70 protein-coding genes and 1 pseudogene (1 of these 71 running past the window's edge) are annotated in these 53,681 nt (G+C 59.6%); 16 read left to right on the forward strand and 55 right to left on the reverse strand.

From position 1 onward, the window contains the following. The 8 genes and pseudogenes from L810_RS12925 to L810_RS12960 form a co-directional block, all read left to right on the forward strand. A pseudogene (locus L810_RS12925) lies at positions 1-1,013 on the forward strand (IS3 family transposase); the annotation flags it as partial. A gap of 520 nt (positions 1,014-1,533) precedes the next feature. Then, positions 1,534-2,298 carry a toxic anion resistance protein gene (locus L810_RS12930; RefSeq protein WP_021158805.1) on the forward strand — a complete coding sequence of 255 codons (765 nt, stop codon included), beginning with the start codon at positions 1,534-1,536 and terminating at the stop codon, positions 2,296-2,298. A 17-nt stretch (positions 2,299-2,315) separates the two neighbouring features. Next, positions 2,316-3,428, forward strand: a complete 1,113-nt coding sequence (locus L810_RS12935; RefSeq protein WP_051392259.1) for a toxic anion resistance protein — start codon at positions 2,316-2,318, stop codon at positions 3,426-3,428. After that, positions 3,425-4,495, forward strand: coding sequence for a hypothetical protein (locus L810_RS12940; RefSeq protein WP_021158807.1), 1,071 nt, complete (start codon positions 3,425-3,427; stop codon positions 4,493-4,495). Before L810_RS12935 ends, L810_RS12940 begins: the two co-directional genes overlap by 4 nt. A 56-nt stretch (positions 4,496-4,551) precedes the next feature. Beyond that, positions 4,552-5,052 carry a hypothetical protein gene (locus tag L810_RS12945; protein WP_042974331.1) on the forward strand — a complete coding sequence of 167 codons (501 nt, stop codon included), beginning with the start codon at positions 4,552-4,554 and terminating at the stop codon, positions 5,050-5,052. Beyond that, positions 5,042-5,410, forward strand: coding sequence for a hypothetical protein (locus tag L810_RS12950; RefSeq protein ID WP_155836172.1), 369 nt, complete (start codon positions 5,042-5,044; stop codon positions 5,408-5,410). The genes L810_RS12945 and L810_RS12950 overlap by 11 nt, the downstream gene beginning before the upstream one ends. A gap of 7 nt (positions 5,411-5,417) precedes the next feature. Beyond that, positions 5,418-5,660, forward strand: a complete 243-nt coding sequence (locus L810_RS12955; RefSeq protein WP_042974333.1) for a hypothetical protein — start codon at positions 5,418-5,420, stop codon at positions 5,658-5,660. After that, positions 5,657-6,442 (forward strand): ATP-grasp domain-containing protein, encoded by a 786-nt coding sequence (locus L810_RS12960; RefSeq protein ID WP_021158809.1) that lies wholly within the window; start codon positions 5,657-5,659, stop codon positions 6,440-6,442. The genes L810_RS12955 and L810_RS12960 overlap by 4 nt, the downstream gene beginning before the upstream one ends. Before the next feature lie 89 nt (positions 6,443-6,531). Here L810_RS12960 and L810_RS12965 read toward each other — a convergent pair whose 3' ends face one another. From L810_RS12965 to L810_RS13020, 13 genes are all read right to left on the reverse strand, one after another. Further along, positions 6,532-7,194 carry a hypothetical protein gene (locus tag L810_RS12965; RefSeq protein ID WP_042974335.1) on the reverse strand — a complete coding sequence of 221 codons (663 nt, stop codon included), beginning with the start codon at positions 7,192-7,194 and terminating at the stop codon, positions 6,532-6,534. Beyond that, a complete protein-coding gene (locus L810_RS12970; RefSeq protein WP_155836174.1) occupies positions 7,191-7,859 on the reverse strand; it encodes a hypothetical protein in 669 nt (222 codons plus the stop codon). Before L810_RS12970 ends, L810_RS12965 begins: the two co-directional genes overlap by 4 nt. An 8-nt stretch (positions 7,860-7,867) precedes the next feature. Then, complete coding sequence (locus L810_RS12975) at positions 7,868-8,806, reverse strand: hypothetical protein (protein WP_042974339.1); 939 nt, start codon at positions 8,804-8,806, stop codon at positions 7,868-7,870. Then, positions 8,803-9,354: a PAAR domain-containing protein gene (locus L810_RS12980; protein WP_042974341.1), complete on the reverse strand. Its 552-nt coding sequence runs from the start codon at positions 9,352-9,354 to the stop codon at positions 8,803-8,805. The genes L810_RS12975 and L810_RS12980 overlap by 4 nt, the downstream gene beginning before the upstream one ends. Positions 9,355-9,809: 455 nt before the next feature. Next, positions 9,810-9,953 carry a hypothetical protein gene (locus tag L810_RS47080; protein WP_155836176.1) on the reverse strand — a complete coding sequence of 48 codons (144 nt, stop codon included), beginning with the start codon at positions 9,951-9,953 and terminating at the stop codon, positions 9,810-9,812. Positions 9,954-9,972: 19 nt separating this feature from the next. Then, the gene (locus L810_RS12985) at positions 9,973-10,983 is read right to left on the reverse strand and encodes a tyrosine-type recombinase/integrase (protein WP_021158814.1); all 1,011 of its coding nucleotides are present in this window, start codon (positions 10,981-10,983) and stop codon (positions 9,973-9,975) included. A gap of 142 nt (positions 10,984-11,125) precedes the next feature. Continuing rightward, a complete protein-coding gene (locus L810_RS12990) occupies positions 11,126-11,908 on the reverse strand; it encodes a hypothetical protein (protein WP_021158815.1) in 783 nt (260 codons plus the stop codon). 147 nt (positions 11,909-12,055) lie between these two features. After that, the gene (locus L810_RS12995; protein WP_257008847.1) at positions 12,056-12,712 is read right to left on the reverse strand and encodes a hypothetical protein; all 657 of its coding nucleotides are present in this window, start codon (positions 12,710-12,712) and stop codon (positions 12,056-12,058) included. A 202-nt stretch (positions 12,713-12,914) separates the two neighbouring features. Next, entirely contained in the window at positions 12,915-13,685 is a 771-nt protein-coding gene (locus L810_RS13000; protein ID WP_021158817.1) for a hypothetical protein, read from the reverse strand. A 231-nt stretch (positions 13,686-13,916) separates the two neighbouring features. Then, positions 13,917-14,207: a hypothetical protein gene (locus L810_RS13005; RefSeq protein ID WP_042974344.1), complete on the reverse strand. Its 291-nt coding sequence runs from the start codon at positions 14,205-14,207 to the stop codon at positions 13,917-13,919. Continuing rightward, positions 14,204-14,656 (reverse strand): hypothetical protein, encoded by a 453-nt coding sequence (locus tag L810_RS13010; protein ID WP_021158819.1) that lies wholly within the window; start codon positions 14,654-14,656, stop codon positions 14,204-14,206. Before L810_RS13010 ends, L810_RS13005 begins: the two co-directional genes overlap by 4 nt. Next, the gene (locus L810_RS13015; RefSeq protein ID WP_042974625.1) at positions 14,647-14,919 is read right to left on the reverse strand and encodes a hypothetical protein; all 273 of its coding nucleotides are present in this window, start codon (positions 14,917-14,919) and stop codon (positions 14,647-14,649) included. The genes L810_RS13010 and L810_RS13015 overlap by 10 nt, the downstream gene beginning before the upstream one ends. A gap of 251 nt (positions 14,920-15,170) precedes the next feature. After that, the gene (locus L810_RS13020; protein WP_021158821.1) at positions 15,171-15,755 is read right to left on the reverse strand and encodes a hypothetical protein; all 585 of its coding nucleotides are present in this window, start codon (positions 15,753-15,755) and stop codon (positions 15,171-15,173) included. Positions 15,756-17,176: 1,421 nt separating this feature from the next. Between L810_RS13020 and L810_RS13025 the strand changes: the two genes are divergently transcribed. Beyond that, the gene (locus L810_RS13025) at positions 17,177-17,692 is read left to right on the forward strand and encodes a hypothetical protein (RefSeq protein WP_042974347.1); all 516 of its coding nucleotides are present in this window, start codon (positions 17,177-17,179) and stop codon (positions 17,690-17,692) included. 70 nt (positions 17,693-17,762) lie between these two features. On the opposite strand, the gene L810_RS13030 is transcribed toward L810_RS13025, so the two are convergent. After that, positions 17,763-18,580 (reverse strand): IS5-like element IS402 family transposase gene (locus L810_RS13030; RefSeq protein ID WP_085954470.1). Its coding sequence is split into 2 segments (ribosomal slippage): positions 17,763-18,232 and positions 18,232-18,580, totalling 819 coding nucleotides; the frame shifts between segments, so codons are not numbered across the junction. Between the two features lie 117 nt (positions 18,581-18,697). Between L810_RS13030 and L810_RS13035 the strand changes: the two genes are divergently transcribed. Next, on the forward strand, positions 18,698-20,017 hold the full coding sequence (locus tag L810_RS13035) for a DUF1173 family protein (RefSeq protein ID WP_042974350.1): 1,320 nt from the start codon (positions 18,698-18,700) through the stop codon (positions 20,015-20,017). 6 nt (positions 20,018-20,023) lie between these two features. Here L810_RS13035 and L810_RS13040 read toward each other — a convergent pair whose 3' ends face one another. Continuing rightward, positions 20,024-20,461, reverse strand: a complete 438-nt coding sequence (locus L810_RS13040) for an SET domain-containing protein (protein WP_042974627.1) — start codon at positions 20,459-20,461, stop codon at positions 20,024-20,026. 247 nt (positions 20,462-20,708) lie between these two features. On the opposite strand from L810_RS13040, the gene L810_RS13045 reads away from it, so the two are divergent. Continuing rightward, entirely contained in the window at positions 20,709-21,062 is a 354-nt protein-coding gene (locus tag L810_RS13045) for a hypothetical protein (protein ID WP_042974353.1), read from the forward strand. On the opposite strand, the gene L810_RS13050 is transcribed toward L810_RS13045, so the two are convergent. The 14 genes from L810_RS13050 to L810_RS13115 form a co-directional block, all read right to left on the reverse strand. Then, on the reverse strand, positions 21,059-22,090 hold the full coding sequence (locus L810_RS13050) for a hypothetical protein (RefSeq protein WP_042974357.1): 1,032 nt from the start codon (positions 22,088-22,090) through the stop codon (positions 21,059-21,061). The two genes, L810_RS13045 and L810_RS13050, sit on opposite strands and share 4 nt — an antisense overlap. 283 nt (positions 22,091-22,373) lie before the next feature. Further along, positions 22,374-23,129: a PRTRC system ThiF family protein gene (locus L810_RS13055; protein ID WP_042974359.1), complete on the reverse strand. Its 756-nt coding sequence runs from the start codon at positions 23,127-23,129 to the stop codon at positions 22,374-22,376. Further along, positions 23,119-23,757, reverse strand: a complete 639-nt coding sequence (locus tag L810_RS13060; RefSeq protein ID WP_042974360.1) for a PRTRC system protein A — start codon at positions 23,755-23,757, stop codon at positions 23,119-23,121. The genes L810_RS13055 and L810_RS13060 overlap by 11 nt, the downstream gene beginning before the upstream one ends. Then, positions 23,757-24,497 carry a PRTRC system protein B gene (locus tag L810_RS13065; protein WP_042974362.1) on the reverse strand — a complete coding sequence of 247 codons (741 nt, stop codon included), beginning with the start codon at positions 24,495-24,497 and terminating at the stop codon, positions 23,757-23,759. The genes L810_RS13060 and L810_RS13065 overlap by 1 nt, the downstream gene beginning before the upstream one ends. A gap of 1 nt (position 24,498) precedes the next feature. Further along, positions 24,499-25,641 carry a hypothetical protein gene (locus tag L810_RS13070; RefSeq protein ID WP_042974365.1) on the reverse strand — a complete coding sequence of 381 codons (1,143 nt, stop codon included), beginning with the start codon at positions 25,639-25,641 and terminating at the stop codon, positions 24,499-24,501. A gap of 130 nt (positions 25,642-25,771) precedes the next feature. Next, positions 25,772-25,984, reverse strand: a complete 213-nt coding sequence (locus L810_RS13075; RefSeq protein WP_021158830.1) for a PRTRC system protein C — start codon at positions 25,982-25,984, stop codon at positions 25,772-25,774. A 12-nt stretch (positions 25,985-25,996) separates the two neighbouring features. Next, positions 25,997-26,479, reverse strand: a complete 483-nt coding sequence (locus tag L810_RS13080; RefSeq protein ID WP_021158831.1) for a PRTRC system protein E — start codon at positions 26,477-26,479, stop codon at positions 25,997-25,999. A 112-nt stretch (positions 26,480-26,591) separates the two neighbouring features. Next, a complete protein-coding gene (locus L810_RS13085; RefSeq protein WP_021158832.1) occupies positions 26,592-28,379 on the reverse strand; it encodes a PRTRC system ParB family protein in 1,788 nt (595 codons plus the stop codon). Positions 28,380-28,557: 178 nt separating this feature from the next. Further along, on the reverse strand, positions 28,558-29,295 hold the full coding sequence (locus L810_RS13090; protein WP_042974367.1) for a prepilin peptidase: 738 nt from the start codon (positions 29,293-29,295) through the stop codon (positions 28,558-28,560). Between the two features lie 45 nt (positions 29,296-29,340). Continuing rightward, positions 29,341-30,714 carry a PfkB family carbohydrate kinase gene (locus tag L810_RS43965; protein WP_021158834.1) on the reverse strand — a complete coding sequence of 458 codons (1,374 nt, stop codon included), beginning with the start codon at positions 30,712-30,714 and terminating at the stop codon, positions 29,341-29,343. Then, positions 30,711-31,385, reverse strand: coding sequence for a class I SAM-dependent methyltransferase (locus L810_RS13100; RefSeq protein ID WP_021158835.1), 675 nt, complete (start codon positions 31,383-31,385; stop codon positions 30,711-30,713). Before L810_RS13100 ends, L810_RS43965 begins: the two co-directional genes overlap by 4 nt. A gap of 22 nt (positions 31,386-31,407) precedes the next feature. Further along, positions 31,408-32,265, reverse strand: coding sequence for a hypothetical protein (locus L810_RS13105; protein WP_021158836.1), 858 nt, complete (start codon positions 32,263-32,265; stop codon positions 31,408-31,410). Between the two features lies 1 nt (position 32,266). Beyond that, the gene (locus L810_RS13110; protein WP_021158837.1) at positions 32,267-32,467 is read right to left on the reverse strand and encodes a hypothetical protein; all 201 of its coding nucleotides are present in this window, start codon (positions 32,465-32,467) and stop codon (positions 32,267-32,269) included. Between the two features lie 10 nt (positions 32,468-32,477). Further along, on the reverse strand, positions 32,478-33,167 hold the full coding sequence (locus L810_RS13115) for a hypothetical protein (protein ID WP_021158838.1): 690 nt from the start codon (positions 33,165-33,167) through the stop codon (positions 32,478-32,480). 281 nt (positions 33,168-33,448) lie between these two features. Here L810_RS13115 and L810_RS13120 point away from each other — a divergent pair, with 281 nt between their 5' ends. From L810_RS13120 to L810_RS13135, 4 genes are all read left to right on the forward strand, one after another. Continuing rightward, positions 33,449-34,273, forward strand: coding sequence for a hypothetical protein (locus L810_RS13120; RefSeq protein WP_042974370.1), 825 nt, complete (start codon positions 33,449-33,451; stop codon positions 34,271-34,273). A 114-nt stretch (positions 34,274-34,387) separates the two neighbouring features. Then, a complete protein-coding gene (locus tag L810_RS13125; protein ID WP_021158840.1) occupies positions 34,388-35,212 on the forward strand; it encodes a hypothetical protein in 825 nt (274 codons plus the stop codon). Further along, a complete protein-coding gene (locus tag L810_RS13130; RefSeq protein ID WP_042974372.1) occupies positions 35,209-38,367 on the forward strand; it encodes a helicase-related protein in 3,159 nt (1,052 codons plus the stop codon). Before L810_RS13125 ends, L810_RS13130 begins: the two co-directional genes overlap by 4 nt. Next, positions 38,345-38,605 (forward strand): hypothetical protein, encoded by a 261-nt coding sequence (locus L810_RS13135; protein ID WP_042974373.1) that lies wholly within the window; start codon positions 38,345-38,347, stop codon positions 38,603-38,605. The genes L810_RS13130 and L810_RS13135 overlap by 23 nt, the downstream gene beginning before the upstream one ends. A gap of 143 nt (positions 38,606-38,748) precedes the next feature. On the opposite strand, the gene L810_RS48400 is transcribed toward L810_RS13135, so the two are convergent. From L810_RS48400 to L810_RS13225, 19 genes are all read right to left on the reverse strand, one after another. Next, positions 38,749-39,195, reverse strand: a complete 447-nt coding sequence (locus L810_RS48400; protein ID WP_179945670.1) for a hypothetical protein — start codon at positions 39,193-39,195, stop codon at positions 38,749-38,751. A 132-nt stretch (positions 39,196-39,327) separates the two neighbouring features. Next, positions 39,328-39,609, reverse strand: a complete 282-nt coding sequence (locus L810_RS13145) for a hypothetical protein (protein WP_042974375.1) — start codon at positions 39,607-39,609, stop codon at positions 39,328-39,330. Positions 39,610-39,752: 143 nt separating this feature from the next. Beyond that, positions 39,753-40,205 (reverse strand): hypothetical protein, encoded by a 453-nt coding sequence (locus L810_RS13150; RefSeq protein WP_021158842.1) that lies wholly within the window; start codon positions 40,203-40,205, stop codon positions 39,753-39,755. Between the two features lie 103 nt (positions 40,206-40,308). Next, on the reverse strand, positions 40,309-40,815 hold the full coding sequence (locus L810_RS47090; RefSeq protein WP_021158843.1) for a hypothetical protein: 507 nt from the start codon (positions 40,813-40,815) through the stop codon (positions 40,309-40,311). A gap of 124 nt (positions 40,816-40,939) precedes the next feature. Beyond that, the gene (locus L810_RS13160; RefSeq protein WP_021158844.1) at positions 40,940-41,407 is read right to left on the reverse strand and encodes a hypothetical protein; all 468 of its coding nucleotides are present in this window, start codon (positions 41,405-41,407) and stop codon (positions 40,940-40,942) included. A gap of 94 nt (positions 41,408-41,501) precedes the next feature. After that, positions 41,502-41,639: a hypothetical protein gene (locus tag L810_RS48405; RefSeq protein WP_165487677.1), complete on the reverse strand. Its 138-nt coding sequence runs from the start codon at positions 41,637-41,639 to the stop codon at positions 41,502-41,504. Positions 41,640-41,710: 71 nt separating this feature from the next. Then, a complete protein-coding gene (locus L810_RS13165) occupies positions 41,711-42,235 on the reverse strand; it encodes a hypothetical protein (protein ID WP_021158845.1) in 525 nt (174 codons plus the stop codon). 339 nt (positions 42,236-42,574) lie between these two features. Continuing rightward, on the reverse strand, positions 42,575-42,835 hold the full coding sequence (locus tag L810_RS13170) for a hypothetical protein (protein ID WP_051392231.1): 261 nt from the start codon (positions 42,833-42,835) through the stop codon (positions 42,575-42,577). Between the two features lie 299 nt (positions 42,836-43,134). Next, positions 43,135-43,638, reverse strand: a complete 504-nt coding sequence (locus L810_RS13175) for a membrane protein (protein WP_042974654.1) — start codon at positions 43,636-43,638, stop codon at positions 43,135-43,137. Positions 43,639-43,733: 95 nt separating this feature from the next. After that, the gene (locus tag L810_RS13180; RefSeq protein WP_021158848.1) at positions 43,734-43,988 is read right to left on the reverse strand and encodes a hypothetical protein; all 255 of its coding nucleotides are present in this window, start codon (positions 43,986-43,988) and stop codon (positions 43,734-43,736) included. A 209-nt stretch (positions 43,989-44,197) separates the two neighbouring features. Next, on the reverse strand, positions 44,198-44,422 hold the full coding sequence (locus tag L810_RS13185; RefSeq protein ID WP_131754423.1) for a hypothetical protein: 225 nt from the start codon (positions 44,420-44,422) through the stop codon (positions 44,198-44,200). 329 nt (positions 44,423-44,751) lie between these two features. Continuing rightward, positions 44,752-44,934: a hypothetical protein gene (locus L810_RS13190; RefSeq protein ID WP_025496474.1), complete on the reverse strand. Its 183-nt coding sequence runs from the start codon at positions 44,932-44,934 to the stop codon at positions 44,752-44,754. 141 nt (positions 44,935-45,075) lie between these two features. Then, positions 45,076-45,561: a hypothetical protein gene (locus L810_RS13195; protein WP_042974379.1), complete on the reverse strand. Its 486-nt coding sequence runs from the start codon at positions 45,559-45,561 to the stop codon at positions 45,076-45,078. Between the two features lie 183 nt (positions 45,562-45,744). Beyond that, positions 45,745-46,083 carry a hypothetical protein gene (locus tag L810_RS13200; RefSeq protein ID WP_042974381.1) on the reverse strand — a complete coding sequence of 113 codons (339 nt, stop codon included), beginning with the start codon at positions 46,081-46,083 and terminating at the stop codon, positions 45,745-45,747. Positions 46,084-46,221: 138 nt separating this feature from the next. Then, complete coding sequence (locus L810_RS13205; protein WP_042974382.1) at positions 46,222-46,938, reverse strand: hypothetical protein; 717 nt, start codon at positions 46,936-46,938, stop codon at positions 46,222-46,224. Positions 46,939-47,001: 63 nt separating this feature from the next. Further along, complete coding sequence (locus L810_RS13210) at positions 47,002-47,502, reverse strand: hypothetical protein (protein ID WP_373453097.1); 501 nt, start codon at positions 47,500-47,502, stop codon at positions 47,002-47,004. Beyond that, on the reverse strand, positions 47,499-47,930 hold the full coding sequence (locus tag L810_RS13215) for a hypothetical protein (protein ID WP_021158854.1): 432 nt from the start codon (positions 47,928-47,930) through the stop codon (positions 47,499-47,501). The genes L810_RS13210 and L810_RS13215 overlap by 4 nt, the downstream gene beginning before the upstream one ends. Before the next feature lie 74 nt (positions 47,931-48,004). Next, entirely contained in the window at positions 48,005-48,742 is a 738-nt protein-coding gene (locus L810_RS13220) for a hypothetical protein (RefSeq protein WP_042974385.1), read from the reverse strand. A gap of 123 nt (positions 48,743-48,865) precedes the next feature. After that, entirely contained in the window at positions 48,866-49,138 is a 273-nt protein-coding gene (locus tag L810_RS13225; protein WP_042974388.1) for a hypothetical protein, read from the reverse strand. 222 nt (positions 49,139-49,360) lie between these two features. On the opposite strand from L810_RS13225, the gene L810_RS13230 reads away from it, so the two are divergent. After that, positions 49,361-49,759: a hypothetical protein gene (locus L810_RS13230; RefSeq protein WP_042974390.1), complete on the forward strand. Its 399-nt coding sequence runs from the start codon at positions 49,361-49,363 to the stop codon at positions 49,757-49,759. Positions 49,760-49,792: 33 nt separating this feature from the next. Here the strand turns inward: L810_RS13230 and L810_RS13235 are convergent, their stop codons facing one another. The 7 genes from L810_RS13235 to L810_RS13265 form a co-directional block, all read right to left on the reverse strand. Continuing rightward, entirely contained in the window at positions 49,793-50,134 is a 342-nt protein-coding gene (locus tag L810_RS13235; RefSeq protein WP_021158857.1) for a hypothetical protein, read from the reverse strand. Then, a complete protein-coding gene (locus L810_RS43975; protein ID WP_021158858.1) occupies positions 50,121-50,549 on the reverse strand; it encodes a hypothetical protein in 429 nt (142 codons plus the stop codon). The genes L810_RS13235 and L810_RS43975 overlap by 14 nt, the downstream gene beginning before the upstream one ends. Next, on the reverse strand, positions 50,549-51,091 hold the full coding sequence (locus L810_RS13245; RefSeq protein ID WP_155836178.1) for a DUF1643 domain-containing protein: 543 nt from the start codon (positions 51,089-51,091) through the stop codon (positions 50,549-50,551). Before L810_RS13245 ends, L810_RS43975 begins: the two co-directional genes overlap by 1 nt. A gap of 265 nt (positions 51,092-51,356) precedes the next feature. Then, positions 51,357-52,526 carry a hypothetical protein gene (locus L810_RS13250; RefSeq protein WP_021158859.1) on the reverse strand — a complete coding sequence of 390 codons (1,170 nt, stop codon included), beginning with the start codon at positions 52,524-52,526 and terminating at the stop codon, positions 51,357-51,359. Positions 52,527-52,762: 236 nt separating this feature from the next. After that, the gene (locus tag L810_RS13255) at positions 52,763-53,041 is read right to left on the reverse strand and encodes a hypothetical protein (RefSeq protein WP_155836180.1); all 279 of its coding nucleotides are present in this window, start codon (positions 53,039-53,041) and stop codon (positions 52,763-52,765) included. A gap of 52 nt (positions 53,042-53,093) precedes the next feature. After that, positions 53,094-53,507: a hypothetical protein gene (locus L810_RS13260; RefSeq protein WP_042974398.1), complete on the reverse strand. Its 414-nt coding sequence runs from the start codon at positions 53,505-53,507 to the stop codon at positions 53,094-53,096. Positions 53,508-53,537: 30 nt separating this feature from the next. Beyond that, on the reverse strand, positions 53,538-53,681 hold the final stretch of the coding sequence (locus L810_RS13265) for a DUF5131 family protein (RefSeq protein ID WP_021158862.1). Its footprint extends 738 nt past the window's final position; only the last 144 of its 882 coding nucleotides appear in the window; its start codon lies off the right edge, out of view; it ends in the stop codon at positions 53,538-53,540.

Here is a 53,681-nt window from a genome sequence, read left to right on the forward strand (position 1 = left end):
GCAGGCGAAACCGTTGTGCCGGCATCTGAGCTGGCCGCCGCCATCAAGGAAATCAAGGAACTGCAACGGCTACTTGGGAAGAAGACGCTGGAGGTCGAAATCCTGAAAGAAGCCGTGGAATGGGGCCGTTCAAAAAACCTGATTGCGCGCTCGCCCTTGCTGCCGGGGGACGACCGATGAAGACGGTCTGCGAAGTTCTCGGCGTGGCGCGCTCTGCCGTGGCGGTGAAGCGAGCTCGCTCGTCCGACTGGCGCGATGGTCGCCGTGCCCGCGTGACCAACGATGCCAGGCTGGTCGAGGAGATTCAGGCCCATGTGGCGCACCTTCCCACCTACGGCTACCGCCGTGTCTGGGCGCTGCTGCGCCGCAGTCGGGAGCAGAGCGGTGCGCCGTGCATCAACGTCAAGCGCGTGTATCGGGTCATGCGGGAGCATCAGTTGCTGCTGCGCCGCCCTGGCGTGCGGCGAGATAAGCGGCGACATGACGGTCGCGTTGCGGTGGACCGCAGCAACACCCGCTGGTGCTCCGATGGCTTCGAGTTCCGATGCGACGATGGTACGCCGCTGCGCGTGACGTTTGCGCTGGACTGCTGCGACCGCGAGGCGATTAGCTGGGCAGCAACGACCGGCGGGCATAGCGGTGATGTGGTGCGCGACGTGATGCTGGCCGCCGTCGAACAGCGCTTCGGCACCACGCAGGCCGCGCAGCCCATTGAATGGCTGACGGACAACGGCTCGGCCTACATCGACCACCGCACGCGCAGCTTCGCTCGCGAACTGGGTCTTGAGCCGCTGACCACGCCGGTTCGTTCGCCGCAGAGCAATGGCATGGCCGAATCGTTCGTGAAGACCATGAAGCACAATTACGTCGCCTATATGGACAAGTCTGACGCACCAACAGCGCTCTCGCGTCTGGCTATCGCGTTTGAACACTACAATGAGCGCCACCCGCACAAAGCCCTGAAATACCGCTCGCCTCGCGAGTTCAGGCGTAATGCGGTGTCATCAACCTAACGGTGTCCGCGTGTCCTGAGTTACAGGGGCAACTCCAGCAATGTCCAAGTCTGCCCCTCGCATTCTCCGACTGTCTACCCCAACCGACAAGGCGATTCGGCTCCGAGGAAGAAAATACCGGGTTTCCATCGTCGTGTCTCGCGGTTTCGGCGCAATCGTGGTTCAGGGCCGTCTCCACTACGGGTCATACTGACCCTACATTTGACCGCAGCCATAAATTTCCGCTTTCAACCAGACCCTTAGATGAGATAAGACGGACTTTAGCGAATACCGCTCAACCACCTTGGCGCGACGGACGCGGAGCGCTGCAGTCAACTACTCCCCTTCAGAACGAGAGCAGCGCTGACGTTAACAGACTGGGTGCTTTTTTACACCCTGGCGCCCAAGTAAGCCTCATAACGGGGCTTGAACTGGGTGCGGGTCGTGTCAGACTGGGGTTAACTTCGTGACGGGAAGTTCCGAATTTCCCGAAAATTGCCCCGCCCATTGCTGGGTGGTCGATCAATAACTGAGTTCGTAAATGACGCTGAGCGTTGAACACATCAAGGCGGAAATGCTCCCGCAGCTCTTCGCCAATTCGGCCGCGATCGCGGAATACGGCAATACCGCCGGGGGCGCCGCGGCAATCAACGAGATATCCGACCTGATGGAAAGCGGGTCGGTCGGGAAGCTCGCTGAGCGAATCGCCCAGATTGTCGGGAAACTTCAGGATGCGGATCCGGAACGGATCTCACGCCCCTCGACGTGGCTGGAACGCCTGACGGGAAAGCCGCTCGAGCGGCAGTTGCGGTATCAGGTGGCTCGAAAGTCCCTCGATGAGCTGATTTCCGATACCGAAGGCATCGCGCAGCGTGTACGCGACACGCTCAAACGGATCGACGATGTCATCTCAACGCATACGGCCGATTCGGAAGCGCTGCGCTTGTACATCCAGGCAGGCCGCGAATTTCTCGACGAGAATCCGGCCGCAGGCGAAATTCAGGCAGGCGTTGTCGAGTTCGATCGGCCGCGCGAACGATTCGCCCGCAAGCTTGCCAACATGGCCACCCTGCTCGCCTCGAATGAAATGAGCATCATCCAGATGAAGATGACTCGTGCCCAGGCGGTCGACATGCTCGACCGCTACAACGAGGCCGTTTCGGTCATGGTGCCTGTCTGGCGCCGGCATACCCTGGCGCTGATCACTACCACCAACATGAACTCGGCTCTGATCAACGAGGCGACGAAGGCGCACCGTGCGCTCGTTACCAGCCTCGCCAAGAGCCTTGAAGGGATCAAACAGTAACCATGGAGAGCACGACGATGAAACTCGATTTGCAAACGCGCACGACCGCGGCCACCTTCGACCTCACCGCTTCGAACCTCAACGCGCTGGGTCTCCGTGAAGACGATGTCGCCGAAGTGCAGCAGGTTGCGCTTCGCCTCCAACCCACGAACCCTCTCAGCGTCGCCGAGTTCGGCCGCGACGTCGCGGAACATACGTCGCGATACGCCGACGGCCTGCTCGAGCAAGTCAGAAACAGCGATCTCGACGAGGCTGGCGCGAAGCTCACGAAGGTGGTGAACATCGCACGTGAGCTGAATGTCTCGGCGCTCTCCAACAATCGCTCGAAGATTCCGGTTGTCGGACCGCTGATCGACAAGTTCCGTGTTCGAACGCGCAATTTCGTCGGCCAGTTCGACACGACGCGCGGCCAGATCGAAAGCCTCGTCGCCGAGGTCCAGACCACCCAGGAAAACGTCGCGCAACGTAACGAAGGCCTCGAGCAGATGTTCGGCGCCGTGCGCGAGGAGCATCGTCTGCTCGGCATCCATATCGCGGCCGGCAAGATCCAGTACGCGCAGCTTACCCGGCAGGCCGAGGATCTGCGTCAACAGGTCGGCAACGACCCCGCCCGCCTGCAGGAACTGTCCGATCTCGACGCCTACAACGCGAATCTCGACAAGCGGATCGGCGACCTGACCGCCCTGCAGCAGAACGCGATGCAGACGCTGCCGATGATCCGCATGATCCAGGCCAACAACCAGATGTTGGTCGACAAGTTCCACACGATCCGCGAGATCACGGTGCCGGCTTGGAAGCGCCAGTTCATGCTCGCGCTTTCCCTCAATGAGCAGCGCAACGCGGTGGATCTGGCCACGACGATCGACGACACCACGAACGACCTGCTCCGGCGGAACGCAGCCCTTCTGCACCGTAACTCGGTCGAAACGGCCCGTGCGAACCAGCGCCTGGTCATTGACGTCGACACACTGCAGACCGTCCAGTCCGAGTTGATCAGCACCGTCCAGGACGTCATCCGTATCCAGAAAGATGGCGCGGCGCAACGCGCTGCAGCCGAAAAGCAGATCGAAGCCATGCGTCTCGACCTGCGTGCCAAGCTCACGAATCAGGGCGTGCGGGAGGTTGCGTGAGCGCACAGGTAACCGACTTTAACGCGGAGATCGTTACGCTCGGAAAGCGGGCGTCGAAACTCGTCAAGTGGGGGGCGCTCGCGGGTGTTGCCGCTGCCGTGTCTGCGGGGCTGGCCGTGTACTTCGGGCTCAAGGCCCATTGGGCGGCGCCGGTGGCCGTGCTCAGCTCGCTCGACATTCCGCAATCGATCATCGCGCATATTTCCGATGCCGCGCCCAGCGGCGGGGATGGCTCTCCATTTTCAGGTTCTCCGCTTTCTGTTGCGATCGAATCGATGGCTTTCGCGTTGGCTGGGGTGGGAAAGTTCATTGCGCCTTTGTCGTTCATTCTCGGCGTGCCGATGATTTTCCTCAGCGAGGACGGCGGAATGAGAGCGCTCGGCAAGCTGGCCGTCGGAGCTGGAATACTTATGACGGCGCCAACCCTCCTCTTCTCCATGGTCGGCGGACTGCCTAGTAGTGATGGCGCATCGCAGCTCAGCCAGCGGCAGGTCTTCATGCAGGCCGTCGATTCTCAGGACACGAAGTGGCTGCGGCAGGCTTTCGCAAAACCGTCGACCATGGCCGACCAATATGTGCTGGCACAGATCGCCGTCATTGACCATAGCGTCGACGATCTGGGGGCCTTCGCGCAGACGATGAGCAACTCCCCGGAAACGCTCCAACACGCTGGTCTGACGCCGCGTCCCGACGTTGCATATGCGATTGACGAGACGTACTTCAAAGAGCCTCGATCGAACTGGGCGAAATCGTATTTCCAGGATGCGACTGACCGTGTTCGGCGGTTCGAGTCGTGGGAGCACGCCGAGATCCGTACGGCAGGTCTGTTCTTGGCCATTTCGCTCGGGCTTCTTGGCTTCGGGAGATCGATCCGGGCCCGGCTGCGGCGCATCGATCTGCTGCAACATCACACGCGAATGATGCGCTTTTCAGATCTCACCGAGGATCAACTCGTGCAAGCCCTCCGCCTATTCCCAGGCGTGAATAACGAGCACCCGTTCTACTACGTTCTCGACGATGAAGGCAACGTCCAGCGACGAGAACCGATGGATGCAGTGCTAACATGACGCCCGCGCGGCCAGGACTTCCTGGCCGCAGTCACATCCCATACCTGCAGATACCAATGAGCGACAGTTCACAGCGGCTGACAATCAGCATCAACGATCAATGCTACTGGGGCGCCTGCCTTTCGATTGCGGCATCGTCTTCCATCATGGACAAGTCATGGGGGACACTCCTATGGGGGATCGCCATCGGAGTGCTCCTGTTTCTGCCGACACTGGCACGCAGAGCTTGGCGTCGGGAAATTCGCGGTTCGAAAGTGGTAGCGATCGCACTGCTTGCGGTGTTCTTTACCGTCATTGCGATGACGGTCGCTTCCGTAACGGAACGTCTCACTCTCATAAACGCCGAAACGTATCCGGCCTGGCTGGCAAACGGCCATGTGGCGCTCGGAAGTACGAACGCGGAAAGCCCGCTGTTCAATGACATGACGGAACGCATCTGCCGCGGCAGGCGGGGGCCGAGGATGATTCTGCATAAGGCCGGCGGGGAAATTGTTATTCGCTGCGATCCCTTCTCTTACTGGCCCTTCACTCGAACGTACGTCGGCTATGAAAAATGATGCAGCAAGTGGAACCCTCCCGACAATTGGTCACTGGGTCCTGAAAAACTTGACGATTCCAATTGCCTTTACGCTGGCCGGGATCGCCTTTGGTGCCTTCCACCAGAGCCACGAAGTCGATTCGTGGGAGTACACCGCCCTGAGCGAGAACTGGGACCGCCTATCGCCTGCAACAAAACGGAACATCGCCGACCTTCTCAGCGCACATGGGAAGATTTCACGATGGGAGTATCAGCCCGCGCTCTTCGACGCGCTGATGCACGACACCGGCGGATACACGGTCACCATGACCGACTATCCCGTGCAAGCTGCACGCAAACGGTTGGTTGCGAAGGTTCGGAATTCCCATTTGGATTGAGCGTGAAATGAACAATCCTGACGATCGCCAAGTCGTGGATCTGCAGGCCGTCTTGCTGAAGAGCCGTGTCGTCACAGTTTCTCTGCCCAGCGGACCGCTCGATCCCGTCGACTGCCAATTCACCCGCAGTCTGCTCGGACAGGCCGTAACAATGTCCGTTTGCACGGCCGCCCTTCGGCCCATCATCGCGGACATGAAATTCGAATACGAGGCTTCAGTGCGCGGCGCCGAATCTCCAGGAAACGCATGATGATTCAATGGCAGGAGAGCTGCCCGTCGGGCGTGTTGGTTCAAGTCAAGGCGGACGGTACGCTCGACCGCGAAGAAGCAATGATCGTTGCGGCCGCAGTTGCTCGAGGCATTCCAGTCATCAAAGCCTCCGACAAGCAGGTAGAACGCGGCAAAGTGCTTGCAACTGCCGATCACGTTGCAGTCGGCTCGGTTGCGTTCGTGAGATCGGCATTGCGCCGGCTCGGGCAGCGGTTGCCCCCTCACGAACCGTATCCGGAGCCGCTTCACCATCTGCTGTATCGAAAGGTCAGCAAGCTTCCCTCGCTCAACGACGCGAAGCTGCTGGTTCGGAATGGCAAGAAGCTATTCATCAAGCCGGCCGGCTGGAAACGCTTTACAGGATTCGTCGTCGAGTTTGAGGACGATATACGGTTCAACGGCGCTTCAGGGCGGCAACCCGTGTGGATTGCCGATCCCGTCCGCTTCGTCAGCGAATGGCGTGCCTACGTCGCGGGCGGGCAACTGCTTGCTCTTTGCCTCGCGGACCACGGCGGCGACGTGAATGCAATACCCAACCGGACGATTATCGAACACGCCATTCAGCGCCTCACCGCCACGCTCGGAACGCCGGCTGGCTACGTCATCGACTTCGGTGTTCTGGATAGCGGTGAAACGGCGCTGATCGAAATGAATGATGGATTCTCGTTCGGCGCGTACGCCGGAGTAACTCCGGAAGCGTATTGGGCCGTGACTGTATCGCGCTGGGCCGAGCTGGTTGCTCGAGATCCCAAATTGAAATGAGACATGCTGGCCGGGGTGTTTCTTGCCTCGGCTTGCCCTCTCTACCTCGGTTCTTCTTACGAGATCTTGAATGCCAACGCGATAACAGGTCAGTGCAGATCACGTCCAAGCACGGGCGACTTTTCATGACCCGCCACCCACGTCTCCTGTCGCGTACTGAACACCGCCCAAGGCCCTGGCTCGCCCGACGGCTCGCGGCAGACATCGAGCTGGGCTATAGCGACCTGCAACAGCCGCTCAAAAGTGGTGTCGTCCAGTTCGTCAGTCGCTTCCAGTTCCTGTTCGTGATTGGGCAGGCCGAGCGTCTTCCACTCGCCGCGCATGAAATCGAACGCCCACTGATTAAAGGAGAACGTTACCCCCTCGGCGTCCTTTGGAACGTTGAACGGTAGCGGCACGAGTCGAATTCGCGGCGCCCCGAGGAACACGACGGCGGTCGGCGTTTCCATCGAAAAGCCGAACGCCATCATGCAGTTCAGCGGCCCGTCGACGGCATGTGCGTGCTCCAACAAGTCGAAGTCCTGTAGAGGGATTGCCTTCCAGTTATTGCTGTCGTCGGCGTCATGGTGCTCATTGCGCAGATAGGCATAGGCGTGTGCCAGCATACGCGACACGAAAATCACCGGGCCAGACATGCCGTCCTCTGGCCCACCGGACCAAGCCGGCTCGATGAACAGCCCTGACGGGAGCACACGGCGGCGCACCACAACCCACAAAGACACAGGAGAAATGTATTGCGTCTTGATCTTCATGCTTCATTCCTGAATCGCGGATCTGACCGCCTGGTGGTGTAGACCCAGTCCTCCCATTCTTCATCGGACAGGTAAGACCTTACTTCGACGCCTCGAGCCTCGATGTACTGGTCTTGCTCTTCAAGCGTGAGGCTGGACCAGAAGGGCTCCCAGATGTTGTGATACCAGTATTCCGGAGCGCCCTGGTTGTAAGTGACAAACGGTCCATGTTCACACCACGCAACCCAAGGCGGTGGCGGGCTAAACCTGGACAAAGCCAAGCGAACCATCAGTTCGACATCGTTTGTCAGGAGCCAGACATTGCGTCCCGCGAGCTCATCGTTGAATCTGACGAGCGACACGAAGTCGCCTCGCCGATAGAAGAGGAAGTCGACCTCTTCCCCCCCCTCTCGAACAGCGCTCAGGAATCGTGGAAACGCATTGATTTCCATATTCTGGTGCTGAACAAAGGCATTAACCCCGCAATCCCCCAAGTACACGGCCTTTGGGTACAGCGGCAAATCTTGCCGCCCTGCGAGATCCAGTGCAGCTGGGAACCCTGCTCTCAGGGCTTCTGCAGTACGTCCGAAGACATCTTCAAGTGCCTTCATCTGAGCGGCCTTGGTGTCACGCCCCACATCCTGTCCGCGCGTTTGCCGGTCACGCCACCCTTTGAACAGTGACATACGTTCTCCTATTTCGCATCAGTCTGGTCGAGCAGATACGACTCTCCCATGAAGCCGATCGCCCCGCCAATGATGCCGCCGATCGCCCCTGTAATGATGACGCCAGGACCGAGTTCGATGCCACAAAGCGATCCTGTCGCGGCACCCATTCGTGCACCGATCGCGGCGCCCGCCCATCTTCCTGCCATGCTGCCCTCCCATCCGGCGATCTGGCGCAGCGCGGATTTCTCCAACGGTCGAATGCTTTTTATCCGCATGGACTCTTCGCTCGCCAAGGCGAGATCGTATCCCGTCAGGAATATTCCGAATACTTGCACGACGCGCGCCCACTTCTCGACTCCGAACGCAATTGCCAAGCCCTTTTTCGAGAAGATGCCGTCTGCCGGGACGGATGGTTGTGGCTTCACCAGGTACTCGTTGTCCACACCGAGCGCCTTCCTTTTTAGGTATTCCCCTTCGCGTTTGACCTTGGACGGTTTGTCTTTCAAGTAGGCATCAATCTCGCGCCCGATCTCATCAGGAGTGACAATCTGGGCGCCGGCGCGCTTAGCCTTGGCAATATCCACATAGATCTTCTTGGCCCCGCCATCGGATCCGGTGAAGCGCGGCGACCCATCGGGGAAATTTCCGCTCGTCGACACGTAGGAAGTAACCTTGTCGGTCCCCAGGACATGTGAGGTAATGCTGGCCAACGAGTCGGGATTCCGTGCCCAAAGGCCGGCCCGCTCAGGGCTCACGACCCGGATATTTTCAAGCTCGCTAAGACCCAGCGATTTCAGGAACGGGTCATTAACGGACGAATATGTGTTGCGGACCAGAAACCCGCCCTTGCCGACCTCGTCAACAGTGACAAAGAAGAATGCCTTTGCGGGCATGAAATGCCCTTGCACGTCGTAGCGGGAATCCGTCGTGTTGTTCGTGTCTGTCTGGTAAACAAAATTGCTCATCTGTCCCACCGCTCCAATGCTTGCATACCAATCGCGATGTCGAGACGCGAGACATTTTCCGTGTAGACGCGCGGGCAATAGCCAGATAGATCGGTCAGCCCCTTGTAGACCGCCCCGCCCGCTGCTTTGATGTGATACGGAATACCAGGAATCGGCCGGCCATTACCGTCGATAACGCGCACTCGTTCGTCGTAGTTGCCTCGATATTGCTGCGTCATAGAGGCACCACTTTCGGTGTATCCCATATTCCCCAGTTCATGCGACTCAAAGCTGTGGAAGCTGTCATGCTGTGACGCGATCATTACCGGCGACGGCTGACACTTGCAAACGCAGATATCGCCGTCTAACGCCTGTTGCTTGCCATGCATCAAGTCCGGCCAGCGCGGTCCCTTGGGAGCGATATGGCCAACCGACTTGCAGCCGTGGCAATAAACCTGTGCGCCGACGTACGTCAGCGCAGTGCCGTGATGGGTGCAGTTCTCCACGCCTTCGATTACGACGCCACCATTCGATGACTTGTCGCCTTTCTTGAGCAGATAACGTTTCATGCCTCGTGCTCCTGGTGATCGGGACCCTATGTTCAACATCGAAGTAGGGACAAACGAGCATTGATATACGAAACTGCATCACGGCGTCTATAGGAGAAGTCTGATTTTGCAAACTTTGACGTTTTCCTAAAGCTTCTTTGATATTTATCTAAAGCAATTGCCTCAAGCCCTTGATATGGGCCGTGATCGCCGCACAAGCTTCCGAGAAGCAATGAAAAATGAGCCTCTTATGCGGTTCATTCTCGGTGGCTGAACAGCTTGGATCGATCAGAAGCGGTAGGTAACCAAAACGGTCACTACCAGATAGAAGCGAAGGTCCTTCGCCTTGTCCCGCAGCTTCGATTTCTAACCCCCTTGAAGAGGCTAGCGGCCAAAGAGGAGAGAACTTCGGGGATAGGAAGCTGGCGAGTCATGCCCGCGGGCGATGTCGCGAAGAAGGAGTGGAAGCGAGAGTACTACTCGTGCGTGGTCCCGGGCGCGGCCGGCCGGTAGTAGAACGCCGCGGCGACACCCACGCACGCCGCCATGGACAACCCGATGACGGCCCATGCAGGAAGGTGAATGCGGTCCAGCACGTCAAGTAGCGAGAGAGGTTGCATCGGATGCACCTTGGAAGAATCAAACAGGACGGCGATCGCCGGCACTCCATAGCCCTCGGAGTCGCGCGATACGAAAAAGTTGGTAGTCGGTTTCGAGACCCATCCATGAGCGGAGATCGTTCTGGTTCGTGCCAGCCATGAGATTCCGCAAGGCATAGGTGTTGCGAAGCACCGCGGCGCCCTTGTCCTGGCCGTCGAATCCGACCGCCTCGAGCGCGGCGCTGATCAGTGAGTACACGCTGTTCTCGGCCAAGGGCTCATCTGACGGCACGGGATCGCCGCCGCCCGCGCTTGATGGAAACAGGTAGCGCCACTCCCCGCCCCGTTCTTCAAGGCATCGGACCCACGTCGTCAGAGGCTCGACACACCATCGGGCGAGGGGTACAACGTGAGCACGGCGTGAACCGCTCGCGGTACCAGGCGTAACCAGCCGCTCATTCGCGAGATCAACCTTTTCGAGTTCGATGTGGATGCCTTCGAACAGCGTGAGACCTGCCCCAGCGAAAAGCGCAAGCATTGCCCTGTTTCGGCATCCAGTCCAAGTGTTCGTTGGCATCGAAAGGATTCTCTCGCGCAAGCGAGCATCTTGCATCGAATCGAGGCACTCGGGAAGCTTGCCTTCTGACCGATCCCCAGTGCGCTTGCTGAATTCGGCCAGCAACGCGGCCGCGGGGTTGGCCTCTCGAAGGCCCAGATCAACCAGGTGCTCAAACACGTCGTTGATCAACCGAACGTACCTCTGCGCGGTACCGCGCTCAGCCGCTACCTTTCTGGTCGCGTTGCCCTCGCCAGCTTCACGCTTCCCTGCCAGCGTCGACAGAAACAACTGTATCTCGTCGGGGCCGACCGACAGAACGGAGGCCGGTTCGTCCCGACCGTAGAGGAATTTCAGGAACTTGCCGTACATCGAGGCTCGCTGCTTCAGCGTCTGCGAACTGAAGGGGTTCCCACGGCCGTCGACGAGCTCTCGTTGCCATTCGACGAACGCGGCGGGATTCACGCTATCCCAGTTGACTGTCGGCTCTGCCATGTTCGAGCCCTCCTCGGCCCTCTTCCTGCAGACGGGGTTTGGCGAATCGCAGATTCGCCTTCTCGTGGATTTTAATCGCCTATGCGTATATAACCCACTAAAATTTCGTAACAAGAATCCCCGCCTCCTGCCGGTTAGCCAGTTACAGGTTCAAGACGGATTGGTCCTTTGCCTTCTGCTGAATGTTGCGGACGGTTTGCGGATCAAGCGTTCGCTCCAGCACAACCCTTGCGGCTTCGGGCGCCAGTCCGGCTTGGCAGGCGTCCGGACAGCGCAGGCTCCAGAGGTACGCGTTCACGCTGTCCCTGCCCTGCACGTACGCATTCGCGAGCATCGCTGCGGCCGAGGTCTCGCCGGCCGACCACGCTGCGTCGTAGAGTTGCACGCCGCGCACGCGATCCGCCGGCACGCCCTGGCCCGCGACCAACACGGCCGCCGCAAGCATCTCGTACGTCCTCGCTTGGTCCGTCACTTGCCCGTCTAGCGAGCCGGCCGTCGAGACGATGCTTGTAGCCACCTCCGGCCGCGCGATGATGTTCCGGATATCCTCGCTGAGATCATCGGTTGCATTGGCTGACAGCGCCACGAAGGCGATTCGGCCGGCGCCGACGTTCCCGGCAAGGAGTGCGTCCTGGAGCGGGCCAATTGCGGCAGCTTTCATCAACTCCAGCTCTTCCGAGCACGCCTTCTGCATCGAGAAGTGATAGATCCCGTTGTAGTCGTCGCACTGCTCCGCAACGGATTCACGCGCGATGCGAATACCTGTGAAGCTCTTGGCCGGGTCGACATCTTTGCCCATTTGACGCTTGACGGCGGCCTCGGCATTGGCGCGAAGCTGAATGGATGGATCCGGACCGCATGCCGTAAGCAACGACACCATCGCGACAGCGGTCGCCACCCAGACGACCTTCACTTTCCCACGCATACCTTGGTTCCTTCACAATGTGAATTAATCCTTGCGTGCCTGGACCTGACACGCCGTCAACGAATGATGCTGAACGACCAATGAAAAGCAAGCGCCCGTAATCACTGATGCCTACTGGAATTCTCGCTATGAATCCGCCTTGCCGGCTTACGCCACCCACCCGTGAGCAACGTAGCGCCGCGCAGATGCCTCGTTGCCGTGCACAACGACGGACTCGTCGGCCAGCATGCCGACCATGTCGTAATGCTCGACGAAGTCGGCGATGCTTTCGCTCAGCACCTTGAAATTCGCCCGAGACGCGTCCAGAACCTCGAACTTGAGAATTTCACCCGCCACGTAGCTGTCGGTTAGTTCGGCTCCAGCACGCTCGATATCGGCGAACTTCGTTTCGAGAACCTTCCCGATCGCGAACTGGATCGCTTCGATATCACACTCGCTCCCAAGGCCGGGGCGTTGACGGTTGGGAAAGCCGTCGGGCGAATTGAAGGCAAACACCAGAGAGAACGAGAGGGGGGAATCCGAATCGTCGTAACGCGCGATGATTCTTCCCCAGGGCAGTTCGATTGTCGGAAGGGGCTGACTCAATTCTTCAAGCATGCTCTTTCGTCTCTGCTGGTACACCCGATGCCCTCGCTTGATTCCCAGGAGGTCCAGTTCCTGGTTGGCCATGTCCTCGAGCATGAATTGAGGCAAGGATTTCTGCGGCCAGCGCGCCAGATCCTCCTCGCTGAAGCCCTTCCGAATGAGCGTTGCTGCATCCACCTGGGAACGTAGAGCCGTCGTCATATATTTGGCGTGATCCATGGCCGTACATTGAATTTGTCCTGCTCGTTGGCAGGATCCTGCCAGGATATTCGCACCGGGAACGCTTCTCAGCTATCTCGAAACATATTCAATGTGCGGCCTGTTTCCGTGTCTGTTGCGGAAAATAAAAAAGCCACCCCGGTTCGAGGGTGGCTTTTGAACGGCTGGAAACATCCTTCCTGACCAAGGGTCGACGAACAGCTTACGCCGCCATGATCAATGCGGTCTGATGCCCCCGCTTTTCTATACCGAGAATCTCCCGCACTTCCGCACACGCGCCGCCCAGGAGCTCGCGCACGTAGCTTCGGAAGTCTCGTTGGCTGGGCAGAGCCTGCCAGTCGCCCGTGAAGGAAAATCCACCCAGTTGCGCCGAACCGACCTCTTCCCCGTCGTGTTCGATCTGAACGGAGACCATCACTGCGCCTTGCCGGCCTTTGGCGACCTCGATCATGTCGAGGATGTCGTAAAGCCGATCGCCGCTGTCGGCCAGATACTGCGCCTCTTCCTGTTGAACGCTTACTTTCAATCCGAAGTCACCGAACGTGCGATCGACAACAACGCTGACGTCGCTCGGTGCCGCTTCGATGCACGAATAGCCGTCATCCCTGAGTCGTTGCGAAATGCTGACGATGTCCTCCTCGACGCGCGACAGCAGCAGCGACATCGCCTTGTCTTCTGCCAGCGTCAAGTCGGTGTCGTAGCTACGATCGGCCGTCATCGTGTGCTCGTGAACATAGCGGTGTTCGCTCGCGGTGATGTTGATCCGCTCGCCCTTTCCCACCGCGCTGAACACCAGAGCCATGAAGACCGGCTTGTCGGCCAGCAGGCGACGCGCCACAACCTTCGCATCGACGCATCCGGTGAAACGCATGCCGTCACCCTGGCAGTAGCCGAGACTCCAGCGAATATCGTCGACCGGATAGCCGAGGCTGGCCAGGATGAACGCAAAGTACGATTGAAAAATGTCGGACATCTCCGATTCTCCAAAAAATTAGGGCCGACAATGTCGGCCCCAGACAGAACATATGAGTGTTTTACAGCTTGGGTTTCATCATGCCCTCGCATACCGATGCGATCGCGAGAACGATGGGGAAACCGAACGCCGTCAGCCAACCCCAAACGAGATTCAGATCCATACACACCTCCAGGGAGTGCGAAGACCTGCCCCTTTGCGAGGAGCAGGTCCCCGCAAGGGTTAAAGCTATCAATGCAGCCAGTTCATGGCACCTTGAATACAGATGCCGGTGTAGAAGACCTGCATCGCCAACAGGCCGAAGGCCCGCCGCTTGATCGCGAACGTGATCCAGAGAACATTGGACACAATCCAGATCAACCAGCCGTAGGGCGAGTAATCCGTCTTCTGTGCCAACACTTCCGATCCCACTACACCGGCGATCGCCGCGCCCCACTCAACGAGCAGGAGAGGTCGAGCCTTTAGTGTCGCGATACCTTGCTTGATGCGGCCGCCCCAATGAGACATCGGAGCGGCGCTCATCGTGCAGCGAAACGACGAGCTTCTTCTTCCGAGAGGGGTGGAACGTCCTCCCACGGAGCGGCAAAGGCGCATTCCTCCGGCGCGATGAATGCATGGATTTCAGCGGTCTGACGCTCCGGAGCAGGTTCTTGCGAGCGAACCTCCGGCATCGCTTGGCCGTTGGCTTTCGCTTGCGCCTTCGCCAGTTCCAGCGCCTTCACCGCAGCCTTCTCAGCGCGGGCTGCGGCACGAGCTTCCCGTTCGATCTTGCGATGCACCTTCTCGTACTGCTTGCCGAAGTCCTTGCTGATCGTCGCGTAGTACGGATCGGGGTCGTAGTTCGGCACGCTCATCGCCACGGTCGTCGCCGGAAAGAAGTCTCTCCGTACCGCGGGATCACGACGTTGCAGTTCGGCTTTGTAGCCGGACAGCTTCGTCCTGGGTTTGACAACTGCTTGAGCTACAGGCATTGAGCCTCCTTGAAGTAGCCAGCAAACGGAGACGTCGGGACCATTTTCGCGAAACCGCCGCTCGTGAACTTGCCCTCATCGAGCAAGATCGAGCTTTGGAGGCTTGCCTCCAGGTCTTCCACATAGTGGAATCGCAGGAAGTCGCCTTCCGGCTTAACGATGCCCTGATCTCCGATCACCTTACCGAACTTGAAGCCCATAACGAGGGTCTCCCCTTCGTCATCCGCACGCTTAGCCGCGCTATGGACGTCTTGAAACAGCATGAAATTGATCCTCCTGTGATGACTCCACAGGCAGACCCACTCCCCGCACGGGAAATGGATCTCCCGTGGGGATTTGCTGAAAGCGTCAGCTCGCATTTCGGACAGAGCGTCCAAAAATGAGGCCCCAGATACCGGCTTAGGCCAGTAGATCCGGTTCGCCAATGGTCCTTGAGGAAAGATCATTGGCGAACCCGATCGGGTTCGCATCACAAAAACTCAGTTTCTGAGCAACAGGTGACTACAACAGGGCATCAAGCCGCCTCGAGCAGTTCGACCGCCGGCATCGCTTCGACGTATCGCGTAACGGTGCCGTCGTGATCCAGTGTCCACATGAACGCTTTCGGCGGGCCGTAGCACGACTTTAGATACTCGAGTTCCGCAACGAAACTCGATTGAGTCGCGCACGTGACCGTGATGCAGTCGCCCTCAGCGAACGTGAAGACCTTGCGGTCCGACAGATTGATCCAGACGCCAAACCAGGCGGCGTCCTGATCCGTCGGGTATTGCTGAAACCCGTGTGCGGAAAGCGTGCTCGCCAGCTCGTAGCTACCGGTTTGGCGGAACGCACGGTCCACGCGATTGCCACGTTGATTGATTTCGAACGGTGCGGTCTTGAACGCACGCTTGAGATGACGCAGGCGTCGCTTGGCTCGCGCCAGGCTTTTCCGGGTCTGAGGGACGCCAGGATGCCACACGTAGTCGGCACGCTTCGGATAAAGCGCCAACCAACCGGACAACTCGTCGATCATCGACTGGATATCGGTACGATTGACGCGCCCGGTACGGGGGCACAGCGGCTTGAACTTGGTGAGCGAAGGACGCTGGGAGGATGACATGGTTTCTCCAGATAGACGCGAAGAAACCAGTCCCTGCGCGGGGAATGACTTCCCCGCTTGGGTGAGTAGAACGCGATGCCGTTGAGGTTACAACCACGTACGGCACGCGCCCCGGCAAGATATTCAGGTCAACCGCAGAACTGCCACGGTTTCGGCTAGTAACCCCAGCTAGTATCAAAGTGGAAATGCCACTTGAGATGGCCTTAGGATACCGCACGGTGCCAACTATCGTCAACGAATCGGATTGGAGGTTCTCGGCGTCTCAGCGGCCGCCGAACCACTCCAAAGATCGCCCCTCATACACTCTCGACGCCTTTGTTCGCAAAGGTAGACGATTCGTAGGTTGGGCCGGGGTAAAAGTGTCATCAACCAGTCCGTCCCTCGAGCCTTCCGTGCCTTCAACAGCGCGAAGGGTGTCTTCATCGCCAATCTCGTGAACCCGAAGGAAGCGTTTGGCAGGTGCAACAGGAAACAGTTACCTGCAATCCACTCTTTCAATTTCCTAACGAGAACTTTATTCATCGAAGAGCAAGGGAAACACGTACAAATCCGGCGTTTTTCCTTGATTGTTGGGTATGCAACCGCATCCGGAGATTCAATTCCTAGCAGGAACCTGCCACGCCCAGCACTACCCTCAAAGAATCGTTGCAACTGATTGTTTTTTTCATCAAGAAATTGAAGAGCCTGCCGTTAACTCCCGGTAGTGCATAGGCATCGTTCAGATGAGCCGCCGACTCGAAGGGTCGAGGGTAAGGTCGCGGGAATCCCCCCCCACATGGCCATCAATTCGACGTTTCTCCGAAATCCGGTGCCTGACACAATCGACTCCATGATTACGTCAGAGCTTTTCTTCATGGGCTTGCTCGATACCACCTCTAACTGTCGGGAGGGGTATCGCTCGATCTTTCACTATTGGGAGAGCGAGAAGTGGCGGGGCGTCGACGAACAAGTCCGACAGGAGATTCTGGCGGCGCCCACCATCCGCGAGTTGCGGAAGATGCTCAAGCGAATGCCCGATACATGGCGCAGCGACTGGAAGCAGGTGCGTGGCCGGGTCTTTCGCAGTGCATTGCTGTACGCTCTCGATGGACACCCAGATCTTCTGCACGAACTGGTCGAGCCGTTTGGCTTGACGAACGCATGCCGGAATTGGGGAATTCCTGACGCGTTCGTCAAAAATGAGTTGGTAGCTGTACGACGCGAAATTGACGAACCATTCAGATTGCTAGCACTTGGTTCTGAGGCGGCGCCGTCTGCACACGTTCAAGCTACGCTTGAGCGCTTGATCGGCAACCGCCAGGATTGTCAGTACGTTGCGTTTGCGGGTCGAAAGATGGACTCGGGGGTCCATCGTTGGGCAGCTGAAAAGCTGTTCCCAGTGCATTACGTAGGAACGAACTCGAATAAAGGACTGGACCAAGATGCTGTACTGCAACTCATCAAGAAAAGTACTCACGTCGTCATCTTCACTCGCGAAGGCACAGCTCCCGACGAAGAAACCGTCGAACTTGCCCGCTCTCAAGGCTGCACGATCCGAGTCTCTCAATACGCTGCGCAACGATCAGGCGTCAATTCGACCGCAACCGGTGCCGGCTCTGGGGGCACTGCCGGGTCAGCACCTGGCTCAGCCACAACGCGACGTCGATCACTGCGCGCCGTTTAAGGCACGGGGCTTCAGCGTTCTGCGCGAAAGCTCGACCGCCATCGGCCTCATCAAGCACGTCCGCTCGCACGGCCGCATTGTGTATGCGATCGACCTGACGTTCAGCCTGAACGAAAACTCGACCACCATTTTGGCCGAAGGCGCGTATTGCCTCGCCTTCGAAGATGACATGCGCTTCATCACCCGGACGTTCCCGTACGGCACGCCGGTTCAGGATATCGAGAACTATTTCGCTCGCGAATACGATCCCAACGCACACGTGCCTCTGGCTTGACCGATTGGGCGCTTCGCGCGTCCTCTCTGCCTGCCAGTGCATGTCCGGTATGACTGGCTAAGAGACGGTTTCATAAAGACTGATCGGCCCGCCGAAGGGTATTCCAGCAGATCAGACAGCAACCGAGTTTGAGGAACGCGCCGTGAATGTCTGCACGGCGCTCGAAACGAATACGGAGACGACGGAAGTGATGCAGCCAGGCATGCGTGCGTTCGACGACCCAGCGATATTTGCCAAGGCCGCTGCCATGTTCGGTACGGCGCTTGGCGATCACTGGCTCGATACCGCGATCGCGCAACGCGCGCCGATGTCGCTCGGAGTCGTAACCGCGATCCGCGTAGACCACACGCGGCCGCTGCAATGGGTGGCCACGCAATCCGCGGATCGGCGGAATCGCGTCGATCAGCGGCAGCAATTGCGTGACGTCGTTGACGTTCGCGCCGGTCAGGATCGCGGCGAGCGGCGTACCGTTGGCGTCGGTGACGATGTGGTGCTTGGAACCGGGTCGCGCGCGATCGGTGGGGTTTGGCCCAGTTTTTGGCCTGCCCCAACGGCGCGAATCGATGATGAATCGACGGCGGCTCGTGAGAAGTCGATCTGGTCCGCTGCGCGCAGCTTTGCGAGCAGTAGCTCGTGCAAGCGATCCCAGACACCGGCTGCTTGCCAATCGCGCAGCCGGCGCCAACATGTCACGCCCGAGCCGCATCCCATCTCGGCCGGCAGGTCGCGCCAGCGTAGTCCGGTCTTGAGAACGAACAGGATGCCGGTCAGCGCGGCGCGATTCGAAACAGGCAGGCGGCCCGGGTTCTTCTCGCGCCGCGGCTTGGGTGGCGGCAGTAACGGCTCGATCAGTGTCCACAATTCATCGTCGATGATCGGCTTGGCCATCTCCTCAGTCTCGGTTGTTCCGATGCCTGAGGTTAACAGCTCACCGCGAAAGTTAACAGCCCCACGGGGCCTTTTTGAAACCGTCTCTAACAGCCTTCCAGGCTGGCAGGAGGAGGTATGTCCTTAGATCCCGATGTTCGCATTGCCTCGCGGCGCGTCCGACTTTCGGCTGTGCGCGAGGCACCCGCCTCCTATTCCCGCGATTTTGAGCAGGCGCGGGTCGAACCCGGCCACGCCTGGTGTCTCTGCAATTCCTCTACGCCACAGCGACTTGTCATCCGCCGGAAGTCCCACGCCGGCACCGCGGCTGCATTCTTCCTCGCGGGCTGGCCAGAAGGCGGAGAGGCGCACGATGTTCACTGTCCGTTCTACAAGGAGCCGGAGGACGAGTCCGGTAAATCATCCGAGAGCAAGTCGTGCTTCGAGGAAGGCGCTGACGGGACATTCCGGATCACGCCGCAGTTTTCCGTGTCCCTGAAGGTCGACACGGTTGTCCGAAAGAAGGACGCGATCGACGCATCGCCCCGTCCATCCGAATCGACGCGCGGCGCTACGCTGCTCGCCATGCTGCAGTATCTCTGGAGCGAGACCGGGCTGCACCGCTGGAGAGCCGGATGGAACCGCGATTGGGGCCGTGTCCGGTACGAGCTCATAGGCAAGGTTGAGGACGGCCAGATCGGAAAGCGACCTCTCGCCGACGTGCTCTACATCCCGCCTCGTTACACGCCCGCTGCCGCCGACAGGAACAAGGCCGAGTTCACCGCACGTCAGGAGCCACTCTTCACGAGCGCGCGTCAGTTTATCGACGCGCAGAACCGGATTGCCGCTGGAAAGGCTGCGTCGGCGGTGCGCGAGACGCTGTTCATCATCGCCCCACTACGCGGCGTGAAAGAGTCACAGTTCGACAGTTACCAGATTCAGCTTGGCCACATCGCCCAACCCGTCTACTGCAAAGCGCCCCTCATGCAGCGTCTGCAGCGCAGGTTCGGCCGGGTGCTCAACACACTGAACGCGGAGCACGGCCATGTAATCGGCATATTCCACGTCGAGGGCACGCCACGCGGTCATCTCCAACTACTCGATGCCGGATTGATGCGCGTGTCGAGCCGCTTCATTCCGGTCGACTCGTCCTATGAGGAAGTCGTTGCCGATGCGCTCGTGATGGCGAACCGCGATTTCTCCAAGCCGGTCAAGATCGAGACCGGCACCGATTCGCTGGACGGGAAGGTTTTGGCCGACTTCATCCTTTACGACACGGCATCGCGTCGCTGCTACATGGAAGTGTACGGCGTAGAGGGTCGCGCGGAATACGACGTCCGCAAGCGCGAAAAGCAGCACATCTACCGGCAGAATGGCGTCGAAATCTGGGAATGGGATCTGACCAGGACACGCGAGATGCCGGCACTACCTCCCCGCATCGAGCGGACGGCGGCCTGATCGGCTCTATCGTGCCAGCATGGTCCCACGGCATTGCAGGGACTGGCAGCGGCAGGCATAGGTGGCCCGTACCGCGGCTGTATGCCGGCCGTCGACGCTCAACTGATAGTCGATCGATATCTCGTCGCCAGCTCGGATCGCATGGCTCGCGAAGATGAACACGCGACCCTCATCTTCCTCGGCGATGCAATTAGGCGTGCAGGCATGATTGATCCATCGGGCGCTGTTGCCGCCCGCGCCGCCATCGATGACCCGGCCATCGGTCAGCCCGAAAAAGAACGTGTGACCATCCTCGCACGCCAGCTTCTGGTGTCCCGCGATCGCGGACCGCCACGACATGACCCGCCCCTTGTATTCGATGATCCGTTCGCCTGACGGGATATCACGCAGGGCGAATACCCCCCGTCCATGAACGCTCGACTGACGTACTGCAATGCGCCGCATATTTGACCTCTTTCTCCCAAGCTCGCGAGTATACGTTCGACGTAACAACCTCGCTACCACTTCGGAGATCGAGTGCACGCGGCAGAAGCCCATGCGCGAAACGCGCTCGGCGCCTCCTTGCTGAGGCAGCAAGTTGCCCGACGCAGCAGCCAAAAAGTCATTCTGCTAGCAAACCGATCGCAATTTGGGCCCGGGGTCGACATTATCGCTTCTGTGTTCAACCCTGAACCCAACACGGGAGCCAGTCATGTTTGACCGCCCTACCATTCGAGACGTCATTGACGCCCTCGCCCCGCTCGCCCATATCCCGCGCCCCTACACCGACAATGAGGGCGACCCGATCAACGGCGACAGCGTCTTGCCGTATCTGTCGGCGGAGCACGCGCAGCTGGTTCGCCACGCCGCGGCCGTCGTTTACGAGTACGCTCGCACGGCGGACGGCGAACCCGATCGCCGCGCCCTCAACACGATGACGCGCCACGGCTTCCATGCCACCTTGAACCCGGCGCAGTACGAGCCGGACAGGCAGGTCGGCGGCGTCACCGTGGGCAACTGGTACCTCGATATCTCGGACGTGCCTTGCGGCGGCGAGAGCGACTAATCGCTCACCACTTTGCCCTCAGTACCGTCCGGCAACCGCTCTACTACTTCGACCCGGATATGAAACACCCCACCGTTCTTGTCACGTTTGTGCAGCTTCTGGCACAGCGACAGGACGGTGCGGTCACTGATGTCCGGGGCTCGCCCGCCGTCGGCGTAGGCCTCTTTTTCAAGCGCGCCCCATACCGCGTGGGCCGCGTCATTCGCCTTCTTCCAGCGTTGAGGCTTGCCGTCTGCGCTGGTCGGGCGAAGCTCATTGAACAGTTCGCACACGCGGAGCTTGGCCTTCTTGACTTGTTCCCGGCTTTTCTCGGAATTGAGCTGCGCCCGACGCTTTTTCGCCACTTCCGGCGAGAACTTCATTACATACCGCGCGCTCTCATGCATGCCAATCAGGTGACTGGCATCAAGGAGGAATGAGTAAGCGCGGTCCATGGAGCCTTGCTGTTTGGCGCGCGTGGCCTCGATGAGAAGCCCGAACATCCCGAAAAATGCTTCGATTCGTTCAGGGGGCGTCAATCCCGCACCGGCGATATCGTCAATCGTGGTCTTCTCGTCGGTGGCGACCATCCGCGTATAGGTATAAAGGAGAAAGTCGTCGCCGGGTGTCTCGAAGTCCTCCAGCAGCGGAACTGTGAAGGTCTCGATTTGCGCTCGCAAGTCGTTCTGCAATTCCTTCAAGATGCTCGCATGTGCCGGATCTGAGAGATACGTTTCGACGTCAGGCCCGGAAAGTCTCCCGGCGCTTCTCAAATAAAGGGTGATCGCCTTTTCCCATAGGCGCGTCCACTCGAAATCGAAGCTGCGAACCGCCCGTCCCTCGTCGTACAACAGCAGTTTTTTCCCGCTATACGTTGGCAGGATCTTCTCGTGCACGAATTCGATCGTCTGTTCGACGTGGGCGGCGAGCCTCTCCCGCGCGGATCCAGCATCAAGCATGGACGCGGCATCCTCGTACGCCATAGCGACGTGGAGGAGTATCTCTCTCAGCCTTTCGCCGGCGGCTTTTGCGTCTTCTGGTGTTTCCATTCGAGTGGTCGTCGGTGTGTTTCTCACTTGGCGACGGTACCACGCCGACACGCCGGCCGCATCGCGATCGGCGTGGCCGACCGACTCGGGCTGCCGTTAGTCAGTCGCCCCGAAAAGGCGCCGCTCATCCTCACCTGTCTCGACATCGACGGCTATTCGGCTGCACCGAACTACAGCCTGTCCACATGCAGCCTCCCCGGAAATCCCCGAAGAACCAAAAAAAAGCCCCGGCTCTTCCGTAATGGAAGGGCCGGGGCTTCGGAACTGCGTGATGCTTCTCTCGTCAGGCTTTGTATCCCATCCTCGACCACACCTCTTCGTCGACCGGGATCGGCGCAACACGCCCCGAGACCAGATTGACGAAATTGCCGTGGAAGTTCAACTTGCCGTTACGAAACATCTGCCATAGCAACTCGGCCGCCCAACCCGCGATCATCCGGTTGATGAACAGGTTTTGCCGCTCGAGCGCTTCAGCCATCGAACACGATGGCTGATCGTCCTCTGGAAGCGAGGTATCGGCAATCTCAGGAAAGAGATCGACGGCATGGGGCAGACGAAAGTCGTTCCCACGACGCGCTCCGAACTCCCCGATGACCACCTGCCCAGTCGCCGCGTTGTTGCCCAGATCCACGTAGTACCCTTGCTGAAAGGACTTGGCGATAACACTTCTTGCGCGGCGCGAATCCACACAGGAAATCACCATGTCAGCGTCCAGCTCCCCGGAATCATTCCCGGTGAACATGGTTGGCATGGAAGACCATCGCGTGCCAAACCCCATGTTGATCCGCTGGATCAGAACATCGGTTTTGAACTGGCCCACATCACACGGATAGAACCCCTGCCGCCCAACGTTGGAAGGGGATACAGTGTCGCCGTCGACGGCCGTCACGCTCAAACCCGGGTGACCGAGTTCCTGCATCGCATGATTGAGCGTCGCAAGCGAAGCCAGCATCGCACTGCCATTACCGCCGGCACCAATCACCACGATATGCGGCTCGCTCGTCAGAAGCGAAGAATGCACCATGTGCTCACGCTGCATGCTGCACCTCCTTCAAGGAGAACGCCTCATCCGCAGGGACTATCAATCCCAGCGCACAAAGCCGCGCGACGACGTCAAACGCCTCCGGCCGATCACGGTGACAAGAGCCGACAACCACGGAGAATTTGACCTCCCCCTGATCGTCTTCGTTGTCCGTTGGACTGAAAAACGCGTCCGCGTGACCGTGGCTATGGAGGTCCACAACCAGGTGCTCGTCCGCGTCCAGTTCCGGCCGGTCCACAACTACGGAGTGCGCGGACGCAGTCCGCTCACTGAGTCGCCGAAAGACGAAGGAGCGGGTGCTCTCACGCCACGTGATCCACGCGGCTGTTTCGATCTCACCCCCTGCCTTCGCCTGCCAGGCAAACTCCAAGAGCAACTCCCGCGGAATCGGACCGCAGCGGAGTTCGAACACCTCCGACACAGGACCGTACGGGAGCGCAAGACCGCTATCATTCTTCATCGCGATCTTCCGCATGTACAGCCATGGCCGACGGACTTCCAGCGCCACGCCGTTGCTCCCGACAAGGAACCGATGTCCGTTCGACGCCAGTTCCTCGAGCGAGCCGAACCGCGGCACCGGGATCGTCGGGAATGTGGTTTGGAGAAACGAGTCACGGTGATCCATCAGACCTCCCCTCCAACCAGCTTCCCGAACGCGTCTTCGAGTCGCATACCCATCCGAGCCAGAAGCGCGGACGGAAACGACGCGTGCTTTCCCGCAAGGAGTGCCATCCACAGCTTCCCGCAGTTCTCACCCTTGCGCAGGAGCTGCGCCTCCGGGATGTTCGGGTGTGTAAACCACGTTCCGAAAAACGCGTCCTCCCATTGCTCCAGCGGCGCCGATGTCCCCTGCTTCGGGAGATCGATGTTGCCGACGCAGATCCGCCCCTCCTGCCACACGTTGTAAAACGGCGTGCGGTAGAGCGGCGTCCGCGCGGAAGGACGTCGCTTTCCCCGGTATGCGAACACGTACCAATCGTCGCGTACGAGGAAGAACACCAGGCCCGGTAACGCGCACGTCCCAGCCTTCTTTCCCCCCACGGAGGGGTGATTGAAGGCAAGGTGGCGCTTTCCGGGCGGGACGTACCAGACTGCATAGTCCGCCCCACGGCCAAGCAGGCGCGGGTGAAACAGCGCTCGTGTCTGCTCCCGTTCTGCAAGCCGATCAAGTGCGTCGACCAGTGCCGCCCGGCTTGCCGGCTGCCCGGGACCGATCACTGCGTTTCCCTTCTCAATCCGGACAGGATTGATCGTGACAAAGCCATTCCCCGAAGCACTTCCCGGATGCCCGGAACGTGAGTAAAGGAGGATGGCGTGTTCCAGCTTCAACGACGACCCGGAACCAACAACTTGCGTATTGATCATGTCACCCACCGTAGATAACGGGATCCGTCATCGAATGCAGCAGGCGATCAGTCGCCCTCAGCAGTCGAAGACGACTATCCCAACGTTTCAAAGTCCCCCGTAGAAGCTCCGGGGTTCGACAGGCCAACACTTCCGAGCCGAGGCCGTACGCCCACCCTTCACCCCCGTTGCGGAGCATGTTGGCGTAGTCGTCCCAGACACGGTAAATGTTGTCCTCTTTCCCATCTTTTGCCTCGCCCGGTGCATCCCAGGCGAGCGAAAACGCCGGAATCATGGAGTTGTAGTCAGTCCCGCTCAGCGTGGGCCACATCGCATCGCGATGCCGCCTCGCCTTCACGAGTCGAACCACGTCCTCCAGTACTGGCGCCAACTCCGCGTTGTGCTTCGCGACGGCAAGAATGAACTTCTCCATGTCGCGAATCGGTGGGTGCCGAAGCAGTTCCCGTCGCGGGCAGTCCCGGTCGAATGCCGGCCTTGTATAGGCGAAGTACTCGCTGGAACCATCCTCGTTTTCCGGTCCGAACTCGGACGGATCGTAGGTGCCATCCGGCCAACAATCTTCCCAGCCGTAGATGTGCAACCCTGCAGAATGGGTCACGTAATCATGATCGAAGGTAAAGCCGATCATGTGCCCAGCCAGCGAAAGAATCGTGGTCGCGGCAATACCGAGGCCTTCCGCGATCCCCTCCAACTCCAGAAATCCGCGTCGCAGACTCCGGAAATTCGGCTGGTCACGAGACACTTCGACCCATACGCCAAGATCGTTCAGCTCGTCCTCTTCAGGCTCTTCCATCGAGCCCTCATCGACCATGTTGGTGGCCGAAGCAAAGCAGATATCGAGCTCAAGCGCCGCTACCCCGTCCGTCCGTTTCGCAAACCATCGGGACAGCGCCGCTTCGACTACCTTGCCCGGCGAGTTCCAACCTTCGATGTCCGATGGGACGACCAGTCCGCACGCATGCAGGGATTTGGCGGCCTCCAGCCAGCAAAGACTTCGCTGGCTGTTTTGCTCGACCGGGATATCCCGATCGAGCACCGGCAACCTCATCCAAGAATGGGCAGATCCAACGGCATCAGACTTAATCGGCCGGCAGGCTGATCCTGCTGCGATCGATCGATCATGGATTTCAGAATGCATGCGCATCCGTAGACCTCCTCAAGTGGGATAGGCGTAGGGGCACCGGGATCTTCCGAACCCGATGCCCCCTTGACCACTTCCACCGATGAGCCGTTTGCCCTGGCAAGCCAGGCGTCAAACATCACCGGTTTCATGGTCAGCCCTTTTGACCCACCTTGCGGCGGACGTTGTAGACGACGGTGCCATCCTGACGGACCTCGCTCTGCTCGAACTCAGCCGTTGCAATGTCTGGGTGTGCCATGGAAAGCACATCCTGAACCTGCTGGATCGACAACGACGGACCAGGATCTGCGAACTGCGTGCCGTGGTACATGAAGACACGCTTGATCAGAGAGACTTCCAATGCCATGTCCGTCTCCCCTTAGCCCACGAGCGCCGCGTTACCGAACAGACTGCCGGTCGAACCCGATTGAGCTGCTTCGGTGGCAGCATTACCCGGTTCATCCGACTCCTCGTCCGCGTCGATCAGATCGGACGCAGACGTGACACCAGCTTGCGCTGTCGGCGCCGGCAGCGCCGCCGGTTTGCCAGCAGGCTTACCCTTGGCCACTGCCTTGCCCTTCGCTGCCTCCAGCGCCGCGGTGGTCGCCGCGAGCTGATCGACGAGCGACTGACGCTGGCCAGTGAACTCGCCCAGACAGCGAACGAACTCCGCATCAAGCTCTTCCGGCGTGCCGGTCAGCGCAAGCGGCGTCAGAAGCCCACTTTCGCTCGCTTCCTTCTGGTTCGACTTCGGCATGACTGCTACCGTCATCTTCCCAGCCTTGCCTGCAACGATCGACATCATGAGACCGCCGTCCGATTGACAGACGAGAGCGTGCAACTGCTTGAACAGCGTGGACATAAAAACTCCTGGAATGAAAATGCGAATGCCTGCCCCGCAAGGGACAGCACCCGCGAACGGAAAGATGGATACTGGCCACCAGAACGGCGGCCAGCGAACAGACAACGGCTGCTTACTTCAGCAGCATGACGGCAGGAATCCTGCCGCGGAACTCGAACCCTTCAGCCTTGAGCAGCCCCTTGATCATCTCGTCGCGCTTGCCCGACATGATCTTGGCGAACTGTTTGCCGAGGAATTCCTTCAGACCGATTTCCTGACACAGGGCCTCGATTTCGGCTTTGGTCATGACATCCAGCAGACCCGAGCAGACTTGCCAATGAGCGGCAAGATCGACATCGAGGAACGTCGCGAGATCCTTGACATCCCGCATCTGGATATCGCCCACGACCGACGATGCGACGAGATCGAGGATACGGCCTCGCGGCGTTTCCTCGAGGCCGGCCACGACTGTCAAGCTGTCAAACAGACCGATACCGGCGCCAACCGGCTTCCCGCCAGCCTTCTCGATCTGCTCGGCCAGCGCCGTGGTGTCGATGTGGCGCAACAGCCCCATCGACGCCAACGTGATGATCAGCAGTTCGGTCTTGGCCGGACTACGAACCATCACCGTGCGAACCACTTCACGCCACGTCTTCTCGCGATACTCCTTCACGCGATTTGACTCGGCGGAAACGGCAGGCTTGGCGCTCGACGCCGCCTTGCCGGCAGACGAACCCTTGCTGGCTGGCTGACCCGCCGCCTTCTTACCCGACCCACCGGTCGAACCCGCCTTTGCCGCCGGCGGATTGATCGTGGCCAAATAGGCCGCGTTCTTCTCCTTGTTGCATGCGACATCCATGCAGTAGTTCGGATAGGAAAGGCCGACCTTGCCCGGAGTGGCCGATATGAGCACGCCGAAGTTCGCGCAGCCCTTGCAGGCCTCTGCTTGTTCGGCGCCAACGCCCGTATCGCCATCCGGCTTCAGAGCAATGACCGTGAGGTTGTCCCCCGGGCGCACCACCTGGATGCGCTGGTATTGCCCCTCGAGGCTCTTCTTCACCGACTCGATCAGCGCGTCGTTCTTCGCGTCGAAGCACGATTTCTGCGTGCATCGCGCGTCGTCGATCGCTTCAGCGAACAGCGTTCTCTGATTGGACGAGTTGTGATGACAGGTGAGGCACTCGGTCTTGTCGAAGCGGGCGGTATCGAGGCGCAAGGCTTGCGCCGCGATCTCTGCCTTCAGATCAGCCACCGAGATGTTGCGCTCGATGATCATCGGCAGGATCTCCGCCTGAACCTTCTTCACCACGGCCGCCAGAAGCTCCGCGTGCCCGAGCATGATCTTTCGCTCGTTCAACGCAGTCTGGACCGCAGGAATGCAGTTCTGGAGAGCCAGGCGGCTATCCAGCTTCGAACGCGACCAGCCGATGCGTCGCGCGACCTCGTCGCGATCGCCCCCGTAGAGGGCCATCGCCTGCAGCGCGCCTGCCGATTCTTCAGTGGGGGACATGTCCTCCCGCTGGATGTTCTCGGTGACGGCCGCTAGAGCCGCTTGCTCATCGGTCATGTACCGGGAGAGGACAGGAATGACGCCGTCCGGCCCGTACACCTCGTGCGCCGCGCGCAAACGTCTTTCGCCGGCGATGAGCTCGTAGTGATCGTCCATCTTGCGAACCAGGAGCGGTTGCAAGAGGCCCTGAGCCCGAATCGAGGCGGCCAGCTCAGCCATTGCCTTCGGCTCGAAGTACGTCCGCGGGTTGTAGACCACACGCACGTCTCCAATACGAACCACCAGATTCTCATACTCGGGCGCACATACATCTTGTTCCACGACCTCCACGATACTCGACGACGACTGAACGTCGCCAGCGATCACCGGCGGAAGGGATTGAGACTGCGCGACTTCGGAAATGACTTGCATGGATTCTCCTGATGAAACGATGGCAGAATCCATGCCCCGCTGCGGGATCAAGGATCCCACCCGGGTTGGAAAATGACGAATGACCGTCGTTGGCTAGTTACGCCCAGCTGCGATTTTCGACGTGGAAAGTACTGCTTCCAGTCGAGAAACTGGTGTCATTCTAGAAGAGGTAAGAGTGCTACCGCAACAGGTGAATGAAGAATCTCGTACTTTCGCCGAGGCCCAGCGAAACCGCGCCGCCAATTGCGAGATATGGTCCGAAGGGCATTTCCCTGTTTGTGTTTTTCGTCATCACTCGCACGCCGACCGTGAGCGCAAAAACGACGAGGGCAATGATCAACGTCGGCACCAGCGCACTCAATCCTCCCCACGCGCCGATCGCTGCGAACATCTTGAAGTCCCCGCCGTACATGCCGGATTGCCCAGCGACGATCTGGAAGAGGAAGTTCAACACCCACATTGAGCAATAGCCCGCCGCCGCGCCGAACACGGCCGACGACAATGGCGCGAACATCCCCGACGCATTGAAGATCAGGCCGGCCCAGAGCAACGGGAAGATGAGAATGTCCGGAATGATCTCGTGCTCGAGGTCGATAAGCGCAGCCGAAGCCAGCGCACCGGCGAAGAGGATGAACGCGCCAGCCTGGCTCGTCGTGCCCCACTCCAACTCAGCATAGAAGCCGGCCGCACCCAAGAGCAAACACACCACGCTGCCCGTGATCCACGCGACCTCATTGCTGGCCGGCTTCATGCCGGCGAGCGCGCTCATGAACTCGCCCAGGCCTGCGCCGATCCGGTCCTCGTCGAGGCTGTAGTGTGCTTCGAGAAAGCGCGGCAACCAACCCGCAAGCATCACGCTGCATCCGCCTGTCAGCAGTCCAAGTAGTGTTGCTTCCATGATGGACGACACATCCATTTCAATGCCCTGATTCCGGTACCGAACTCGCCGGGGAAATTTGAATCACGACTCGTTGCTTAACGCCTCGGCCTCGAACACGACCGCATCCCGGCCCTTGCGTTTGGCGCGGTACATCGCTGCATCGGCTCGCTTCAAGGCGGACTCGAGTTTCTCGCCGGGTTCCGCGAACGCAACTCCCACCGATAGCGTTACGCCATACAGCCGCGCTTCTGCGACGGAGATCCGGATCCGCTCTGCCACGACTTGTGCATCCGAGCCAGGCGGCAGCACGAGAGCGAACTCGTCCCCGCCCCATCGGCACGGTATATCCCCCTTGCGGATGCTCCCGGCGATGATGCCGGCCACGCCCCTAAGGACGCTGTCGCCCACATCGTGACCATGCTTGTCATTGACCTGCTTGAAGTGGTCGCAATCGATCAGGAGCAGCGCGTGCTCACCTGCTTCTTCCAGTCGCTTGTACTCCCGCTCGAATGCGGCTCGCTGCATTAGACCGGTAAGTGCGTCGTATCGCGCCGTGCCGTCAAGCGCGTCGACCATGTCGCTCAGGGTGTGCAGGGAGAGCGCATTGCACGTATCTCGGCAGGCGATTTCCTTGACCAGTTCGTGAGCGTGCTCTGCGGCCTCCGCATACGACTTCCCGTGCCTGACAACCCCGTCGATTATTCCGACCGAAAATGCGTCGCCGACGCCGAGCAGCGTCTTCATATCCTGCAGGATCGGCGGCTGGATCTTCACACGCGAGCCATCTGGCCCGTACACCACTGCACCCCGCTCGCCGCGTGTCACGATCAGCCGCACGCCACTCGACTCGGCGATATCCGACGGATCCGCGGCACCCATCTTTTCCATCAGGGCTTCGCACTCCACGCCGTTGGCGAACAGGGCAGTCAGCAGCGGGAGCGCCGGAATCAGGCGCTCGACCTTGTCCTCCGACACGGCCATCGCAAAGACCGGGCAACCCGCCTCGCGCCCCGCATTTGCAATCGCACACATCGTCTCGGAATTCAGGTTCGCTTCCACGATGATGAGGTCAGTGCCGGCCACTGCCTGTGCGATGCGCAGCGGCGAAAACGTGTGCTTGTCCACCCACATCGCGGAGACGGCCGATTCCAGATCACCCTCCGGGGTCAGTTGGGCAGCAAACGCTGCCACACCCATCCCAGCGCATTCGTCCACCATCAGATCGACGCCCATCGACTCGATGTGACTGGCCAACATACGATCGATCGGCGAAGTACCCCATGCAGTCATCAGGCGGACTGGTCGACCCAGCTTGCGCAGGTTGAATGCGACGTTGCAGGCCGTGCCGCCCGCCGCCAGCTGCACCGACCCGATTCGATCCCGATAACCGGTATTTTGCAGCGGGCGGGCGAGGATATCGAGATGCGCCGATCCAGCGACGAGCGTGTGCTTCATCGCGCCACCGCCTTGACGTTTCCGAACGCCGACGTGAACGACTGCTCGACACGCATACCCGCCGTCTCGAGCAACGAGACCAGTTCGTCCTGGCTGTAGAGGCAGACGAGCCCCATAATCGCGTGCTTCTCGACCATCGCGTCCGACAGCAGTTCGTACCGCTGGTCGATGGGCTGCTGCGCACCCGGGTAGTTGGTTCCGAGCTCGCTGTGCAGACCGGATGCGGAAAGATAGAGCCGCCCCCCGGGCTTCAGCGCTTCTTTGAGAGTCCGCACGATGTCGATCGCGACACCGTACGGGACGTAGTGGATCATCCGCTGACACACGATCACGTCGAAGAGCCCAAGCTTCTCAGCGACGTCATACTCCGTGATGTCCTGCTGCACGAACCCACATCGCCGTTCCACGCCGGCCGAACTCGCCGCGGTATGGAACGCCTCCGAGTAGTCGTCGATATCGAGGGCGAGCACGTCGGCACCTACCAGCGCCATACGAATGGCCTGCCCACCCGAGGCGCTCGCCACATCCAGTGCACGAGCCTGATCCTTGATCGACCGCAGGTGATCAAGCGCCATGCCGTCCAGATCGTCAGCACGTTGCGCGGCGATATCCACGCCGTGATTGCTGATCGTCGGATTTCGTTTATCGCCGTAGCCGTTCAGCACGGACATTTACTACCCCCCGCAGCGTTGATTAGATATCCGGCGTTCCGATGTCGTCGATCGTCTTCCGGCTGAACCGATCGACCAGGCGATGCCAGAGACGTCCGATGCGCCTCGACATGTCCGAAACTGCGATCGTCGCAAGGACCGCCAGCAGAAGAAGCCCAAAGCCAACAGCCGTCCATGCGGTCGCGGCACTCGGGAGAAAGTGATATAGCGCACCGAACGTCAGCGCGGCCGCGCCGCTAGACCAGAGCGCGAGCGAAAAGAGCCCGTCGCGTTGCGTCCGAACCATGTCGCGCAACACATCCGGCTCGAACCGCCGGTCGAGCACCGACACCTGATCGGGGAACGATTTGCGGACTTCGTGCGCGAGCAGGTCGGCGCTCGGCCGGAATATCTCCCGCGCCTCAAGATCGGCCTTGATCGTATTGACGGCTTCCCATGCTGCGAAAATCGTCTTGCCCTTGTCCTCGCTGGAAACGTATCGAGGCCAATCCTCACGAACTGTTTCCACGATCACATCCGGAAGATCGCCCTCCCAGTGGAATTCATAGAGCAGTTGGAGCAACACAAGAAACGGAGCGCCGTGGTATCCCCGGTAGCCAACATACTTCAGGCAAAGGGCATGGGCGAGCTCGTGCAGAAAGAAATGGTCGGTCGGGATGGTCCTGCGCGCCGCCGCGCGGATCGATTTCGACCGGCGCCAGTCTCCGATGACGATCTTGCTCAGAAGGGTCACCTTCTTTGCAAGCCGAAGCGTGGGCGCATTGCGGATACCTAGCTCCAGACAGATGTCCTCGTATCGCTCACGTGCTTCGCCGTAAATCTCCGGCTCGATAACGCCGGAAGTCTTTGCGCTCCAGTTCAGCAGCCTGCCGAGCAGCATGTCAGTTCTTGCTCCGGTGGTACGGACGATAGGCCCGCACGAACTCGCTCATCACCGCGAAGCCGTCAGCATCACCGGTGTAATGGACCATGCCGCTACCGACCTCGGTCACCTTCACGATGCCCCCGAAGTCCTCTTCCGTGCACTGATATTCGCGGCCGCGCCGCACATCCTCTTCCTTCATCGTCTCGATCACGGACATCTAGCTCCCCTTAAGAACGTGGGCTCGGCGCCGGCGCAGCGCGCTCGGAGGGCGTTCCGGCACCCTGCTGGTCCGCCATGTCATGAATCTGAGTGGTCACGTTGGCACACAAATCTGGGGTTACATGCTGGCCGTACTGCGAAATCTCCGCGTACTCTGCCGACGAGAGGACGTCTGACGGAATATTGCCGGTCAGCGTGAGACTGAACGCCGTGTCGTCGATTCGCGAATACGAGATCCCCATGTTGAAAGCCGTATTCAGCTTCTGGCTAGCCAGTTGGCTGTTCATGTCGTTGTCGAACAGCGCCGTACCTGCCTTGGCATTTGCCCGGCAGGCTGCAAGGTAGGCGAAATAGAACTGGCGGCGCAGTTGCGCGCTAGCCTGTGGCGGGAGAGACGAGTTGGTCCCGATCTTCGGAATCCCCGACGATTGTTGGGGCTGCGCCGTCGCCTTCGACCCGGCAGCTGCGGCCGACGGAACTCTGCCGGTGGGGAGTGTGACATTGGCACGCACGCCGACATACGTCATCCACGACACCACGAGCACGGCGATCACCAGGAATGCCGTCAGGGGAAGGTTCGTGGGAATCGTGCGGCCAAGTACCTTCCAGCGAATCGGATCGGTGAGCGTGATTTCGTCGTCGAAGTCCATGTCGATATCGAATGAGGTGAGTGCTGCCCGCATGGTCACATTGAGCACCCCACGGATTATCCTGACGGCCGCACTCGCGAACTATCGGGAAACAGAGCCCATCCCTGCCATCTTTCAGCGCTGAAACTGGCAAATATTGCGAATTTTCATCATCGAATTTCCCGTCAGGAATTCCCTGCTATACTTGACTCCGATCTCTGATCCGGTAGCTGGACCGTACCTAGCCCGACATTTTCCCGGCAGTTCACCTGCCATATCGCCGTCCCTGGGGGCATCCTGCCCGCCCCCACAGGCGCGCAGGATGCCTCCAATTTTCTTTGGAGACACCCATGAATCCCCCGCAGTTCATTGCTCGGATGGAGCAGTACTGGGCCGCCTACAAGGCACTCGCGCTCAGACATGCCCGCGAACGGATCGAGCTTGGCCGGCAATACCGTAGTTCCAATACCGATTCCGCTCCGGAACCGCCGCTTCGTCCGCTGGATGAAGTTGCAGCAGAGCTTGCGCAAGGTCCTATCGAAGAATGCGCGAGTTCCCTGATCAATGAGCTCTTCAAGTTCGCCGCATCGACCTTCTCTCCCAATGCTTTCACGCCAGTGGACATCGAGGAAAGGGAGAAGAACTACGAAGTCGGTCACCCCTGCCATCCGCAAACATTCAGTCCGACACGCCTTTGGGCCGAACTGGAAAAGCACTACGGAGACGGGATTGGCCATTTGCTCGCGTACCGCAAGCGCGCCAAGGCAATCGCCAGGACTTTCCGGATATCGGCCGACGAGCCGATGACGATGAAGAACGGGCGACTTGTCCTGACGCAAAGCGCATACGTCGAGAAATTCAGCTCTCGCATCCGGCTGGGATCGTCTCACTGCGAGACCATGCGGCGCGACCTGATCCCGGCATTGATCAGCTTCGCGGCTTGGGCTGGCAAACCGGCGTTGGCCGACGCGCTTGCACCGATCGCGACTCGGTTTTCATACCCTGCCGATGTCGTTTCCCGCGAGTCGTTCCTGATGGGAAACGCGCAAGAAGGTCGCATCAAGCTTGTCACGTACCACACGTCGTTTGAGTGGACGTTCGAGCCTGCTGTTGCTGAACCGCTCACCCTTTTCTTGAGTGAGTTTTTCTTTACGCTGCCAGAGATGGCAGCCTGAGTCTGGGCGGGCCTTTCCCGCCGGACACTTTGAGGTGCCTAGCACCATAACCCTGGGGGAACACATGCGCCCTTGGGGGCCATGTGTTTTTCCACTTTGCTGATGGAGAAAGACATGGAAATTCGTGACCTCGTTGCCGCAACCCAGAAATACTGGGATGACGTCTGCAATGCAATCACGGCGTATGCCGCAGAAAACGCCCGCTTGCGAAAAGCTGAACAGGAACTCTTCGGTTGCGAAAGCTACATGGTCAGCCTGCGTGACTATCCGGACTACAAGCAAGAGGATCATCTCAAGCGCGTGGCTCAGGGGCTGATGAGGCATCTGGTTGAGGTGGCCGTGCGGGAGTTTTCTCCCAGTGCGGCGGCGCCGATCAGGATCGAGGACAAGGAAATCGCCGTAGCTGCAGGTTGCGATGGCAACGATTTCCGAAAGTTCAATGCCCTCACGTTCTGGACGTGCCTGGAGTCACGATTCGGTGGCAACCAAGGCGTCGAGACGGCCTTCAGGCAGGCAGGATCAGAGCTCGTGAAGGTGTTCCGCATCAAACCGGAAGCGGGTATTGCCCGGCGCAAGGGCTGCATCGTGCTCGATTTGGGCGTTTATGCAACGAACTCGAAATGGGACAAACGCTACCGACTACAGTACGGCTGCCAGGAAACCATTGGCCGCACAGTTCGGTCACTGAAGTCGTTTGCATCATGGGCCGAAATGCTGACGCTGCAATTCAGCCTCGACCGTCTGGTACGCGAATTCCAGCTCGGTCAAGGCTACGTCGAGTCGCGTGAGTCGTACACATTCGGAAACCCGGAAGATGGCCAGATCAAGGTCACGACCTTCCATTCCCGGTTCGAGTTCGTGTTCGACGCGAAGGTCTCCGAGAAGCTGCAACTGTTCCTCGGCGAGTATGGCTTCACCGAACTCGCGGAGGCGGCATGAGCTGGGCTGACGGTCTGCTGGAGATTCAGTCGAAGGGTTCGACAACGGCCAAGGCGGGCTCCCTCGCGGGCTTGCATGAAGCACGACAGGCTCACCAGAGTCAGTTCTTCACGACACTGCCGCTGTCGCAATTCTGCTGGCGTCTCGTGGAGCCGCTGATGGAAAGGCTCGCTGCCCGGGACCGTATCCTGGCTGGCGAATCGATCAAGATCAGCGTTCTGGACAACAGCGTGGGCAGTGGCCGGCTTCTGCACTGGGCAACCCCCGATATCCACTCGCTGTACGGAGTGGACGTCGACGAGGGCTGTATCGCCTCGCTCAGTCAGGCTGCGATGAACGCGGGCTTTACCTACGAGTTCATCCATGCCGGCATGGAAGATGTGCGGCCGCGGCATTTCGACTTCTGTCTTGCCAACCCACCGTTTTCCATCAACCTGCAGAGCGCCCTGCTCTCCCCGTACGAATGCACGTCGTACGGGCGGTTCGGGCCGAACACGAGCACACGCAGCGATGCGTATGCCCTGTATCAGGCGCTGGACGCAGCGAAGTGGGTGGTCGCGATTCTGCCGACGACCCTGGCCGACGAGGTGTTCATGACCGCATGCGGGAAGGAATCGCATCCGTTCAAGCGTCTCGTCGCGTTGTACGACATGCCGCTCGACGTTTTCCGGGAGGAAAATGCGACGGTGAGGGTCAGTGTTGCCGTGTTCGATGTCTCACTGCGCAACGAAGCCCCGAGCCGCCAGCGCGTGTACAAGCTGGAGGAACCGGTTGCGACGCCGAACCTGACGATCGCAGCGCGCCGCCAGCCGACGCTCGCTCACCTGTCTGCCGAGGTATCCCAGCCTGCCATCACCCGGCCGGTCACGGGTGACTCAACGGTCCGGGTGTGCCACGACGGACGGTGGATCCGCCTCAAGTTCCAGTGCGGCCTGACGGAAGCAATGGTTCTGAACGCGATCTACCAGGACAGGATCGGGGCGCACCGCCCCCACGCCGAGCACCGCTATCCCAAGGGAGTCGCGTACGTGGGACAAGGGGCACTCGATTTGCAGATCCACCTGGCGCAGCCCGATCCGATGGCCAGCTTCTGGGCCTTCATTTCGGACATCGGCCGCGCCGGCGGAACACCGTATGTCGAGGCCGGCCTGATGGGCTATCTGCGGCGCCAGATCCGGGTTACCGCCCGACAGAAGGCGCCGTTCCGTCACACCGTCCTGATGCCTGGGGCGAGAAGCGGAAAGGGATCGGTCACGGAAGGTACAGCGAAGAAGGATCATCTGATCGATCCGACGCGCTGGGGGTCTCCGGTCATAAAGGCCGGGACTGAGGTCACCTTCACCGAGGTCGAGCACGGCCGCTATCAGTTCGAGCACAACGGGAAGTCCTTCAACCTGCCGTACGAAGACATCCTCGCGCGATTCGAACTGAAGCAGCCGGAAGCCCAGAGCGAGTGGAAAGAGGTCTATTCCGGTCTCGCTATGGAGTTCCCCGGCCTTGCTGCAACTTGGCGCTGCCGGATACAGGAACTCGGCATCGACACGTGGCTGAACCGCGGCTACCAGATCGATGACCTGGTCGAGCTCGCGATCAAGCGTGCCGGTGTTGTGGCGTGGTCGATGGCGCTCGGCAAGGCCCGTGCAGCACTCGCTATCGCCCTGCTTCTTGGCGGCAAGCGTGCGCTGATCGTGCTGAAGTCGGCGCTCGTCGACGAGATGTTGATCGAGATCGGCAAGATCAAGCTCGATCCCGCCGTCTGGCAGGTGATCGAGTCGCCGGAGCAGCTGCAGTCGCTGCGCCCGGTGAACATCATCTCGGTCGATCGTCTGAAGGGGCCACTTACGAGCGCGCATCCTCGCATCACGTACGCAAAGAAGCTGCGGCGCCGGGTCGGCACGATCATTCCCGATGAGGCTCATTTCCTCGGGAATATCGACACGGAGCAGTCGAGCGCAGTCTGGCAGGTATCGGCCAAGCGACGTTTCCCGCTCACGGGAACGCCAGCCGGCAATTACCCGCGGGACTGCCACGGGCTTCTGGCATTCGCCGGAGGCGATGGTACGGCAGCCCAGCCTTACGGGTATCGCCGCTACTATCTCGACCCCGGCCTGCGTCATTCGATGGCGCTGGCCGAGCGTGGTATCGATCGTGTTCTCAACACGTTCTGCGACTTCGTCTGGGTAACCAGGGAATTCGAAGACGAGTTGAAGGGTGCCAAGCGTGAGGTGCCCCGGATCGCCAATCTGGCAGAGTATCGCCAGATGCTCGCTCCGTGGGTCAAGCGCCGCGTGCCCAAAGAACCAGAGGTCGCTTCGTGCGTCACGATTCCCGAGCCGACGCATATCCAGCACCTGATCGAGTTCGACATGAGCCACTTGCTGCACTACCTGGTTGTGTCGGAGGACTTCTCGAGTTGGTACATGGCCGGACTGGATGAAGGCAAGCGGAACAACCTCGTGGCCATCCTCGCGCGCATCAAGGCCGTGGAGATCGCGAACAACTTCCCGCAGCATCCGAAGGCGGCCAAGGTCTATGCTGAGCTGACGCGAAAGCAACGGTTCTGCATCGACAAGCTCGAGGAGTTGGTTCAGGCCGGCCGGCGCCCATTGATGTTCACCGGGTATCCCGGTAATGCGGAGCTGGTTGCCCGGCACCTCGCCAAACGGGATATCGATTCGGTCGTGATCCACGGCGGCAAGACGATCAAACGTCGAAACGCCGAGTTCGAATCGAAGTACCGTCAAGGAGATGTGCCGGTCGCGCTTGTGACGTACGGCAGCATCGGGGAAGGCACCAATATTCCCCAGTGCAGCGATGTCCTGCTGGCAGACAAGAGTTGGTCTGCCCGCAAGGAAAGCCAGGCGATCGCGCGTGCGTTGCGCGGGGAAAACGAGTGGGACGTGCAGGCGCATCACGTCATCACGGAACACTCGATCGACACCTACATGCAGCAGGTAGTCTCGTTCAAGGCCGACAGCTTCAACGCCGGCTTCGATTGGGGCACGCCGACGACCTCCGATGAGGAGTTCCTGCATCTCGACGTCATTTTCCGGCGCTTCTGCCGTGAGTTGTCGGAGCTGATTGGGGTTCACAGCCACGACCTTCGCAAGCATCTCGAAAAGGAGACATCGCATGTCCAGCGTATCGCGGCTTAAGCCGGTCTTGCCCACCGTCTCGGTCGGGTCGGATTCGGTGGTAATCCGGCGTTCGGGGCAGTCCAGCCCAATCATCGCCGGCATTCTCGGGCAGTTCACGGACGACAAGGGAGAGGTCACACGCGTGGTCCTCGATCGCGTCGTTCACCGGCTGATGGAGAGTGAGTTTGAAGGCTGGCGAGTATCTGGTGCAGTGGTAACCGAGCTGCATCGCCAGACAGCCGAAGAAGTAGCGTAGTTGCCGTAAACGAATTAGCCCCGGGATCGACGATCACCGGGGCTAGTTTTTTTGGGGGCATACGAATCTTGCAGCGCTCTCGATCCCCGCGCCGCCGTTGGCGACCGGTACACGCGAGGAGATTCGTATCTTGCGTCAGGCGGTCAGTCGGCCTGGCCGGGGTCCACAGGCTCAGGGTGAAACTGATCTTCGACAAGCGAGACCGCGAATTCGATAAGTTCCTGACGAAACTGCGGAAACGCCTCAAGGTAGCGATACAGATGGGCTCGCGTCGGTAGGCTCGTTTCGGTCGCAAACTGCATAAGGACGACGTCGAGTTGCGGCCTATCGTTGATTGCGCCGCGCCGCGCTGAGACCGGCGCCATGACCGTCTGAAGACGATACGTCCGGCTCTTCCCAATGTGACCCGGGTCCCATGCTGTTCCGGCAAGAAGCGACTGCAGCGCCGCGGCATCGCCATCGAAACACACGGCTACGATGTAGGTCAGGACGCGCGAAACAGTCACACCAGGAATCACACGCAGCTGGTCGACCTGCTCGTCGGTAACCCTACCGAGGGCATTGAGCGGGCGCAGCAGAAATTGGTTCATCGTCATCTCCAGTGTCGGGCACGATTGCCCATACTGAGAAATGGCAACGACATCGAAAAACCGGCAATCTTTTTTCAGATTTTTTTGCGCAATAAAAAACGCCGCGTCCCCGAGGGGAAGCACGGCGTCCTTTTACAACTCGAAACCGACTTTTTGCAACAACCCGCGCTCAATCGCTGCGCAGGTGATGCGAGGGGTAAGAAGCTGGTACACCGACCCGGATTTCGTCCGGACACGGCGAGACATCGGGTCGTATGCAACGATGGTAGTCGTTTGACCACCACTGCCGAACACAACACACCGCCCCACCACATCCATCGGACCGACCGGGATGCCCTTTTGCCGGGCAAGCTGCCAGTACTCGGCGGGTTTTGCCGGAAGACCTGACAGATCCCGCAGATGCTGCTGTGACATGGTACTTCTCCTTCAGAAATGCGAGACACCCCACTCCCGGCAGGAAGTGGTTTCCCGCGTGAGTGGAACAAGTGATCGATTTCTGAGGTGAGAAAGCCCCGAGGGGCTTTCTCCTTCTGCGCGTGGCGAGCAACCAGAAACGGTTACACGTTGGCGAGAATCTTGTTAAGACGTGCCCGGATCCGCGCACGCTGCGTCATCCGAACCTCGAAACGGGCGAGGAAGATAATGCTGGCGACGAGCGGAGCCACGACGAACGTCATCCAGAGGCCGAGGCCCAACATCGTGGAGCCGGCCGCATAGCCGTGGCCCGTGATCGACTCGAGCATAAATGCCTGGAGAGGCAGACGATGCGCGATGACCTGGTCCCGATAGACTTGCAGCGCCGTGAAGCCGCCGTTTTCCAGCAGCATGAACTTCGCGTGCTCTTCATACGCACCCGATCCGAGGATCAGGTAGACGCCGAGCATGAACACGATGCTGAAGACGAGCATGACGTTCCACGAAGCGATTCCGCGAACGAGATCGTTGACACGACGATCGAACGCGGCGGCGAACTTGAACATCGAGGCAGAGATGAGGGTAAGACGAAACATGGTGATACTCCTTTCATGGATGAATGGAATATCACTACCCCTTCCGGGATAGTGATACCCCGGCACGGGAAACGTTCAGACCTTACTCAACACCGCTTCACACCTACGACATACGGCGCAGGTGATGAAGTTCGACACGCCCGTTTCTGACGAGATGACGTTCCGCTGCGAAGTTGAGGTTGTAGTCCCACTTCACATAGGCCGTAGCATCGCTCCAGACGGACATGATCGCCCCTGAGTAATACTGGGGCGGACTCGCTTCAACGTCTTGAGCCGAGATCCGCTGTCCGGCCTTGAAGCCGTTCAACTCCTCGACCTTGACGACAGCCATTTGCTCCACCGATACGACGAGTGGAAACAACTGGTTGTATGCAACAACATCCTCGGGTTCATGCCGGTAATCGCGAAGCAGGTTCGCGAAGTACCGAACACGTGCACCCCTCGGATCAAAATCGGGATGAGAGATGATTTCCCGGAACTCCTTCAAATCGCCGGCTTGTGCAGCGACTTCGACCGGACGCATCCCGAAAGCGTTGACGCCGTTGACGTCGTTTTCCTTCGGAATCCATCCAGTCGTTTCACGATGACCAGCCAGTTGATAGGTGTTCATGATGCTGCTCCTCTATCGAAGTGCACACGGTCCAATGCCTGATGCGAGATGGACCACAGATGCCGAAAAAAACGCCGCTATCCCGAAGGAAAGCGGCGTTCATCACAAGTTGCCGGACGACAAGTTACGGGAATACGACTTCAGCCCGACGACCATCGACCACAGCAACAGCACGACGCCCCGCGAACCGCACTTCGATGCGGGCGAGCACGGTGAACACCATGCACAAGGGCGCAATGACGAAGACCAGCCAGAAGCCGATCCCCTGCCAGACCGCGCTGATCGAGTAGCAGTGCCCCGTTACCGACGCGACAAGGAATTCGCCGAGCGACAACTGGTGCGACTGCACGAGGGCCAGGTAGGCATTGAGAGCCGCGATGCCTCCACTTCGCAGGAGGTGGAGTTGCGCGGACTGCTCATAGGCGCATCCGCCGAACACGATCAAGGCACCGATACCTGCCGGGACCAGAAAGACGTGCAACAGGTTCAGCGATGCCAGCACGTCCAATACGCCCAGGAAGAGGCGATCGAACGCGGCGGCAACACGGAACGCGCGGGACGACGACAGGCTACGGTTGAATTGACGCGACATGGTGACACTCCTTTCAGGTTGATCGGAATGCCACTACCCCTTCCGGGATAGCGACACCCCGGGACGGGAAAACAGAAAAACTTTGTACTTGATGTCAGAGGACGGAAATGGTGACCCACTTACCGTCGATCTTCACATCGGTGAGTACAGAACCGTTGAAACGATAAACACGGCGCGATTCCGTTTTCGAAATCACGTGGGAACTGACAGTCGTGTTGACAGAGGTCAGCATGGTGATGCTCCTTTTCGAGGTGAATGGAACATCCCCATCCCGGCCGGGACAGAGATGCCCCGGTGGGAAGATCAGCGAATAGCGGTAGCGAGGGACGTAACCTTCATCAGAAACCGCTTGAAACTCGGATCCGACCTTGGCAACGGCGTCGTCGACACCCACTTGCCCGTTTCAACCAGATCCAGAAGGCGCTTGCGCGCTTCGTTCACCGGGTCCTGATACAGCGTTTCGACGTTGGTCGACGCAACGACAATCTTCGTTTTGGCGGAGAACGTCGGAGCCGACTTGATGCCGATGGCGTTAAGCCAGGTATGGCGGGGCAGTTTGTGATCCTCGTGGGAATCCACGAAGATCACGGCCGATGCGCCCTTGATCGTGGTCTGGAATACCTGCAGACGACGGACGATGTCCGCGTCGTGCTTCGATACCAGAGTCCAGCTCACAAGGATCTCCGTCGGCTCTTTCGAGCTGACGAAGTTGTGGCTTCCGTAAGGAGAACCACTGGACGTCATCAACCAGACGCGCTTTTCGTTCGATTCGATCGCCTGACGGGCGACAACGGATACGAGACGAGTGCGGAGGAATTTCTGGAACATGTGGTTCTCCAAGGGAATTTGGAGCGACCACGTCTCCCCAGGGGAAAAGTAGCGCCCCATGGGTGACAAAGGAAAGAACACCGAACGGTGTAGAGAACTGATGTCGAACGCGAAAAAGCGTTCAGCTATCGACGGGTGAAGCAGACAGGATTCACGTGCTCCCAAAAAAGGGAAAAACACGCTGCAACTGCCAGGAGGCTAGATACGGCCCAGCTGCCGGACGCCCAGACACAAAGGTCATGGGACATCAGGGAAAAACGATGTTCGTATATTACTCGCACTGATTCCTGTTGGGAAGTGGCGGGTCGCCCACTCTGAGGTGCCTGCCCTGGCGGCCCATTACGAACTGCCTGTGGCGCGCTTGCGCTCCTCGAGTTCCTTCCCGAGCGTGACGAGCGCATCGATGGCGTCCCGGTACAGCCTGTCCCGCCAACCCCGTCGCTCATAGGTGCCGTATCGCTTCACGTGCTGCTCGCCGAGCGTGAAGTTACGCATCCCAACGTCCACGGTGACGCTTCCATGTGGCGCATCGATGACGACCCCGTACGGTGTACCCGTGCGCATTGACCAACCTTTGGGGAGCTTGAGTGTCACACTCATGGATCCAGTCTCCTCGTGCACGAGATTGAACCCACAGGCCTCTCTCCATCAAGAATTCTGTTTATTGTCGGCATTTTTTCTGTTTTGATGGCGTTTAAGCGCCACCGCGCCCCGGCTAATAATTTTTAATAAGGTGCCATTATATGTGGCACACGAAATGTTGAGCCCATATTTTGTCGGATCCGGCCGGGATTCTTGCCGCTTAATCAAATCTTACGGGATATCCCAATTTCCTCTTCGTTTCCAGCGGCGGAAACGAAAAAGGCGGCCACGATGGGCCGCCTCTTTCTCAACTACCGTCATACGCGTTCGACGCGCAGACGACCACTGACCACCACGACCGCCACCGGTTGCCCGGCCGCGAAGTCGCTACCGTCGTCGACGGTCTGAACGACCGTAAGCAAGCGCTTGTCTTGCGTGCGGACGATCAGCTCGACGCCCGGCACCTTGCTGACAACGCTTCCCGCTGCGTAGCCGACGGCGGCGCCGACAGCCCCGCCGATGAGCTTAGCCTGGCTATTGTGATGCCCCATACCGACCAGCGTGCCGATAAGCCCGCCAGCAGTCACGCCCAACTGGCGAGACGAGCCCGAATCGATCATGACCGGGCGAACGTGGAGGACCTGCCCGAGTATGGCCGTACCGCCGCTCCGCAACGCGTCGCCCGAGTTGTATGTCGATGCCGACCTCGAGACGGGTTCCCCGTATTGGGTCAGGGGACCATACGGCTGAGCGCAAGCGCAAAGAGCAAGCAGCATTACCATGGCGAACACTGCACGGCCCATGTTTGCGAACGATTTCATATCAACCTCCAAGGACAAATGACCCACGACCAACAGCACCTAGCCATTGGCAGCATGTCGTTACAAGGAATCACGACGCGAAATGCGTCAACGAATTAGTACCGGCTACCACCGCGAACGCTCCGGCCAACCGCGTTAAGCGCTGTACCGAGGAAACGAAACACGAGGAGAGCGAGCACCACGACGATCAGCAGGACGCCGATCAGCATCAAACCGGAAGAAGCGTAGCCATGCCCGCCCAAACTGCGCATGGCATCGCCGACCAGGTGGTAGATCACCGAGCGGATGACGGCATCGGCCACCATCGAGCCCAAACCGTGGCCACCGTAGAACATATGGGAATGGAACATGTAAGCCTCCAGATTGAAAAAATCGAAGACTTACTCCCTCAAGGGACTAAAGCCCCCGAGGGATGAACCACAGAACGTGCAAGCCGCCGAAGGCAGGACTTGAGAAAAGGCTGGATATGGCCCAGCTACCAGCAAGGTCCGCAGACCTCAAAAAGCGGTTTGATTCTACTCCGACAACTTCCCAATGGGAAGCTTCCGCACACAGACCATTAGGTCAGCGTGAGGTTCTTCAGCGACGGGAGATGCACCACGAGCCACGCGGGGAAGCCCTTGTGGTCGATGTAGAGATAGAGACCGATGAGCAGGCCGATGAAGGCCGCATGCGTCATGTTGCTGACGCGGGCCGCCACGAAATGCAGCACTTCTGCGCCCATCACGAGAGACAGCGAAAAGACCGTCAGCAGCACAAAAATCAGCGTTGACGAACTAAGCACTAACCCATTCATGATTTACCACTCCCCGAGTCCATGCCGGTGATTGTTGGGGGCTCGATCCTGCGTGGCTCTGAAGCCAACTGCTTTTGCTCGTTCAGCAGGCCTCGCGCGGCAGATGATTGCTGATGCCCCGAAAAAATTCTTGATTTTCTACCTCAGGTGGCAAGCCTGAACCGCCCTCTATGCTATACCTTTGTTCACCGAGCTAACAATCCGTCAAATTGTTTCCGTCATGTCCGATAGTCCCACGCTATCACTTGGCCGGAAGCGTAGCTTCATTCCAGCAAAAAACCGCGCGAAACCTCCGCGCGGCTCGTGCCCTCAGGTGATCAAGCGAATGGATGGAACAGCAATCCGATTGCCTGCGCCGCGATCGGCACCCCAGCCACAACAGCCAGGATTACGAACGCCCGCACCGCCTCTTGCTTGGTCTTTCCCTTCTTGATGCCATACCTCGCGATAGCGGCTAGGCATAGCAGTATCACCACGTAGATGCCAAGATTGCTTCCCATCGTGATCTCCCGTAAGACTCGTATGGAAATCCCGTCCAGCCACGCCGGACAGGAGCGCTACTCGCGGCCAGGTTAGCCAGACAGCGAGTCATCTATTGTGGCGCAATTTTCGAGCGCCGGCGGAAACCCGCCGCCTGCTGCCTAACGGATCTGTACCTCGATCCTTTTGAGCACTTCGAGTTGCTGCACCGCCCGCGCGTACCACCAGGCTCGTCTTGATGCATGATGCTCCGCCTGAACCCCGCTGCGCTGCTCCCGCTCGACCCATGAGCGCAGCCCATCCCATGCCGGTGACGACAGGAAGTACTCTTGCCTGACCGCCGGCGAATCGAGCTCGGCTGTCACCGTCGGAATACCGAATTCGTCTGCCAGTTGAGCGGCATCCGCCGCATTGAATCCGGCCAGAAAGATTCCCGGCTCGTTCTCACCACGAAACAGCCACCAGCCTTCTTGCGCGGCGCCCGGATCGTGCGCAGCATCGGCCGTACGCTTCAGCACCGCGAGGTGGAGCGGCACACCTTCGCCGGTCGATCGGCAGCAGATAAACGGCACGCTCGTCGAGGCGACTACTCCTTCAAATCCACGCCCCGCCACGCATGTCTGATGAAACACATCGGACTTCTCCATGCGCGTTTCCTCCCTTGAAAATTCCGACATTTATCCACAGATCCTGTGGGTATCTCTGTGGGTAATACCCCGCGAACCGGCCTATCTAGGCGCCTGTTCTGGGCGTTTGTTACTTTGCTCACTACTGCACCAACCGCGCCAACCCTGTTTCGTCAAATCGTTCTCAACAGGAAGTTCGGCTTACTATGCTTGACCAGTCCGTGCCCGCCCGAACATCAGCGCGAGATTCGTCATGTGGACGCCCTGCGCGAGCTTCCACGTTATTGCGCAACCATCATCCTCCGACCACTCTAGCAACCGGTAATCGCGCAATCCGGTCAGTGCCTTCGACGCGCGCATGATCCGCTCTTCCCGCGAACCGTTCGCGCTCCCGAAGGCGAGATCCCCGACACGGCCCGTCCCTCGGATTTCTCCGTACTCGGCCACGACGTTCAATACTTTCCATTCGTCACTACCTAGCGGCAGACCCGTGCCCTGCCCTGCACGGCGTCCGAAACCCTCTGCCCCGCTGTTCCCTGTCATGCACCTGTCCTGTCAACGATCGATGGTCCACGCCGGCCGATTGCCGCCGCGGGCTTCATGGCTTAGCGCCCTTTTATGACAATCAGAATACGTCCTTGGCCAACCCGTTCTAGCCCTCACAAATTGGGCTATCGATCTCTAAACGGACGATTCCGGAATGATTTCGGCCCGCGTAATCGTTCCCGGCGAGAAGCGGACGGGCCCGGCCTTCACGTCGACCTGCAGCACGCCCTTGTTGCACGCCAGCCAGAGCACACCGTCGACGGTCGCAATGCTGTCACCAGACGCTTTCGACAAGTGCCGGCAGAGATTCATACAAGCCTCGAATCGGACCGCTGCCGGCCGGCGCGGCTTGTCGGGTAACCCCGATAGTCTGCAAAGCCAGATGTCGCTCTTGCACACGTCCTGACCGAAGTTCTTTGCGAGCTGGAATTTCGTGTCGTCCCCAATCCATGGCAGTGCCCCGCACCACTCGACGAGCCGCGCCGGATCGTTCAGCGCGAGGACCGCCTGCAGCGCCTCGAAATCGTTGGCTCGCTCAGCCCACGCCCTTTCGATAGCCGCCGCCTTTCCGCGGAACCCGAACCCCTCCACCACTGGTCGGCCCTCACGAATGGCAGTCCAGACTTTTTGCTCGATCGTACGCGCCGCCTGGGCAGATCGCCCAGCGCACAGCACGATCCAGATAATCTCGGCCGCCATCTTCTCCGGAGAGGTCGGGGGCGATCGCCGGTGTGCGGACCACTCGATCATCCGAGCCGCGTCGGGGTCGTTCGCCAAGAGCCACTCTCGGAGCTCAAGATAGAGCGCCGGCGCAATGCGCCTTTCAGGAGCAGGAATTTCGAAGGGAAGCATGGCTTTTCTCTCCGCATAGCAAATGGGCCGCTCGCGCGGCCCACGGGGGTGACTGACACCTTCCTATCTCGGGGCGCAATGCACGTCCCCTATCGTCCATCCTGCGCCCACAAAGTCCTTCCTTCGCGCGGGCATCAGCTTCACCGTGCACTGCTCGCCCATCGCCATCGCTACTGCCCGAGCATTGCCATCCGGTTCGACCGCCGCCGACATCACGATGATCTCGGAAGGTTTGGGCGAGGTGTCACTACGGAACAGAAACGGCGACGCGGCAAGGTACCCCTGCGTCAGTTCAACCGCGGCGGCCAGCGTTCCTGGATACGCGCTGACCATGATCGCGCTTTTCACCTTTTCCCGCGGATCACGTACGGCCGTCACGAGCGTACCCACGCCCTGTCGCATGACCTGTACGCCGCGCGTTTGCACGTCGATCCAGTTCGAGAAATCGGCCTCGTTTCTCACGACAACCTTCGCGGCTGCGCAGAACACTAACGCGCAGACGATCAGAATCGACCCAATCTGCCATCCCAGGTTACCGCGCGGCGGCCGCTCTCTCATTGTCAACCCTGGTTGTCCGACTTTTTGACGTCGCGCGGGCCGGTTCGATCGATCATCACGTAGCCCGATTTGGACGTGAAGTGCTTCCACGTCCAGCCCACCGGCACCTTGACGATCGCGAGGTAGTGGTCCTCGAGGCCGTTCACCGGGAAATCGATCTTTTGACTCACGATCTTGCCCAGCGTGTCCTGCGTAAGCGGCGCCACGTCGCCTTCGAGCTGATGCGGGCCCGGCTGCGACGAGAACGGGACGATTTCGTAGAAAACGTACTTGCCGTTCTCCTGCGTTACCTTCAGGCGGGCGTAGTACTTCCCGTCGGCGTCCAGCGCCGAGTACGTCCCAACGAGGCTCTCCGGAGCCTGCGAGACCGATTCGTCTTTGTGCGAACACGCCGCGAGAAGCGCGACAACGACCACCATCAGCAAATTCTTCATGCTTGTCCTCTTCTTGTCGAAATGTGGTCATGGCGATGACCATCATCCCCAGTTTACCGAAGAGTGATCTCGCCTCAAGCGGCCTCGGCTACCTCATCGATCGCCTGATCGATCACGCTCACGGGAGGTGACACGCCCAGTTCCGTGTCGAACTGGCGAGCTCTCGCGCGAAGGCTGGGCTCTGCATCCCGATATTCCTGCTCTTCCATGAGGATCGGGTGCCCGGTCTGAGGGTGAATCACGAGCCAGCGGTCGGCAATTGCCGCTCTGGCCGATTTCAGGATCCGGCGGACTGCCGGCGAGCCGATCCGGCGCCGAATATTGACCCAGGGTGACCCGGTCCATTCGGGCGACTGGCAGATCCGGTAAGCGAACTTTGTCGCGACCGAAACGATCGCGGCTGACTCGGGCGCACATCGTGTGATCTCCCACTCTCCCATGTTGAATGCCAGGTTGAGCGAGATCATCCCCGCGAACTTCCACAGTCGTTCGACGTTCTCCTCTGTCAGATCGGTATCGAGGCCACGCCGCGCATGCATGGGACGAACGCCGTTGGACGCGATGGCCTCGGAGTCGGCTGCTATCGCACGGGGCAGTTCGGATTCACTCTTCGAGAAGGAAGCACGCGGAGCGCAGTAGCCCACCACGTCGTAGTACTGGCTGACACGGCCAAGCACCATCGTCGTCACACGCCGGACGTCGACCACGTTGGTACGGTCAGCCATTGCGAGCGCAGCGCGCACCCGCGTGGTATCCAGCCGCGTCATGCGCCCGAAGTGCAGCGCTTTCTCGAGCGTCGGCAACGAAGACATGGGGAGATTGGACGGTTGTTCCCGAACGGGCATTGAGATCCTCGGTACGTGCCGCTATTGGCTCTAAACAATCGCCTTCCATTGGACAGCGATCGCGGAGCGCGAGATAGCGCAAGACGTGGCCTAACCGCGTACTCTTTCGGTCCCGGAGTTATTCCCGCGTACTTGGAGCGAGCGGCACGCCGCATCGAGCGATCGGAAAAGCCCGGTGCTGAACTCATTCAGTTCAAGCACCATGTGCTTCTTCCTGACCTTCAACCCGCCTTCCAATATCCAGCTCTGGCGCGTCGCGCCGGTAACCGTGAAGGCACGCACCTGCGTCGGCACTCCCTCAATTTTCTTGCCAAGATTATCCGTCGGCATGAAGTTGAAGCTCGCTGCGTATAGAACGTCCATGTAGATATGAGAAGTCCAGACTAGACGTGATATCGGCATAGGTCTGGAGAGGTTTAGACAGAAGATTGGTTCGCTCGTAGAATGATTTCCTACAGGAACTTTCAGCGCCATACCGCGTTGTGCGGCCGGCTCACCACTCGGATGAAAAAACGCGGAATCGGCCGGAAACGGACACCACCGACGGCGTCTCGGGCACTCGCCCCGATCATCGGATCCTTTCCTATGTCTCAGGAGCGAATCTCGATCGCTACCGCCTGGCACATTGCACTCGACCAGATCAAGCGGGGTACCGGGCGAAGAAACGAAGTGGAGATCGTCGCGGATGCGCTGAACCTCGCTCTAATCCTCTGCGAACGGGGACATTTCCCGCATCTGATCGAAAATGTGAAAGAGGCTCAGGAGGCTTTTGTGGGCTGGCTGGACAGTGGCCCACGCCGCGGGAACTGGCGCATGAGTGACGAACCTCTCGACGCCTCATGCACAGCAATTGCGGTGCTGGACGCTCAGATCGCAACGGCGCCGACCGAGGACATTCTCCTGTCTCAGCAAGAAATCCAGCGGCGCATCATGCAGGGAGATGTGAACAGCGGACAAGACAACAAAATGCAGCAAGCGGCCTGATCGGCCACTTCGCTAGCTAGGCCAAACTAACTTTCAGTCGGCGTGTCTGCCCGGCACGAATCCCTGAAGCATCGCGTTGGCGAACGCGGCAAATTCAGGATCGGCATGAAGCGTCCGGTAGAGATCCATCAGATTCGGGTGGGACTTATCAAGCATCAGCTGGGCGATCAGCCCCGATGCCCGACGCGTCGCTTCCGCCTCGAGATAGACCGGCACGGCCTTTTGCAGGAGCTTCATCAGACCATCAGGGTCCTCGCGCCACACTTCGACGAAGTTAAGTGCGACCGGCTCACCAACAGTAAAATCGACGCGGTTCCCGTTGCGGAATTGAAGGGCAACGTTCGCGGCCCCCTTTTTCAGTTCAATCAGATCCACCACTGCCTCCATCGTTGTTCGAGACCAGACGCCAGATCCACTTCGACGTCAGCATGACCCACCAGATAGCGCCCACCACGCCGCCACCCGCCGCGGCGAACCAACCAAAGCGATCCACCGGCTGTTGAGCCGCGCATGCCACGACGACCAGGCCAATCGCGCCGCCGCCCCCGAACGCAACGGCCGCAATGGGACCGAGAAGCGGGCTTTCTTCACTCGACATACCCTGCACGATCGCCATGACAAGCAGCATGCAGAATGTAACGACCACCACACTGCCCTCGATCGTGCCAAGCGCGATCCCTAGGATGAACACGCTGACGAGGCAGCATAGCGTGCGCAGACTTTGCGCCGGCGTGCTGAAACACTGCTCGCGGGTCGCCTTCGCGATATTCGATAGCTTGCTCGTAACCATCATTGCTCCACGCCGGGCATTAGGTATTCCCAGGGTTGCGGCCGTAGATCACCCGGAAGACGCAGCGGATGTTCCGGATAGCCGCTTTCAGTCAGCCGCAGCAAATGGAGTGGCAGGCCGAGCCGGAGAATATCCCGGAACCGTGCGTCCATGAGGCGACGCGTCTTTGCCTTCCCTTTTGGCGTACCCCACGCCGCGATCAGCATGCCACCACGGGACAGACAAAATTCTGCGGCGACGCGCAGCGCTTCGTCGGCCATCGGACCGATCGGATCATCCATTGCTGCCAGGTTGTCCGCATCAGTAGCAATGCCAGTCGCCGCGTTCACGAAGATCAGGTCGCTAGCCCCGACGCAGGCCGCGAACGAAATACCGCGGCGCACGGTTGGGTCGTTCGCGACAAACCCGGCCCGGCTGGGGTTGTGGAGGATGAATCCGACCGGGACTCCGAACATGGCGAGTCGACGCCGCAACCAGACCCGATGTTGTGGGTCCGAAAAATGGGCGTTTTCCTCGACCCAATCCGGGATCTCGACTTCCATAGATGGTTTCATGGCCTTGGGAGGTGCGCTGTAGCGGTTCCGATTACCTTCGGTTCCTCACTTCTTGATAGGAAGCATTCTAGCCGATGGCTCCGCTCAGGGGGGCGCCGATGCTGAACATAGGGCATCGTTGCTGCCCCCAAATGTGGGCGTCGATTTCGACGTATAGGTAAGCCGATCCTGCGAGTTCGGCGCGATGCAAGAAAAAATCCCCGGGGGAAAAGGCCGGGGATTGCGTACGACTCTTAATACATCGACGGGCCGATTACTGACCCGCGCCGACTACAGGCGTCGTTTGCGGCACGTAGCCCGGCCCCGTGACGAGCGCGAGGCTTCGCTGGTTCGTCGACACCTTGGCGTCGATGTTCGACACGTAGCCGTTGTAGGCCGTGCAGGCGCCGCCCGACGTGAAGAGGTTGGGCTCACCCGGTGCCAGCGGGAAGCGCGTGAAATACGGCGTGTAGTTGCCGCTCGCGCAGTCCGCGTGACCGTACTCCCACAGCATAAACTGGTGCATGTCCGCATACGGCGGCACGTTCGCGTTCGCCGCTTCCAGCGTAGCCAGCGTGTACGTAGCCGACGTGTTGAACGTGCCACTCTGCCACTGGCCGATGTTAATGGCCGTACCGTTCGGCAGCGTCGTCGATGCTTGGCCGGTCAGTTGACTCTGCGAGAGCACTTGCTCGACCACCGACGACGGCAGATCGTATTTGACACCGTAGGCTTCGACGGCGTTCAAAGCGTCTGCGTAGGCGTTCAGCGTGTCGCCCGACGAGCCCGGCACCAGCGCGAGGTAGTCAACGCCCGCCGTATTCGTGTCCTGCGGGAGAATCGAGTCGCTGAACCCGATCAGCGGCAGCACCATGCCTGCAGCGCTCGTGTAGGCGTGCGCCAGCGTGCCGCCCGTCGAAGCCACCTGCGTCATGCGCTGCGAAGCCACATGGCTGAGCGGCGTGATCACGAAGTTGTCGAAGGCCGTCGTGATGTACGGCGTCACGAGTTCCAGCGAACCGTTCGTCTGAGTCGTCTTGTCGGCCGTCGAGGTGAACGTGCCGCCCGTTGCCACGAAGCGGACATAACTAGCCGTCGCATACGGCGCCTGATTCAGCGTCATGCTGAACGTGCCGTCCGTGCCGGTCGTTGCAGTGCCAATGAGCGCGCCGTTCGAGCCGTCCGCGTTCACCAGATATGCGGCCACGGTCGCGCCGCTCGTCACACCGCTGTTGTACACTTGGCCGGTGACCGTCGTGGTCGACGCGCCGGGCGCTTGCTGATTGGTGTACGGGTTCAACGGAACCTGCGCTGCCGGCGTCGAGCTCGCGCCGCTTGCGGGGGCCGCGCCGCTCGAGCTGCCGCCACCACCGCCGCCACCGCACGCAGCCAGGGCCGCAGAAGCAATCAACGAAGCCAAAATCAGGTTCTTCTTCATGTTCATGTTCTCTCCGGGTTTGAAGTCCAACTGAGTTCAGTATCTCAGGTCAGACCGCGGTTTCTAGCCCCCTTAAACGCGGGCATCGCATGTGAGGACATAGAACTCCAGCGCGGCCTTGTGGCCTAGCTCGTCGGAATCCCTCATCCGAATTTCAACTGGTACCTTATCGGCTGTTTTCCTTGATTCTTTAATTCCTGTCAGGAAAAGGTAAGAGTCCACCCTGGCTCGCGTCGCGACGCCTACCTCGGCCATGTTCTCGGAGCACCCTTCATCTTTTTCGCCTTCAGATCGGCGCGGCCGATCCGGATGCCCTGATAGAGCGCGAAAATGCCCGTGAGGATCGCCCGCATTGGCACGTTGCTGACGTAGGTGTAGTACGCGGACATGGCGAGAAATACGACCAGCCACACCAGCCGGTACTGTTGCCGGTACAAGAAGTAACTCGCTACAAGAGCCAAGCTGGCGATGATCTCGACCCCAATATCCATCCGGGAATAGTGTAGTAACGACATATCCATCTCGTACTCCAACAAATCGGTCTATCTACTGGCCGCCTTTTCGGGCGCCCGATCACTGTTCAAACTGTGGGGAACGCGGATGCAGCAGCCTGCAATCCGTCGGTGACATCTTTGCGCACAACTTGCCCAGATCCACGTGCGTGCCGGCGCGGATCACGCCTTCCTTGCCCTTGAGGCCACGGTAGACCGCGCGGTATTGAAACCAGCCCTCCTGTGCCCGGACGAACCAGACCTGCCCGACATGACCCACCTGATCTGGCCGAATCAAGCCCAAATCAAAGGCCACCGCCGGAGACATCACGCCGTCGGCCTGTTGCTCGAACTGGACCTGGTGAAAGAGCCACATGGCAATTCCCACCCCGATAGCTAACGGAATCAGCCAGCTAACCGCCGTTCTGACGGTACGCTGGGTTCCGCCCTTATCGTTGAGGCTTCCGCCCACCTGCAGCACCGCTTGTTTCTCCATCTGAATTCAGAACTCGAATGGCTTAGCCGATCATGCCGCGATCGGGATAATCGGAAGCACGGCACGGGGCGCACGCTCCGGTTCCACGACGAGGATCTTCCCTTGCGGGAACTCCTGGCGCTGAAGCGCCTTCGGCCACTGTCCGACGTCAACCCCCTTGCCCGTGAACTTGAC

The sequence above is a fragment of the Burkholderia sp. AU4i genome (genome assembly GCF_000466765.1).
GTDB lineage: Bacteria > Pseudomonadota > Gammaproteobacteria > Burkholderiales > Burkholderiaceae > Burkholderia > Burkholderia cepacia.

What these genes read in the sequence shown, in the direction of transcription:
- L810_RS12960 (WP_021158809.1), top strand. Translation starts at nt 5,657, where the DNA reads ATGATGATTCAATGGCAGGAGAGCTGCCCGTCGGGCGTGTTGGTTCAA.
- L810_RS13220 (WP_042974385.1), bottom strand. Translation starts at nt 48,742, where the DNA reads ATGTCTTCGTTGCCGACGCTCGAGAAAGCGCTGCACTTCGGGCGCATG.
- L810_RS13175 (WP_042974654.1), bottom strand. Translation starts at nt 43,638, where the DNA reads ATGAAATCGTTCGCAAACATGGGCCGTGCAGTGTTCGCCATGGTAATG.
- L810_RS13250 (WP_021158859.1), bottom strand. Translation starts at nt 52,526, where the DNA reads ATGAACATGAAGAAGAACCTGATTTTGGCTTCGTTGATTGCTTCTGCG.
- L810_RS43975 (WP_021158858.1), bottom strand. Translation starts at nt 50,549, where the DNA reads ATGGTTACGAGCAAGCTATCGAATATCGCGAAGGCGACCCGCGAGCAG.
- L810_RS12975 (WP_042974339.1), bottom strand. Translation starts at nt 8,806, where the DNA reads ATGAGCAATTTTGTTTACCAGACAGACACGAACAACACGACGGATTCC.
- L810_RS13260 (WP_042974398.1), bottom strand. Translation starts at nt 53,507, where the DNA reads ATGGAGAAACAAGCGGTGCTGCAGGTGGGCGGAAGCCTCAACGATAAG.
- L810_RS13040 (WP_042974627.1), bottom strand. Translation starts at nt 20,461, where the DNA reads ATGCGGCGCATTGCAGTACGTCAGTCGAGCGTTCATGGACGGGGGGTA.
- L810_RS13085 (WP_021158832.1), bottom strand. Translation starts at nt 28,379, where the DNA reads ATGCAAGTCATTTCCGAAGTCGCGCAGTCTCAATCCCTTCCGCCGGTG.
- L810_RS13080 (WP_021158831.1), bottom strand. Translation starts at nt 26,479, where the DNA reads ATGTCCACGCTGTTCAAGCAGTTGCACGCTCTCGTCTGTCAATCGGAC.
- L810_RS12935 (WP_051392259.1), top strand. Translation starts at nt 2,316, where the DNA reads ATGAAACTCGATTTGCAAACGCGCACGACCGCGGCCACCTTCGACCTC.
- L810_RS48400 (WP_179945670.1), bottom strand. Translation starts at nt 39,195, where the DNA reads ATGAACCAATTTCTGCTGCGCCCGCTCAATGCCCTCGGTAGGGTTACC.
- L810_RS12980 (WP_042974341.1), bottom strand. Translation starts at nt 9,354, where the DNA reads ATGAAACGTTATCTGCTCAAGAAAGGCGACAAGTCATCGAATGGTGGC.
- L810_RS13230 (WP_042974390.1), top strand. Translation starts at nt 49,361, where the DNA reads ATGTCTCAGGAGCGAATCTCGATCGCTACCGCCTGGCACATTGCACTC.
- L810_RS13025 (WP_042974347.1), top strand. Translation starts at nt 17,177, where the DNA reads ATGCTGTACTGCAACTCATCAAGAAAAGTACTCACGTCGTCATCTTCA.
- L810_RS13225 (WP_042974388.1), bottom strand. Translation starts at nt 49,138, where the DNA reads ATGGACGTTCTATACGCAGCGAGCTTCAACTTCATGCCGACGGATAAT.
- L810_RS13180 (WP_021158848.1), bottom strand. Translation starts at nt 43,988, where the DNA reads ATGTTCCATTCCCATATGTTCTACGGTGGCCACGGTTTGGGCTCGATG.
- L810_RS13120 (WP_042974370.1), top strand. Translation starts at nt 33,449, where the DNA reads ATGAATCCCCCGCAGTTCATTGCTCGGATGGAGCAGTACTGGGCCGCC.
- L810_RS13160 (WP_021158844.1), bottom strand. Translation starts at nt 41,407, where the DNA reads ATGTCGCGTCAATTCAACCGTAGCCTGTCGTCGTCCCGCGCGTTCCGT.
- L810_RS13130 (WP_042974372.1), top strand. Translation starts at nt 35,209, where the DNA reads ATGAGCTGGGCTGACGGTCTGCTGGAGATTCAGTCGAAGGGTTCGACA.
- L810_RS48405 (WP_165487677.1), bottom strand. Translation starts at nt 41,639, where the DNA reads ATGCTGACCTCTGTCAACACGACTGTCAGTTCCCACGTGATTTCGAAA.
- L810_RS13015 (WP_042974625.1), bottom strand. Translation starts at nt 14,919, where the DNA reads ATGCTGTTTCAAGACGTCCATAGCGCGGCTAAGCGTGCGGATGACGAA.
- L810_RS13200 (WP_042974381.1), bottom strand. Translation starts at nt 46,083, where the DNA reads ATGACAGGGAACAGCGGGGCAGAGGGTTTCGGACGCCGTGCAGGGCAG.
- L810_RS12970 (WP_155836174.1), bottom strand. Translation starts at nt 7,859, where the DNA reads ATGTCACTGTTCAAAGGGTGGCGTGACCGGCAAACGCGCGGACAGGAT.
- L810_RS13045 (WP_042974353.1), top strand. Translation starts at nt 20,709, where the DNA reads ATGTTTGACCGCCCTACCATTCGAGACGTCATTGACGCCCTCGCCCCG.
- L810_RS13255 (WP_155836180.1), bottom strand. Translation starts at nt 53,041, where the DNA reads ATGGATATGTCGTTACTACACTATTCCCGGATGGATATTGGGGTCGAG.
- L810_RS13195 (WP_042974379.1), bottom strand. Translation starts at nt 45,561, where the DNA reads ATGGAGAAGTCCGATGTGTTTCATCAGACATGCGTGGCGGGGCGTGGA.
- L810_RS13215 (WP_021158854.1), bottom strand. Translation starts at nt 47,930, where the DNA reads ATGAAGAATTTGCTGATGGTGGTCGTTGTCGCGCTTCTCGCGGCGTGT.
- L810_RS13110 (WP_021158837.1), bottom strand. Translation starts at nt 32,467, where the DNA reads ATGTCCGTGATCGAGACGATGAAGGAAGAGGATGTGCGGCGCGGCCGC.
- L810_RS12965 (WP_042974335.1), bottom strand. Translation starts at nt 7,194, where the DNA reads ATGAAGATCAAGACGCAATACATTTCTCCTGTGTCTTTGTGGGTTGTG.
- L810_RS12990 (WP_021158815.1), bottom strand. Translation starts at nt 11,908, where the DNA reads ATGCGTGGGAAAGTGAAGGTCGTCTGGGTGGCGACCGCTGTCGCGATG.
- L810_RS13145 (WP_042974375.1), bottom strand. Translation starts at nt 39,609, where the DNA reads ATGTCACAGCAGCATCTGCGGGATCTGTCAGGTCTTCCGGCAAAACCC.
- L810_RS13065 (WP_042974362.1), bottom strand. Translation starts at nt 24,497, where the DNA reads ATGATCAATACGCAAGTTGTTGGTTCCGGGTCGTCGTTGAAGCTGGAA.
- L810_RS12930 (WP_021158805.1), top strand. Translation starts at nt 1,534, where the DNA reads ATGACGCTGAGCGTTGAACACATCAAGGCGGAAATGCTCCCGCAGCTC.
- L810_RS13135 (WP_042974373.1), top strand. Translation starts at nt 38,345, where the DNA reads ATGTCCAGCGTATCGCGGCTTAAGCCGGTCTTGCCCACCGTCTCGGTC.
- L810_RS13150 (WP_021158842.1), bottom strand. Translation starts at nt 40,205, where the DNA reads ATGTTTCGTCTTACCCTCATCTCTGCCTCGATGTTCAAGTTCGCCGCC.
- L810_RS13170 (WP_051392231.1), bottom strand. Translation starts at nt 42,835, where the DNA reads ATGAGTGTGACACTCAAGCTCCCCAAAGGTTGGTCAATGCGCACGGGT.
- L810_RS13035 (WP_042974350.1), top strand. Translation starts at nt 18,698, where the DNA reads ATGTCCTTAGATCCCGATGTTCGCATTGCCTCGCGGCGCGTCCGACTT.
- L810_RS12950 (WP_155836172.1), top strand. Translation starts at nt 5,042, where the DNA reads ATGAAAAATGATGCAGCAAGTGGAACCCTCCCGACAATTGGTCACTGG.
- L810_RS13165 (WP_021158845.1), bottom strand. Translation starts at nt 42,235, where the DNA reads ATGTTCCAGAAATTCCTCCGCACTCGTCTCGTATCCGTTGTCGCCCGT.
- L810_RS13020 (WP_021158821.1), bottom strand. Translation starts at nt 15,755, where the DNA reads ATGTCATCCTCCCAGCGTCCTTCGCTCACCAAGTTCAAGCCGCTGTGC.
- L810_RS13190 (WP_025496474.1), bottom strand. Translation starts at nt 44,934, where the DNA reads ATGGGAAGCAATCTTGGCATCTACGTGGTGATACTGCTATGCCTAGCC.
- L810_RS13205 (WP_042974382.1), bottom strand. Translation starts at nt 46,938, where the DNA reads ATGCTTCCCTTCGAAATTCCTGCTCCTGAAAGGCGCATTGCGCCGGCG.
- L810_RS13075 (WP_021158830.1), bottom strand. Translation starts at nt 25,984, where the DNA reads ATGGCATTGGAAGTCTCTCTGATCAAGCGTGTCTTCATGTACCACGGC.
- L810_RS47090 (WP_021158843.1), bottom strand. Translation starts at nt 40,815, where the DNA reads ATGAACACCTATCAACTGGCTGGTCATCGTGAAACGACTGGATGGATT.
- L810_RS13105 (WP_021158836.1), bottom strand. Translation starts at nt 32,265, where the DNA reads ATGCTGCTCGGCAGGCTGCTGAACTGGAGCGCAAAGACTTCCGGCGTT.
- L810_RS12995 (WP_257008847.1), bottom strand. Translation starts at nt 12,712, where the DNA reads ATGGATCACGCCAAATATATGACGACGGCTCTACGTTCCCAGGTGGAT.
- L810_RS13000 (WP_021158817.1), bottom strand. Translation starts at nt 13,685, where the DNA reads ATGTCCGACATTTTTCAATCGTACTTTGCGTTCATCCTGGCCAGCCTC.
- L810_RS13090 (WP_042974367.1), bottom strand. Translation starts at nt 29,295, where the DNA reads ATGGATGTGTCGTCCATCATGGAAGCAACACTACTTGGACTGCTGACA.
- L810_RS13055 (WP_042974359.1), bottom strand. Translation starts at nt 23,129, where the DNA reads ATGCAGCGTGAGCACATGGTGCATTCTTCGCTTCTGACGAGCGAGCCG.
- L810_RS12985 (WP_021158814.1), bottom strand. Translation starts at nt 10,983, where the DNA reads ATGGCAGAGCCGACAGTCAACTGGGATAGCGTGAATCCCGCCGCGTTC.
- L810_RS13125 (WP_021158840.1), top strand. Translation starts at nt 34,388, where the DNA reads ATGGAAATTCGTGACCTCGTTGCCGCAACCCAGAAATACTGGGATGAC.
- L810_RS13050 (WP_042974357.1), bottom strand. Translation starts at nt 22,090, where the DNA reads ATGGAAACACCAGAAGACGCAAAAGCCGCCGGCGAAAGGCTGAGAGAG.
- L810_RS13060 (WP_042974360.1), bottom strand. Translation starts at nt 23,757, where the DNA reads ATGGATCACCGTGACTCGTTTCTCCAAACCACATTCCCGACGATCCCG.
- L810_RS13010 (WP_021158819.1), bottom strand. Translation starts at nt 14,656, where the DNA reads ATGCCTGTAGCTCAAGCAGTTGTCAAACCCAGGACGAAGCTGTCCGGC.
- L810_RS47080 (WP_155836176.1), bottom strand. Translation starts at nt 9,953, where the DNA reads ATGCAACCTCTCTCGCTACTTGACGTGCTGGACCGCATTCACCTTCCT.
- L810_RS13245 (WP_155836178.1), bottom strand. Translation starts at nt 51,091, where the DNA reads ATGGAAGTCGAGATCCCGGATTGGGTCGAGGAAAACGCCCATTTTTCG.
- L810_RS43965 (WP_021158834.1), bottom strand. Translation starts at nt 30,714, where the DNA reads ATGAAGCACACGCTCGTCGCTGGATCGGCGCATCTCGATATCCTCGCC.
- L810_RS13100 (WP_021158835.1), bottom strand. Translation starts at nt 31,385, where the DNA reads ATGTCCGTGCTGAACGGCTACGGCGATAAACGAAATCCGACGATCAGC.
- L810_RS12945 (WP_042974331.1), top strand. Translation starts at nt 4,552, where the DNA reads ATGAGCGACAGTTCACAGCGGCTGACAATCAGCATCAACGATCAATGC.
- L810_RS13005 (WP_042974344.1), bottom strand. Translation starts at nt 14,207, where the DNA reads ATGAGCGCCGCTCCGATGTCTCATTGGGGCGGCCGCATCAAGCAAGGT.
- L810_RS12955 (WP_042974333.1), top strand. Translation starts at nt 5,418, where the DNA reads ATGAACAATCCTGACGATCGCCAAGTCGTGGATCTGCAGGCCGTCTTG.
- L810_RS13070 (WP_042974365.1), bottom strand. Translation starts at nt 25,641, where the DNA reads ATGCGCATGCATTCTGAAATCCATGATCGATCGATCGCAGCAGGATCA.